This window comes from Ruegeria sp. E8 (assembly GCF_056533985.1).
This window is the reverse complement of sequence record NZ_JBQFOY010000018.1, coordinates 55,047-99,491: the sequence shown is the minus strand read 5'-3', so window position 1 is coordinate 99,491 and position 44,445 is coordinate 55,047. Positions and strand designations below refer to the sequence as shown.

Here is a 44,445-nt window from a genome sequence, read left to right as displayed (position 1 = left end):
CGATCATCGACCAGAAGAACGGCGTGACCACGCTGATCGAGGCGCTGATCAACCAGGAGCTGGGCGACCCGTTCCGCCGCGACGCGATGAAAAAACCCGTCCGCGTCGCAGGCATCGACGCGGCAGACATGGCCGCGAGCCAGGTCTAAGACAAAGAAAGGGAACCGGGCGTATGACAAAAACACCAATCGAGCTGTTGCGTCAGAACGCCCCGGCCACCCGCCCTGTCATTTCCTTATGCGAAGGCAGCGATCCCCGCGTTGTCGCGGGGGCGCTTGCCGCCCATCAGGCCGATCTGGCCGATATCATTCTGGTCGGGCCGAAGGCTGAGGTTGAAGCCGCGCTGCAAGCGCAGGGCGCGGCACCCTCCCAAGGGGTTTCGGTTCATGACCCTGCCACTTCGGACCTGACCGAGGGCTTTGCCCAAACCTATTACGAATTACGCCAGCACAAGGGCGTCGATCAGGACAAGGCCCGCGCGGCCGTTGTAACAGCGCCCGTCTATGCCGCGATGCTGGTGCGGCATGGCCATGCCACCGGCACCGTCGGCGGCGCGGTGCATACAACCGGCGATATTGTCCGCTCCGCCATTCAGGTCATCGGCATGGATCGGGATGCGGGCATGGTCTCGTCATTTTTCCTGATGTACCCACCCGAGACCGCGCAGCCGGACGCCCGCGCGATGCTGTATTCCGATTGCGGTCTCGTCATCGACCCATCGGCAGACGAGTTGAGTCGGATCGCCGCCGCCTCGGCCGCCTCGGCCCGGAAGCTGTTGCAGGTCGATCCCAGGATCGCAATGCTGAGCTTTTCCACCAAAGGCAGCGCCCGGCACGCCGCTGTGGACAAGGTGATCGAAGCCACCGAAACGCTGCGCCGGATCGCGCCTAATCTGGAAGTTGACGGCGAATTGCAGTTTGACGCGGCCTTTGTACCCTCGGTCGGTGATCGCAAATCCCCCGGATCGGCGGTGGCCGGACAGGCCAACGTGATGATCTTCCCCAATCTCGACGCGGGCAATATCGGCTACAAGATCACCCAAAGACTGGGTGGATATCAGGCGATCGGTCCCGTTTTGCAGGGGCTTGCGAAGCCGGCGAACGATCTTTCACGCGGGTGCAGCGCCGAAGATGTTACCCAGATGATCGCCGTGACTGTGTTGCAGGCAAACGGCACGTAACACGCAAATCCTGCATCGTTCCGATAACGTTGCACTAAAACAGGGAGGAACATGAGAAGCTCCTCCTGACATAACCGACAGGACCCGCCAATGACTCATCAGCAGCCGATCCTCGAAACCTCGCCGAAGGTCTCTGACGAGGTCCGCAAAACCACCTGTTACATGTGCGCCTGCCGCTGCGGCATCAACGTGCATATGAAGGATGGCAAGGTCGCCTATATCGAAGGCAACCGCGATCATCCTGTGAACAAGGGCGTTCTGTGCGCCAAAGGGTCGGCGGGTATCATGCAGGTCAACGCGCCCTCGCGTCTGCGCAAGCCGCTGCGCCGGGTCGGGCCGCGCGGCTCGGGCGAGTTCCGCGAGATCGAATGGGACGAGGCGATCAGCACCGCTGTCGGCTGGCTGAACGAGCTGCACGAGACTGCGCCACACAAGCTGGCCTTCTTCACCGGTCGGGATCAGAGCCAGAGCTTCACCAGCTTCTGGGCGCAGAACTTCGGCACCCCGAACTACGCGGCCCATGGCGGCTTCTGCTCGGTCAACATGGCGGCGGGCGGCATCTACACGATGGGCGGCGCCTTCTGGGAGTTCGGCCAACCCGACTGGGATCACACCAAGCTGTTCATGCTGTTCGGCGTGGCCGAGGACCATGACAGCAACCCGATCAAGATGGGCATCGGCAAGATCAAGAAGCGCGGCGCGCGGGTGATCGGGGTGAACCCGATCCGCTCGGGCTATAACGCCGTGGCCGATGACTGGGTCGGGATCACGCCGGGCACCGATGGTCTGTTTATCCTGTCGCTGATCCATGTGCTGATGAAGGCGGGCAAGATCGATCTGGACTATCTGAGCCGTTATACCAACGCTCCGGTTCTGGTGAATGCCGCGGAAGGCCCGGAAAAAGGCCTGTTCCTGCGCGATGCCGACGGCAAACCGCTGGTTATCGACCGCGTCACCGGCGAACCGACGGCCTTCGACAAGCCCGGCGTCCGCCCCGACCTTTCGGCGACCCACGAAAAGGATGGCGTCACCCATCGCCCGGTCTTCCACCTGATGGCCGAGAAATACCTCAGCGACGATCACGCGCCCGAGGCCGTAGCCGAACGCTGCGGCATCCCGGCCAGCCGCATCCGCGCCATCGCCGCCGAGATCGCCCGTGTCGCCTTTGACGAAGCCATCGAGCTGGATCACGAATGGACCGATTTCCGCGGTGAAAAACACAGCAAAATGATCGGCCGCCCGGTCAGCTTCCATTCCATGCGCGGTATCTCGGCCCATGCCAACGGGTTCCAGACCTGCCGCGCGCTGCACGTGTTGCAGATATTGCTGGGCACGGTTGAGGTCCCCGGCGGGTTCCGCTTCAAGCCGCCATACCCCAAACCGGTCGAGGCGCACCCGACCCCGCATGGCGACCGCCGCCCCGGACGCCCGCTGAACGGCCCGCATCTGGGCTTCCCGCGCGGTCCCGACGATCTGCTGCTGAACGACGACGGCACTCCGCAGCGCGTCGACAAGGCGTTTACCTGGGAAAATCCGATGTCGGCCCACGGGCTGATGCATATGGTGATCTCGAACGCGGCTGCTGGCGATCCCTACAAGATCGACACGCTGTTCATGTATATGGCGAACATGTCGTGGAACTCCTCCATGAACACCAAAGGTGTGATGGAGATGCTGACGGCCAAGACCGAAGACGGCAAATATGTCATCCCGAACATCATCTATTCCGATGCCTATTCCTCGGAAATGGTGGCCTATGCCGATCTGATCCTGCCCGACACCACCTATCTGGAACGGCACGATTGTATCTCGTTGCTGGACCGGCCAATCTGCGAGGCGGATGCCGCCGCCGATGCGATCCGCTGGCCGGTGATCGAGCCTGACCGCGACGTGCGCGGCTTCCAGTCGGTGCTGATCGAACTGGCCAACCGCATGAGCCTGCCGGGCTTCACCAATGAAGACGGGACGCCCAAGTGGACGGATTACGCCGACTATATCGTCAACCACGAACGCCGTCCGGGCATCGGCCCTCTGGCCGGGTTCCGGGGCGAGAATGGCGATCAGGAAGGCCGGGGCTCGGTCAATCCGGACCAATTGAACCGGTACATCGACAATGGCGGCTTTTACGTGGCGCATATCCCCGAAGGTTCCGATTACTACAAACCCTGGAACACCGCCTATCAGGACTGGGCCGTGGGCATGGGTATCTATGACAGCCCGCAGCCCTATCTGTTCCAGCTCTATTCCGAGCCGATGCGCCGGTTCCAGCTGGCCGCCGAAGGCCATGGCGAGCGTCAGCCGCCCGAGCATCTGCGGCAACGGATCAAGGACAAGATGGACCCGCTGCCGATCTGGTACGAAACCGACCAGCACGGCAACGAAGGCTTCACCGTCAACGCGCTGACCCAGCGCCCGATGGCGATGTATCACAGCTGGGGTACCCAGAATGCCTGGCTGCGGCAATTGCACGGGCGCAACCCGCTCTACGTGCCAACCAAGCTGATGCGCGAACATGGGCTGCAGGACGGCGACTGGGCCAAAGTGACCTCGCCGCATGGCGCAATCACCGTGCCGGTGATGGAAATGGCGGCGCTGAACGACAACACCGTCTGGACCTGGAACGCCATCGGCAAGCGCAAGGGCGCCTGGGCTCTGCAGGAGGACGCGCCGGAAGCCACCAAAGGCTTCCTTCTGAACCACCTGATCCACGAGCTGCTGCCGTCCAAAGGCGACGGCATGCGATGGGCCAACTCGGACCCGGTCACCGGTCAGGCCGCCTGGTTCGACCTGAAGGTAAAGATCGAAAAGGCCGACCCGCCCGCCGACACCGAGAGCCAGCCCGAATTTGACCCGATCAAATCGCCCGTCGGGACCGGACCGAAAGATCTGGCGTGGAAGGTCGGCAAATGACCCGATCCGCGCTTCATCTGGCTAAAAATATCCCGGGGAGCGCGAGGGGCTGGCCCCTCGCTCCCGCCCTCACAACAAAAGCGGAGGCCAGGCAGTCATGACCCAGCTCCCCCAATCCACCGACCGCAAGATGGGTCTGGTCATCGACCTGGACACTTGTGTGGGCTGCCATGCCTGCGTGATCTCCTGCAAGGGCTGGAACACTGAAAACTACGGTGCGCCGCTCAGCGACCAGGACGCCTATGGCGGCAATCCGTCGGGCACCTTCCTGAACCGGGTGCATTCCTACGAGGTGCAACCGGAACAGGGCGCGGCGCAGCTGATCCACTTTCCGAAATCCTGCCTGCATTGCGAGGATGCGCCCTGCGTCACCGTCTGCCCCACCGGTGCCAGCTACAAACGGGTCGAAGACGGCATCGTGCTGGTCAATGAAAGCGACTGCATCGGCTGCGGCCTGTGTGCGTGGTCCTGCCCCTATGGCGCCCGCGAACTGGATCAGGCCGAGGGCGTGATGAAGAAATGCACCCTCTGCGTCGACCGCATCTACAACGAAAACCTGCCCGAGGTGGACCGCATCCCCTCCTGCGTGCGCACCTGCCCCGCAGGCGCCCGCCACTTTGGCGATCTGGGCGACCCGGACAGTGATGTCAGCCAGCTGGTCGCCGAGCGCGGCGGCATGGACCTGATGCCCGAAATGGGTACCAAACCCGTCAACAAATACCTGCCGCCCCGGCCCAAGGACACGGTGGAAGACCAGATCGACATCCTGGCCCCGCTGCTGGCCCCGGTCGCCGAAGAGCCCAAGGGATTCCTGGGCTGGCTCGACAAGACTTTGGAGAAGCTCTGATGCATCCAGCGCCTTCTGTTATCATCTTCACCACTCTCTCGGGGCTGGGCTTTGGCCTGCTGTTCTTTCTGGGCCTCGGTCTGCCAGATGTCTCGGGCTGGGTGGCGTTTGTCTTCTTTGCCATCGCCTACGCCCTTGCCGTCGGCGGCCTGATGGCCTCGACCTTCCACCTTGGTCATCCCGAACGCGCGTGGAAAGCCTTCACCCAATGGAAAACCAGCTGGCTCAGCCGCGAGGGCTGGTGCGCCGTGATCGCCTTGCTGGTCATGGGGCTCTATGCCATCGGCGCGATCTTTCTGGGCCAGCGCTGGGGTCTATTGGGCCTGATCGGGTCACTGGCTTCGCTGGCGACCGTGTTCACCACCTCGATGATCTACACCCAGCTCAAGACCATCCCGCGCTGGAACATGAAACTGACCCCGGCCATGTTCCTGTCGTTCAGCCTTGCGGGTGGCGCGTTGTTGGCTGGTCAGACAAGTGTGGCTGTCCCGCTGCTGCTGGTCGCTGCTCTGGTCCAAATGCTGTACTGGCAGCAAGGCGATAAAGCGCTGGCCGCGTCCGGCACCGATCTGGGAACCGCCACCGGTCTCGGTGCCCGTGGCTCTGTCCGCGCCTTTGAACCGCCCCATACCGGCACCAACTATCTGCTGCGCGAGTTCGTTCACGTGGTCGGCCGCAAACACTCCCAAAAACTGCGCACCATCTCGTTCGTGCTGGCCTTCGTGCTGCCGCTTTTTTTGCTCATCCTGCCGTTCAACCACTTCTTCGCTATGCTGGCCGTCGCATCGCATCTTGCAGGCGTCGCCACATCTCGATGGCTCTTCTTCGCGCAAGCCGAACATGTCGTCGGGCTTTACTACGGTAAACGGTGAGGGGGCTCTGCCCCCGCCGCGGCAAGCCACGGCTCCCCCGGGATATTTTTAGCCAGATGAAGTCTGGATCCGATATGAAAAAGGGCGGCGCTCGGGGTTCGAGGCCGCCCTTTTTGATTCTAAGCGTCCGTATCAGATCAGGCCAGCGTGGCTCATTGCAGCTTCGATCGCGACCTTGGTGCTGTCTTCCAACTCGGTCAGGGGTGAGCGGACTTCGGTGCTGCACAGGCCCAGTTTGCTGAGCGCGTATTTGGCACCGACAAGGCCCGGTTCGATGAAGATCGCCTCATGCAGAGGCATCAGCTTGTCCTGATACTCCAGCGCCGTTGCATAATCTCCGGCCAATGTCGCTTGTTGGAATGCGGCGCAGAGCTTGGGGGCCACGTTCGCGGTGACCGAGATGCAACCGACACCGCCATGCGCGTTGAACCCGAGTGCGGTGGCATCTTCGCCGGACAGTTGACAGAAATCTGCGCCACAGGTCGCGCGCTGCTGGCTGACCCGGGCCAAATCGCCGGTCGCGTCCTTGACACCGACAATACGCGGCAGCTTGGCAAGTTCGCCCATCGTGGTAGGCGTCATGTCGACGACTGAACGGCCCGGGATGTTATAGATGATGATCGGAATATCCGCAGCTTCGTGCAGAGCCTCGAAATGCGCGATCAGGCCGCGTTGGGTCGGTTTGTTGTAATAGGGTGTGACCACCAACGCCGCATCCGCGCCGACTTTTTCCGCGAACTGAACGAAGCGAATGGCTTCGACCGTGTTGTTCGACCCGGCTCCGGCGATGACGGGAACGCGACCTGCAGCGGTTTTGACGACCTCTTCGATCACCGTTTCATGTTCCTCGTGGCTGAGCGTTGGGCTTTCACCGGTTGTGCCGACCGGCACCAGCCCGGTCGAACCTTCGGCGATATGCCAATCCACAAGGTGTTTGAGCGTCTTCAGGTCCAACTCGCCGTTGTTGAACGGGGTGACGAGGGCTGGCATCGAGCCTTTGAACATGACACGCTCCTTTAAGGTGCATTTTGCGGTTTTTGCGCCTCGGTCCCTCACGTTTCAAGCTTTGTGAGTTGATCCCGGCGACGCACGGTTTATCCTCACAGGCTCTATCCTCGGTTGGTTGGGAAATGCAAGGGATGACACGCTTTCTGGCATTGTTGACTGCTGTGATTCTTTATTCAGTGACGGCACCGCATCTTGCGCGGGCGGATGCCGCAGGTGATTTGCGCGCCGGGCTTTATGAAATGCGCAAGGGTGACTGGAATGCGGCGCTGCGCGTATCAGGCCAGCGCGGTTCGGTTTCGCGCGACGTCATTGTCTGGCACTGGCTGCGTGAAGGATTCGGCGGTTCGGGTGACGTGCTGGTTTTTCTCGAACGCCGTCCGGACTGGCCCGGACTGGCGTGGATGCGCCGCAAGAGCGAGCCTGTCTTTACCGGCGCAGATCCCGACAGGGTGCTGAAATTCTATGCCGACATGCCCCCTCAAACGGCAGAGGGCGCGCTGAACTATGCGGTGGCCCTGAAAGCCAAAGGGCGCGTTGGTGAAGCAGAAGCCGACATCGTGACCGCCTGGCGCACCATGCCGATGGGATCAGGGCTGCAAAAGGACTATCTGGAGAATTTTGCCAAGCTGCTGAAACCACACCATGCCGCGCGGCTGGATCGGATGCTGTGGGATGGCCACCTGGTCAGCGCCGGACAGATGCTGCCCTTGGTCAGTGCGGATGAACGTAAACTGGCCGAAGCCCGAATTGCGCTGCAGAAACGCCAACCAGGTGTGGACGGAAAAGTGGCGGCTGTGCCGAAGTCTTTGGCGGATGCGCCGGGATTGGCGTTCGATCGTTTTGTCTGGCGCGACAAGAAAGAGCTGGATGACAGTGCCGTTGATCTGATGCTGGCACGCTCAACCGGGCCGGATGCTTTGGGTGAGCCTGACAAATGGGCTGAGGGACGCCGCCGTCTGGCACGGCTTGAAATGCGATCCGGGCGTGCCGCGCGCGCCTATGACGTGGCCGCCAATCACCACATGACCCCAGAGATGGGATATGGCTATGCCGATCTGGAGTGGCTGGCCGGGTTTCTGGCCCTGCGCAAGCTGAACGATCCGGCCACGGCGGTGCGCCATTTCCAGAATTTTTCGGATGCGGTTAAATCTCCGATCTCAAAAGGGCGCGGAGGCTATTGGCTTGGGCGCGCCTACGCGGCGATGGGTGATGCGGACAAAGCTTATGACGCCTATGCGATGGGGGCTGATTATCAGACCTCTTTCTACGGCCTTTTGGCTGCGGAACGGATCGGGCGACCGTTTGATACGGAATTGGCCAATCCGCGCCGCGCACCACATTGGCGGCAGGCGGGGTTTGCTGATTCAAGCGTTCTGGAAGCGGGCCTGCTGTTGCTGAAAGCAGGTGAAGCGAACCTGTCTGAGAGGTTCCTGACCCATCTGGTCGAAGGCCTGGATCCTGTGCAGGCCAATCAGTTGGGCGATCTGGTGATCGAACTGAAGCAACCGCATCTGGCTGTCATGATCGCCAAACGGGCGGCGACCACGGGCACCGTTCTGCCTGCGGCCTACTACCCGGTCCATCCGGTTGCCGACATGCGCCTTCCCATGGCCAAGGAAATGACACTGGCCATCGCGCGCCGCGAAAGCGAGTTTGACCCGGTTGTTGTCAGTGGCGCAGGTGCGCGCGGTCTGATGCAGGTGATGCCCGCGACGGCCAAGCTGGTCGCAGGTGAGCTGGGTATCCTCAGCGGTCATCAGACAGGGCGATTGACCACGGACTGGCAATATAACGCAAAGCTCGGGGCCAATTACCTTTCGGGTTTGGCGGCAGATTTCAACGGCAACGTGGTGATGATGGCTGCCGGGTACAATGCTGGGCCAAGGCGCCCGATCTCGTGGATGGAGCGCTATGGTGATCCACGGGCGGGCGAGGTGGAAATCGTCGACTGGATCGAGACCATTCCGTTCAGCGAAACCCGCAACTACGTGATGCGTGTGACCGAAAGCCTGCCGGTTTACCGCGCCCGTCTGGGGCAACCTGCACTTCCGGTTCCGTTTTCGCAGGAGCTGATCGGATCATCCCTGGCGGCGTTCGCGCCATAGGGTGAACAGACCCGCAGCCACAACAATGGTTGCGCCCACCACAACTTCGGGGCGCAACATTTCGCCAAAAATCGAAATGCCCAGAATCGCGCTCCAGACCAGGTGGAAATAGGCAAAAGGCTGCACCGCGCTGGCTTCGGCCATCTCGTAGCATTTGATCAGTAACCAGTGCCCGAGTGCTCCGCTGACGCAAAGCAGCCCCATCCAGAGCCAGTCACCACGCGCCATAGGCTCCCAGAACCACATTCCGACCACAGTCATCGCGACGGCGCCAACGGTGCCGGTCCAGAAAAAGCTGGTGGCCGCGCTGTCCTGACGGGCGACGTACCGAGTCAGCAGACCATAGATTGCAAACAACAATGCGGAGATCAGAGGTATGACGGCCCATGGGTTAAAGACCCCGACCCCCGGTTGCAGAATGATCAGAACACCAATGCACCCTACCCCGATCGCCGCCCATCGCCGCCATCCGACCTTTTCTCCCAGGACCGGCCCGCTCAGGGCGGCGACAAGCAATGGGTAGCAAATGAACACGGCCATACTGTCGATGAGACCAAGGACCGTAAAACCAAACACCGCGATACAGATCTCGGCGGCCAGCAAAACACCCCGCACGATCTGAAGCCCCAGCTGGTTTGTTCGCGTGGCTGCCCTTAGCCCGCCGGGCGCGCGTGCAGCCAGCGCGATGACAAAGGCCGCAAAGAACCAATAGCGGATCATCACCACCATGTAGGTGTTGTAGGTTCCGGCCAGATGGCGGGAGATACCGTCTTGCAGGGCAAAGACAATTGTCGCGCCAACCATCAGGGCGATGCCCGCGCCTACATTGTTCTTCTGTGTCATGCTTTAACTGCCCGCGTCATGTGTCGCTTGCGGCCATAGCCGGGTGTGCGGGTGACGCTGAAACCGGCATCCTCCAACCCGCGGCGCACGAAACCTGCTGCCGTATACGTGGCTGTCGTGCCCCCTGAAACGGTGTGGTTTGCCACCTCCTGCATCAGGTCTGCACCCCATAGCTCGGGGTTCTTGGCAGGCGAGAACCCATCCAGAAACCAGGCGTCCGCCATTCCTGCCCATTGCGTCAGAGTCTTGCGCGCGTCACCGATGATCACCTCGAACTGAAGGGTTTCGAGCGTGCATATGCGTCCCGTCCAATGTGCCAGAAACCGGCTGCTCCACGGTTGCAATTCGGGAAAGGCGTCAAGCGCGTGTCGCATGTCTTCTGTTGCCATGGGGAAGGCTTCGAAACTGGTGAACCTCAAGGGCCCGGTCTGACCTGATTTTTCCCATTCCGACCAAACCGTCAGCAGATTCAGGCCGGTGCCAAAGCCCAACTCGGCAATGTGAAACCCCGGTGCAAACCGTGCAGGCAGATCGTTACCCGCCAGAAACACGTGGCGCGTCTCTTCCAACCCGTTCTGCAACGAAAAATAAGGATCATCGAAGCGATCCGAGACCGGTATCCGGTCCTCGGTCCACGTCAACTTGGCGCGCTGGTCTGCCATCGGGGAATCCTGTAGCTAAGCGACGCGACACTGAACAAGGAAAAGGGAATTGGCAATGGTCGATGTGACGGTTCGCGGCGCAGGCATTTTCGGCCTGTCCATCGCCTGGACCTGTGCCCGACGCGGCGCAAAGGTGCAGGTGGTTGATCCCTTCGGGCCGGGGGCTGGGTCCAGCGGCGGTTTGGTGGGTGCACTGGCCCCGCATGTGCCGGAAAACTGGAACGCCAAGAAGGCCTTTCAGTTCGACAGTTTGATCATAGCCGAACCGTTTTGGCGTCAAGTCGAAGAAACCGGCGGAGTGTCACCCGGCTATGCTCGGCTGGGTCGCCTTCAACCCATCCCGGACGCCCGCAGCCTGGATCTGGCTCGCCAGCGCGAGGGCACGGCAGACGAGCTTTGGCAAGGGCGGGCCGAATGGCGCGTAATCAGCACCGCCGAAGCCGGTTCGTGGTGTCCGCCCAGCCCCACCGGCTTTGTCATCCGGGACACGCTGACGGCGCGGATGCATCCCCGGCGGGCCTGCGCAGCACTTGTTTCGGCCCTAGAGGTCATGGGCGTGCGTGTTGTCGACGACGCCGATGACAAAGGGCAAATTGTTCACGCCACGGGCCTTGCGGGACTACAGGAACTGAATGACGCCTTCGGCAAGACCGTAGGAAACGGTGTCAAAGGACAAGCCGCCCTGTTGCGCTTTGACGCCGGAAAGGTGCCGCAACTGTTCACCGACACGATTCATATCGTGCCCCACGCGGACGGGACACTTGCGATCGGATCAACCTCGGAACGAGATTACGACGACCCGGCCAGTACGGACAGCGCTCTGGACGATGTGATCGACCGCGCCACGCGTGCACTGCCGCTTTTGCACGGGGCCGAGGTGATCGAACGCTGGGCCGGTGTACGCCCGCGCAGCAAAAGCCGTGCGCCGATGTTGGGGGCACACCCGTTGCATCAGGGTCACTTCATCGCCAATGGCGGGTTCAAAATCGGTTTTGGCATGGCCCCCAAAATTGCCGATGTCATGGCCGATCTTATGCTGGAAGGCCGGGATTCTATCCCCGATGACTTCCGGCCCGACGCTTCATTGTGAACTGGCCTCGGCTTGCATGCACTGCCGACCGTCCGGCCCACGCACCCACATATCCTGACCGTTCCGACACAGCTGGGCGGTCTCAAAATGCATAAGTGGCGAGGTGGCGCGGAAGGAAAACGCCGTGAGCGGGCCACTCAGGTCAACCGCAAACAACATGAGAAGCTGCGCCAACAACGGCCCGTGCACAACTAACCCATCATACCCTTCCACATCCCGCGCGTAGTCCAGATCGTAATGAATGCGATGACCATTGAAGGTCAGCGCCGAGTAGCGGAACAGCAGAGTTGATTCGAACCCGACCTCGCGCAGGTCTGTTTCATCCAAGCGCGCTTTGGGCGGCTGCGGGCTTTTCGCATCCGGTGCCGGGTCTTCACGATAGACAAGGTCCTGCCATTCGGTCAGGCACAGCCGGCCCCTTTGCCAGATCTCATGCCGCAATGTGACAAAACCCAACGGCCCGGACCGCCCCACCTTGGCGCTTTGGCTCTCCAGAACCGACCGCCTTTCAGCGACGGTTCCGGCGATCACAGGCTGATGATACTCCAAACGTCCCCCAGCCCACATTCTGCGCGGCAAACCCATATCCGGGATCAGGCCACCGACCTTAGGGTGCCCGTCCCGCCCCAAGGCAGCAGGCGGTTGCGGTGCCCAGAAATAGAGCTGATGGAAGAAGGGTGGCAAAGCTGAACCACTGGTAATCGTCGGCTCCGAACCCAGTGCCACCTGAAAGGCAGCTGCACGGGTGGGGTCGATAAGGTCGCTTTGGCGCTCTTCTGTCATATCTGCAGCCCGGGTTCAGAAACCGGCTGCGGCGCGCAGTTTCTGCATCAAACGGTGCAATGGCTTTTCGTACCGCTCAGAAAGCAGCCTGCCCTGATCGTCGAATTCATTCGAACTGCTAGCCAAATGGATTTCGGGGCCCTGAAGAATGCATGGCTGAAATGGAACCATGTAAGCCCGCAGAATCATCTGGGCCCGTTCCCCCCCGGCGCGCCCCGCTGCCGCCGACATCACAGCAACCGGTTTGTCCGCCCAAGGATTGCCCTGGGTTCGGCTGACCCAGTCCAACGCGTTCTTCAGAACGCCTGATGGACCCTTGTTGTATTCAGGTGTCGAAATGATGACCGCATCGGCCTGTGCGATCTGATCAGCCAGAATCTGAACCGCTGCCGGTATCCCTTCGCCCTCTTCAAGATCACCATCGTAGAGCGGCAGGTTCAAATCCGCTTCGACAAAACTCACCGGGTCGAACAGCCGGGCCGCCTCGCGCAGGAGTTTGCGGTTGGTTGCGTTCTGGCGCAGGGACCCGGACAGGCCAAGAAGGGTCGGTTGAGACATCGGGGAAACTCCGTTTCAGTGTTTCCCGCAAGTTAGACCGAGATCGCGCGGATCCAAACCCCACATTACGCACAGTCATTGCGCAAACGAGGCCGCCCCCTGGGCGACCCCGCGTGTCAAAGTCAATCGATTTTAAGCGTTGCCACTGGGCACCACGATAATCTCAACCCGCCGGTTTTGCGCTTTTCCAGCAGGTGTCAGATTCGACGCAACCGGGTTGTTTTCGCCCTGCCCGATGGTCCGGATGCGGCTGTAGCTGACACCATTGGCCTGTAGAATATCGGCCACGGCATTGGCACGGCGTTCGGACAGGCCTTGGTTATAGGTCGCGTCGCCGTCGCTGTCGGTGTGCCCGATGATCTGCACGTTCGAGTTGGGATAGTTGACCAGATTCTGGCCCACTTTTACCAGATCAGACCGCAGCGCCGGGCGTACGGTCGAACTGTCGGTGTCAAAGGTGATGTCATTCGGGACCGTCACGATCAGGCGGTCGCCCGCATTGACAATGGTGATTCCGTCATTTGCCAGTTGCTGCCGCAGTTCCGCAGCCTGACGGTCCAGCTGGTTGCCAATCAAACCGCCTCCGGCAGCGCCGATGGCACCACCGGCCAGCGCGCCCAGCAACGGGTCTGAGTCATTGGCAATCGCCCCGATACCAGCACCGACAAGACCACCCAGCAAAGCGCCTTGTTTGGCGTTCTGGTTCGGATCGTTCTGCACCGTCAGCGTGCCCGGATCGGTACAGGCTGCAACGGCCATGACTGAACACAGGCCAGTTGCCAGAAAAAACTTGGAAATCGTCATGATATCACCTTCTGCTCCGGTCCCCGTTTTTCGGGTTTCCTTCTTTCCGCTCAGTATATCACTGCGTGTGCATGAAGGCTCAAGCAACAATACGGTGATATCGGCGAATACCCGCCAAATACCTGCTCAAACCGATGCGACAGAGGTTTCCGCGTTATTCTGCTCCAACCAAAGGTCCCGCAGCGAGGCGCTTTGTCCGGCAAAACTCTCTCCGGTACTTTCACTGGACCAAATGCGATCGGTTCGGAAATGGCGAAAGCCGTTACGCAGTTCGCACCATCCCGCCAGCATTGTGCATTCGATATGGTAGATCAAAGCCAGAGGGCGCACGATCCGGACGGAACGCTCACCTTCGCCATTTTCATAAGTGATGCGGATTTTCTGTTCGGCCCGAATGGCTTCGCGATAATGCGCGATCGATACACAGCCTTTCTCCGGATCGTCGCTGGGGGCGCCCCACGGGGCAACCTGCAACCAATCCGCGGGGCAATGCAGCGCGTCGATCTTCTGGCATATCCGACTGGCAGCCCGTTGCAATTGGCTGTCACCGGTGCGCGCAAGAAGGGAAAGGCCGACCCACAAAGCCTCGACCTCTTCTGCGTCGAAATTCAGCGGCGGCAGATCGTAACCACGCCGCATCATGTATCCAACACCGGCCTCACCTTCGATCGGTGTCCGCTGCGATTGCAATTCGGCAATGTCGCGATAAACCGTGCGTACGGACACCTCGAGCCTTGCGGCCAGCGCGTCTGCCGTTACCGGGGCACCGGCCGCGCGCAGAATCTGGATGATTTCAAACAACCGGGTCGAACGGCGCATTATACTCTCCTGTCAACATGCTGACACCCTAGCACACCCCACTGACACCATGCTGTCAGGAGTGATGGCAGAAGCTGGGCGGGCATCGGAGAAGGAAACAGAAAATGCCCAACCTCGACAACCACGTCATGATGACACTGAAACTTGGACAATGGTCTCAGGGCCACACACTCCGCGCCTTCGAGATTGAGCGCGAGATCGCAGCGGACCGCCAGCGCAGGCAGCCCGTTTCAAAGAAACGAACGAGGCGGTTTTCGCTAGGCAATCTGAAGATGCTGTGGACCAGCACGGCCTGAGATCAGAATTCGGGGCGGGCCCTGAACTTCATGGAATGCCCGCCTTCCGGATGTTTCAGCCGCAGTTCTTCTGAATGCAGCATGAGCCTGGGGAAATCCGCTGCTGCGCCGGTCGCGTAGAACGGATCGCCCAGGATCGGATGACCCAGCGCCTGCATGTGAACACGCAACTGATGCGACCGGCCCGTTTTTGGGAACAGCCGAACACGCGTTGTATCGCCTTCGTGTTTCACGACCCGCCAATCCGTGACCGCAGGCTTTCCGGTGTCGTGGCAAACCATCTGTCTGGGACGGTTGGGCCAGTCCACGATCAGCGGCAGGTCTACAGTACCGGTCTTAGGCTCCAGCTTGCCCCAGACACGGGCAACATATGTTTTCCGTGTCTGGCGCTGTTCGAACTGCATGCTCAGATTGCGCTGCGCGTTTGGTGTTTGGGCAAAGACCATGACACCGGACGTGTCCCGATCCAGCCGATGCACCAACAAAGCCTGCGGAAATGCGGCCTGAACCCGGGTCAGAAGACAATCAGACAGATGCTCTCCTCGCCCCGGCACCGACAGCAAACCCGATGGTTTATTCACTACGATCAACTGCGCATCTTCGTGCAGCACATCCAGAGGGGTTTGAGGTGGGGCATAGGTCTCGCTCATGCGCGTCTGCCTATCGCAGCAGGCGGGTTCCCGCAACGTCGTCCTTGCGTAGCGCGAGATGTTCGGTGACCCTCGGCGCAGGAGGAGACGCAATGCACCCGACAATTGAACGAATGCAAGAGGTTGTCGCAAAAGGCGACGAAGCTTTGATCCATGAGCTTCTGGCCGAGGATGTGCAATTCTTACCGCCAACCTATTACAGCACCTGGACCGGGCGCGCGCCTGTGGCGGCGGTTCTGGGTCACGTCGGGCAGGTCTTTTCCGACTTCCGCTATCGCCGTATCATGGGCAACGGACAGGACTGGGCGCTGGAGTTCCAATGCAAAGTCGGGGATCTGGACGGCATCGGCGTGGATCTCATCACGTTGAACGACGAAGGATTGATCCAAATCTTTGAAGTCGCAATGCGCCCCTATAAAACAGTAGGAGCCTTGCGAGAGGCGATGATGGCGCGGGTTATGAAGGACCCTCGTTTTCTGGAATTCAAAAACGCGCTGAACTGACGATGCCCAACTCTTTTGGTCCTGACCAGATCCTGCGGGTTCCGCTGCTGCCGGTACTTGCCGCGCAAGGTCTCTCAGTGCGCCGAAACGCGCAACTTTTGCCGGAACCAACTGGTCCGCGCGAGGGGCGCATTGGACGCGGGCCACGCCTGCGCCTGCTGATCACCGGGGACAGTTCAGCAGCCGGGGTTGGGGCAGGCACGCAGGATCAGGCCCTGTCCGGCTATCTGATCAAACGGCTGGCCAAACATCATTCGGTTGAATGGAAACTTGAGGCCAAGACCGGGCACACAACTCAGGATACGATTGATCGCTTGCACAGAATCAACGGTGAATTCGACGCGGTTGTTACGGCTCTGGGCGTGAACGACGTAACCCGCGCCGTCACGCGCCGACAATTTTCAGATCACCAGACCCGGCTTATCCGCGTTCTTTCCGATGACTTCGGCGCGCGGCGCATTGTCGTCACCGCAGTGCCCCAGATGAGCCGGTTTCCTGCGCTGCCTCAACCTTTGGCCTGGGTTCTCGGGCGTCAGGCCGCCCGGCTGGATCAGGGCTTGCAAGAGGTCGTGTCCGCTTTTCCGCATGTCCGGCATCTGAAACTCGATCTGCCGGACGACCCGGCGCTGGCCGCGCCGGACGGGTATCACCCCAGTCCCCGAACCTATGATCTTTGGGCCGACAAAGCCGCGCGCCTGCTGCTTCAGGCCTGAGCCCGCGCCTGCCGGACCATCGGAATCGAGTAAACGATCAGAGCCGCCCATATCAGCGGAAAGGCAATCATCCGACCCGCGTCGATTTTCTCGCCGAACACCGTGATCGCCGTCACGAATATCATGGTCGGCGCGATGTATTGCAGGATACCCATGGTGGACAGACGCACCAGCTTGGCACCGTTTGCATAGATTAACAGTGGCACTGCCGTTACAACCCCGGCGCAGGATAGCAACAGGGTGTCTGACATCGCCACGCCAAAATGTCCTGTGCCTTTCACACCCAAAAAGGTGACGTAGACCAACGCCGGGATCAAAAGGATCAGAACCTCAAGCAGAAATCCCTGATTGGGCCCAATCGGCAGCGACCGCTTGAAAAACGCGTAGAACCCCCAGCTGACCATCAGGCCAAGAGCAGTCCAAGGCACCCGACCAGCCTCGAACACAAGGACCAGAACGCCCAGTACAGCCAAACCAACTGCAAAGAGCTGGGTCCGCGTCAAAGGCTCGCGCAACAGGATCGCCCCCAGCGCGATGCTGAACAAGGGGTTGATATAGTAGCCCAGCGCCGCATCCAGCGCGTGACCTGTTGCGATCGCCCAGACGTAGATCGCCCAGTTCACGGAAATAAGCACCGCGGTCAAAGCAGCCATGCCCAGCATTTTTGGATTGCCAAGCGCGGTCTTCAGGTCTCGGGTGCGGCCCAATACAACCAACAGCAACCCGGCCACCGGCACGGACCAGATAACACGATGCGCCACAACTTCGACCGGATCCAAATGATCCAGCGCTTTCATGTACAAGGGCAGAAACCCCCACAGGACATAAGCTGTGACGGCCAGAGCAAGACCTTTCGGAGTATCCGTGTTCTGAGATGGTAAGGGCGTGTCTGCCACATCGGGTCTCCGGTTGATACCGGACCCGTTTACGGCAGAATTAAAGGGTTTGAAAACTCTGAAAACAGTGAAGTGTTACATAACAATCTTTGATGAATTACCAGACGGTATCGGAGCTATACCAACAAAAATGCGAGGCTCTGCCTCGCGCTCCGGGATATTTTTGGCCAGATGAAGAACGGATCCCCTGCTTCATCTGGCTGCAAATATCCCGGGGGAGTCGCCCGGAACGGGCGGGGGGGGCAGAGCCTCCGACCCCCTGGGTCAGACTTGCACCCGTTCGAATTTTGGATCATACGTCGGTTTGAGCGATGCTTCGGCTTTGACCTTCACGCCACAAACGTCGATCTCATAGGTCGAAGCCAGAACGTCTGCAGCCTTCTCGCCTTCGCACGGCACGTAACCCAGTCCAATGGCCCCGCCGAGCGTGTGGCCATAGTTGCCCGAACTCAGATAACCGACATACTCCCCGTCGCGCACGATCGGTTCATTGTGGAACAACAGCGGCTCGGGATCTGTCAGGCGGAACTGCACCAGACGGCTCCTAGGACCGCTCTCTTTCCGAGCGATCACGGCCTCACGTCCGATGAAATCGCTGCCTTTGTCCACCTTGACGGCAAAGCCCAAGCCTGCATCGACAACATGATCCTCACAGGTGATATCGTGACCGAAATGGCGGAAGCCCTTTTCGATCCGGCAGCTGTCCATCATGTGCATACCGCAGAGCTTCAGACCCATGTCCTGACCGGCCTCATGCAGTGTTTCGAACACATGACCTGCCATGTCAGATGAGACATAGACCTCCCAGCCCAGCTCACCCACATAGGTCACGCGATGGGCACGAGCGAGGCCCATGCCGATCTCGATTTCCTGCGCGGTGCCGAACGGGTTAGTCGCGTTGGCGAAATCGTTGGGCGAGACTTTTTCAAGCAGTGCGCGTGCATTCGGACCCATGACAGCCAAAACACCTTCACCGGCAGTCACATCGGTGATGACCACGTTGAAGTTTCCTGCGTGGCGCATCATCCAGGTCTGATCTGCCAGACGGGTCGCTGCCGGGGTTACCACCAAGTAAGAGGTTTCGGTCAGACGGGTCACAGTGACGTCGGCCTCAATCCCACCTTTGCGGTTCAGAAACTGCGTGTAGACGATCTTGCCATTGGGCACCGAGTAATCACCGCCGCCGATATAGTTCATGAACGCCTCGGCATCGGGGCCTTCGACGCGGATCTTGCCGAAGGAGGACATGTCATACATGCCCACATTCTCGCGCACGGCCTTGTGTTCGGCAGCCGAATTCTCGAACCAGTTCTGGCGTTTCCAGCTGTACTTGTACTCGCGCTCCTGCCCTTCATTCGCGAACCAGTTGGCGCGTTCCCAACCGGCCAGCTCGCCCATGACAGCGCCCTGTTCCAGCAGGTGGTGATGGAACGGCGTGCGGCGCACACCACGCGCGGTGGCTTTCTGGCGATAGGGGTAATGATCGGCGTAAAGCAGGCCCAGCGTCTCTTTCGAGCGTTCGAAAAGATACTGTTTGTTGCCCTGGAACGGCTGCATCCGGCTGATGTCTACGTCGCCAAGGTCAAAGGGTTTCTCGCCCGTATCCATCCATTCGGCCAGCGCCATGCCCGCACCACCGGCGGATTGGATACCGATTGAGTTGAACCCGGCGGCGATCCAGACATTGTCCATCTCAGGCGCCAGACCCAGATGGTACGCATCATCGGGCGTGAAGCTTTCAGGGCCGTTGAAGAACGTATGAATTCCGGCCTCGGCCAGCATTGGCATCCGTTCGCAGGCCGCTTCGAGGATGGGTTCGAAATGGTCGAAATCCTCGGGCAGCTGGTCGAATTCGAACGTGTCGGGGATACCGTCCATTGCCCAGGGTTTCGCGTTGGGTTCAAACGCGCCCAGCAGAATTTTACCAGCGTCTTCCTTATAGTACGCACATTCGTCCGGCACACGCAGCACTGGCAGCTGGGTCAGGCCGTCGATGTTCTCGGTCACAATGTAGAAATGCTCACACGCATGAAGCGGTACGTTCACACTGGCCATCCGGCCAACCTCGTGGCCCCACATGCCCGCGCAGTTCACCACCATGTCACACTCGATATGGCCCGAGGCGCTGCCGTCATCGGCAACCCAATCCACGCCAGTAACCGACCGGCCCTGTTTGACGATATCGGTGACTTTCACCCGCTCTTTCACCACGCCACCGCGCTGGCGCGCGCCTTTAGCCAGTGCCAGAGCAATGTTCGCCGGATCGCCCTGCCCGTCGAGCGGCAGGTAAACCGCGCCTTTGACGCCCTCGAGGTTGATATGCGGGTACAGCTCCTGCACGCGCTCGTTCGAGATTTCTTCGACCTCAACCCCAAAGGCCCGTGCCATCGCAGCCTGGCGGTAGATTTCTTCCTTGCGTTCTTCGGTCAGGGCCACGGTGATCGAACCGCAGCGCTTGAAGCCCGTTGCAACGCCAGTTTCCTCTTCCAGAGAGCCATACAGTTCCTGGCTGTACTTCGCCAACTTGGTCATGTTGGCGGTGGCGCGCAGCTGCGCAATCAGACCAGCCGCGTGCCAGGTGGTGCCGCTGGTCAGCTGCTTGCGTTCCAGAAGTACGACATCCTTCCAACCTTTCTTGGTCAGATGATACGCGACCGAGCATCCGATGACGCCGCCGCCGATGATGACCACTCGGGCCTTGCTGGGAAGATCAACCATTGTGACGACTCCACTCGTGTTAGATTTTGGGCACAATGCCACGGGAGATCGACAATAAATGCACCAAAAGCGTCACGGTATCTGGAAAAATCATCTTTGTGTGGTTTGGCGTTTTTCCCGTCTCATGACAAAGGGAGTGACCCCGAAGAAACTTTTGTAGACCGACGAGAATCCGTTTGGGAAACCGCAAGCCATGCCAATCTCACGCACGCTCATGGTTGTGTTCATCAACAGATTGTTGGCCTTGGCCAGACGCATCTCGCGGTAGAACCCGTTTGGAGTGGTGCCGAAGACGGACTTGAACTTTCGCTCGAGTGACCGATTCGACAGGTTCAGGTCGTCGACGATATGGCGGATTGGCAGCGGGTCTTCGATATTCTCCTGCATCAGCTTGATACACTGATCCAGCTTGGCGTCACCGGTGGCGGTGGTCTTGGCCCCGGAAAACGGCTGCATGGATGAGAAATCGCGGATTTGTTCGTGCAACAGGATATCCGCGACGGTCATCTTCGCCGGCCCCGAGATATGCCGCCCGATGACGGCCAGCGCGATGTCAGCTGTGGCCCCCATTCCTGCGCAGGTCACCACAGGCCCGTTTTCAGTGGCGATCAAGAGCTTTGCCTCGAACCGCGCGCCGCGTTCGCGCAGGAACGAGGCGTTCTCCCAATGGGTGGCCAGATCATCGGTGCCCTGTTCGTCAATATACCGGCTCGCCGCCTCGGCCAGCAGAAACACCTGTGCGCCGCGATAGGTGTAGTCCGAGACGGTCCGACCGAGCGACAGATCAGGTTGATCCGGATCGCTATTGCCGATCACAAAAAGATAATCGGCCTTGGGATGCGCTTGGACCTTTTCAGTCGAAACAACGGCGTCACTGCTGCTGGCCACAGGGCCACCGCGCAGCGATCTATATGTGTAGGTAAAAGGCGGTGACGGGCAAACACGGTTGGCCACGCGCAGAACATCCACAAGCGATGCCACCTCTAACAGCACAAAGCCCGGCGCGACGAGGATATCGAAATGCCGGACGACCTGTTTTGGTCCTGTCTGGGATTGTTTTGCCGCCATTTTCCTGCTCAGACGATGTTATGCCCGGCGGCCCGCAACCGGTTTGCCAGTTCTTCGATATGATCCGGCCCGATTTCGCAGCACCCGCCTACAATCGTAGCCCCCTGATCAACCCACCGCATCACATGATCCGCATAGGCCTTGGGGCCGAGATCATGCCGCTGTTCCAACGCATCCACTGTCGGCGCATCCTTTAGGAACCCATCCGAGATATGTGTGAAGCCGTTGGCATAAGCGCCATAAGGTCGGTTCATACCCGACAGGATTTCCAGCGCCGCTGGAATCGCCTCGGGGCGCGAGCAGTTGATCAGCAAGGCGTCCGGCTTGTGCTGCTCAACCAGCGGCGCGATGTCGCCCAGCGGCTCTCCGGACCGCAGCCGCGTACCGTCATCATCCACCACAGTCAGCGCCAGCCAGACCGGTTTTTGACACCCTGCTGTTCCCTGCAATGCGCCCTCGGCCTCCTGTACCGAAGACACGGTTTCGATCAGGAACAGATCGACACGGTTTTTCATCAGCGCGACCAGTTCGCCGTATTTCGTCGCGGCGTCTTGCGGGTTGGGGTTCAGATCGGGTCGGTACGAGGCCAGCAGCGGCCCGAGCGATCCGGCAATACGACCGCTGTGGCCCACGCACGCACGATCCGCCTGAGACAGGGCAGTGTCGACCAGCGTGCCTATCTGATCCTCCATCCCCACGCGGGCAAGGCGCGAGCGATGGACGGCATAAGTATTTGTCGTGGCAATCGTCGCGCCGCGGCGGAAATACTCGGCATGGACCTCACCGACCAGATCAGGGTGGTCGATCATCACTCGCGTCGACCACAGCGGCGTCGCCCGGTCACCGCTGCGCTTGACCAGTTCCTGCCCGATCGAGCCGTCCAAAAGCGTTATTTCTGTCATGTCATTGCTCCTTAGGGCACCAAGACCAGTTTGCCCGGAAGGGTCTTTGCCTGAAAATCCGCCTGTGCAATGGCGATATCCATCAGCGGATAGGTACGGGAAATCAGCGGCTTGATCCGGCCAGAATTCACCAACTCTACCAAACGACCAAAAATCTCGGGCGTCTGATGCGTGCAGCCATGGATAGTGATGTCGCGCAGGTAAATGTCACGCAGGTCAGCTTCGACAATCGGGCCAGCGATTGCCCCCGAAACGGCATAATGCCCGCCGGGTTTCAGGGCCAGGATCAGAGATGCCCATGAGGGCCCGCCTACGACGTCAATGATCACATCAAACATGTCCTGCGGCAGCGGGTCGTTCCGGTCGAACGTACTCTTCGCCCCTTGGGATTTGACGACCTCTGCTTTCGCAGCCCCCGTCACCCCGCAAACCGAGGCGCCACGCAAGGCGGCCAGTTGCACCGCTGCCAGACCAACGCCGCCCGACGCACCGGTGATCAAAACCTTTTGCCCGGCAGTCACACCAGCGCGGGTCAGCAGATTCTCGGCGGTACCGAAGGCGCAAGGAATGGCCGCAATTTCAACGTCTGACAAAGGTGAGGCGCTGACGTCATACAGGTCATCCGCTTCAACCAGACAATATTTGGCAAAGGCCCCGTCGATCTCGGATCCAAGAGCGATAAAGCCCTGAGGGTTTCCCGGGCGCGGGCGCGGCAGGTTGATCGGACAGGTCACGCGTTGACCCGGTTCGAAATCTGTCCCGTCGCCAACAGCCTCGACGATGCCGCACAGATCGCCACCCTGAATGCGGGGGAAGTTCAGTGCTCCACCCCAACCACCGGCCTCAACGTCCTGATCAACGGCATCCGTAGCGCCGGTTACATCCGATGAGTACCAGCCGACTCGGGTGTTGATATCCGTGTTGTTCACACCAGCAGCGACGACCCGAACAAGGACCTGCCCCAGACCGGGCTTAGGAACCTGAATATCATCGCGCCATTCCAGAACTTCCGGACCACCGTGGCCCGTCAGATAGACGCCTGACATTGTTTTAGGGATAGCCATCTCAGACTTCGTCATCTGTCAGACCTCGTCATCCGGATGCGCTGGAATGGGACCCATGGGGACGATGTCATACCGAGCATTAAGCTCGGTCATCTTCGCCTCGTCCGCAAAGTCCGCTTCGCTCATCTTTGCGAGTTCGGCGAGGAACCCATCAAACCCCAACGGCTGAAAGATCATGAGCATCTTGGCTGGCGCATCACCCACGACGCGACATGCGTGAGGCACACCGGGAGGCACGTGCATCGTGGTGCCCTGCCCGCATCGATGCCAATCGCCATCGACATAGAAATCAACCTCGCCGTCCAGAAAGTAAAACGTCTCGGCGTGGTTATCATGACGATGAAGGCCAAGCGCGAAACTGGCCTTCAGATTGTCTTCCATGAGCGTGTATGCGCCGCCTGTGTCCTGACCAGACACCTTCACGAATGTATGGTCATTTTCCCAGTCGTAGTTGGGGCCTTCACCAGGCCCCAATTTGGCGTATCGTTTGCTCATGGCGGTCTCCGTGAGAAATTAAGCGCGCAACCGCTCATTCTCGGGATCCCAGAGCGGTTGATCCTGCTCTACCACAGCTCGGCACTTTTGGCCGTAGATTTCGACCTCAAGCTCGGTGCCGGGATTCGCGAGCTCGGCCTTGATCATGCCCAGCGCGATGGATTTTCCGACACGGTAGCCCCATGCGCCCGATGTGGTCTCACCGACGATCTCATCGCCCTGCCAGATGCAGGACATATACGGCGCGTCGCAATCACCAGCTTCGACAGTCAGGGTAACGAACGACTTTTTCACGCCCTGCTGCTTTTCGTTGAGGATCGCAGCCTTGCCGGGGAAGTCCTGCGGCTTGTCCAGTTTGACGAACCGCCCAAGACCGCCTTCCAGCAGCGAATAGTCGGTCGACAGGTCGCCCTTCCATGCGCGGTAACCTTTCTCGATGCGCAGAGAGTTCAGGGCATACATGCCGAATGGCTTGGCACCGGAGTCGATGATCGCGTCATAGATCGCAGGCATATGCTCATTCAAAGCATGGACCTCCCAGCCCAACTCACCGGCAAAGGACACTCGGATCAGGTAAGCGGGTTGGCCTGCAACTGTCGCCGACTGATGGGTCAACCACCCCGAAGTCAGATCGGAATCCGTCATGGTCGACAGAATCTCGCGCGATTTCGGACCGGTGACAATCAGAGTATCGCGCGTTGTGGTGACGTCCTCAATCGAAACGCTGGCGGGCATCGCATTCATCAGAATGTCGCGGTCATGCCACTGCGCGGTTGCCGCGGTGATCATGACGAATTCATCCTCTCCAAGACGAATACAGGACATCTCGGTCAGAATGCGACCACGGTCATCAGAGACGTAGATGAGGTTCATCCGGCCGACCTTTGGCAACCCACCGGTTGCGAGGCCGCGCAGTGCCTCGGCGGCACCTTCTCCCTTGACCATGAAGCGCGAGAAGCCTGGCAAATCTAGTACGCCACAATGGTCTCGCACGGCCTCGCATTCTTCTTGGATCCGCTGCTCCCACGGGCCGGAACGACCCCAGGTATGGGTCGCCTCAAGCGACGTGTCATCGCCCGGCTGCGCGAACCAGTTGGCCCGCTCCCATCCGTTATAGGCACCCATCACGCCGCCCAGCGCTTTGACCTTGTCATGCACCGGCGACAGTTTCTTGTCGCGCGCTGCTGGCCATTCATGATGGGGGAAATGCATGGCGTATTCGTTGCCATAAACTTCCAAACCTTTCTGGTTGCAGTAGTCCTGATCGGTGTAGTCGGTGTAGCGGCGCGGATCGACGGCCCACATATCCCACTCAGTCGCGCCATCGACGATCCATTCGGCCAGCACCTTGCCTGCACCGCCGCCCTGAGCGATGCCGAAGGTGAATGTGTGTGCCTCGAACGCGTTTTTCACACCGGGCATTGGGCCGATCAGCGGCAGCCCGTCCGGTGCATAGGGGATCGGGCCGTTGATCACACGGCCAACGCCGGAGGTCGCCATCAACGGAACCCGCTCCATCGCGTCAGTGACGATGTCCTCGATGCGGTCCAGATCGTCATTCCACAGCTGGAACGAGAAATCTTCGGGCATCGGGTCATCTTCGGTCATCCAATGGCCCTTGCAGTTGGGCTCATAAGGGCCGAGGTTGAAGCCGTGCTTCTCCTGCCGCAGGTAGTATGAGATATCCACGTCCCTCAGGAGAGGCAGCTTCTTGCCGCCATTCTCCTTTGACCATTCCTCGATCTCGGGGATCTCGTCGGTCAGCAGGTATTGATGGCTCATGACCATTGCGGGAACGGTACGGCCGCCGAAAGGCTTAAACCACTCGCCCACACGTTGTGCATAGTAACCAGCGGCATTGACCACGTAGTCACAGGCAATATCACCCTGATCTGTGTGAACGGTCCAAGTGCCGTCATCGTGCTGGGTTACGCCGGTCGCTGGGCAGAAACGGATGATTTTCTGGCCCATATCCCGAGCACCCTTGGCCAGAGCCTGTGTCAACTGCGCCGGGTCGATATCGCCATCGGTCGGGTCATACAGCACACCTTCAAGATCGTGCGTCTCCAGGAACGGATAGCGTTCCTTGGCCTCTTCCGGCGTCCACATCTCCATCGGGATACCCTGATACAGGCCCATCGACATGGCGCGTTCGAACTCTTGCATCCGCTCTTTGCTATGCGCCAGTCGGATCGAGCCGGACTGGTGATAGTTCATCGGGTAATCAACCTCTTCGCCCAGCCGCGAATACAGCTCGGTCGAATAGCGCTGCATGTTCATGATCGCCCAAGAGGTCGAGAAGGTCGGAACGTTACCCGCCGCGTGCCAAGTCGAGCCTGCGGTCAGTTCGTTCTTTTCCAGCAGAACACAGTCGGTCCAGCCTTTCTTGGCCAAATGATACAGTGAGGAGGCCCCCACCACACCGCCGCCGATAATGACCACGCGGGCCTTTGTTGGAAAATCACTCATGCGTTTGGTTCCCTATTAGTGCGCCCTTTGGGGCAAGTCGTCTTGGATGTCATAGTAATCGCCCTTGTCGGCCACAAAGATGTGCCGGGCGAGCTTCAGTCCGGTAGGCGCAGCGAACGCCCCCATGGAAATCGAAATCGTGTCCTCATCGTTGTGCTGCCAGAAAAGGAACGAACCACATGCGCTGCAGAAACCGCGACGGGCGGTCTCGGAAGCACGAAACCAACTCAGCGTGTCGCTGGCAGAGAAACTAAGGTTGTCCTGATGCGTCCAGGTCGAGGCCCAGACATGGCCCGATTGTTTGCGGCATTGTCCACAATGGCAGGCCGAGGGCGGCGAAAGCTCTCCGTCAATCGTGAACGCGACCCTACCGCAAAGGCATGAACCTGTGTGCATGTGACTACCCCCTTGCTGCGGGCGTGGAGCTGGCCACCAGCAACACGCCATAGATGATGAAACAGGTCGCCATGACACGGCGAACCCATGTATTGAAGACAGCCCCCAAGGCGGCCTTTCCCATCAGCGCGCCCAACAGGGTGAACCCGGTATAGCTGAGCGTGGTAATGATCAGCGCTGTCGGCATGATGACGACCATCTGCTGCCAGATTGGCACGTCCGGTTGCACAAACTGGGAAAACGCGGCGAGATATCCGGCGACGCTTTTGGGATTGATCGTCGCCACCGCCAATGCGTGCAGATAGACGTGACGCGCAGGACGCTCTGAGGTGGGTGCGGGTTTTGCAGCGTTCATCCAACCGCGAATACCCAGCCAGATCAGGAAACCTGCCCCCACCAGTTTGGCAATGAAAAACCCGGTCGGCGACGCCGCGATCAGTGCTGTGACCCCCAGCGCCGACAGGATCAGAAACGCGCTGGCCTGCGTCAGGATCGCCAATACGCCCAGCATCGCCTTGGGAAACGGCAGGCTCATCCCGTTCGAGATGCAATTGACCGCATTCGGCCCCGGAGTAGTGACGAAGACCACCCAGAACAGCGCGAATATGGTCCAGCCCTCGAACGACATCAATACACCGGAGGCGCGATAACCCAGATGGCCACGGCGGGCTCATCATTGGGGTTGGCCCATTGATAGGGTTCGTGTTTGATGCGGAAACTGTCACCTGGCCCAACCGTGAACTCGCGCGACCCGATCGTCAGATTCAGATACCCCGAGATCATGTAACCCACTTCCTGAGTCGGACGGTTGGCTGGTGTCTGCATCCGCGAGTTGGGCTCGAAGGTAGAATGCACCATTTCGAAATCATCGGTCAGATCGGGTGATAGCAGCTCTTCGATCAGCCCCTCTTCGCCCGAACCCATGGGACGGCGCGACCCGGCGCGCACGACATAGCCCTGTTCGTCTGCAGGTGCAGCGGAATGCGCAAACAGCATCGACATGGGAACGCCAAGGCATTCGGCAATCTGGCGCAGATCCGAAATCGAAGGTTCGGACATGTCGCGCTCAACCTGGCTCAACCACCCTACAGACCGGTCCAGCCGCGTCGCAATCTCGGTCAGGGTCAACCCGCGAGCTTTGCGCAAGGCCCTGAGATCTGCACCGAGCGTCGCGCTTTGTGGGGCCTGGCTGTTCAAAGGATGCTCCGATTTCGCGTGAAATTTTCGTCTTGTTTTTCACGATGACGCGAATCGATGAAAATTCCAAGCGTTTTTTCACTTGGTTCCGGTGACGCGACTGGCTATGCCGTACACATGTGGATCGCGGTCGCTTACCTTTGGGCAATCAATGCCCTGACATTGTTGGTTTTTGGCTGGGACAAGCTGCGCGCGCGGCGCAGACGCAAGCGGATACGCGAACGCACTATACTGTGGCTTGCCGCTTTGGGCGGAAGCCCCGGAGCGGTGGTCGGGCGCTGGGTTTTCGGGCACAAAATGCGCAAACGTTGGTTTTCGATCTGGCTGTTTTGTATTCTGTGTGTTCAGGCCGTTGGGTGTTATGTCATCGTGACGGAAGAATATGCAAAGTTGCTCTGATATGATGAGCGCGAATGCGGCAATCTTCTCAAGGTGCGGCTAATGTTGACCAGAACCAAAGCTCTACTTCTCTGACAAAATGCCGGTTCTGCATCTTGTTTTTGACTGGCCCGCTACAAATGGCGCAACAATGCTGCTTGTTGGCTATCTCGTATTTTGGGGGCATTAGTTTGTTGGGGCCTGATCACACCGCGAAAACGGTCGACGTCACACATGTCCAACTGACGCGCTTTGCAGACCGGCCTCGGTGCTTTCTGAACTAATGGCGGGAAAAGACCTGCGCCAGAATCCGGCCGAGCTGCTCGGCATCTTCATCCGTGAAAGCCTCCGGTTGGTTGCTATCGATATCGAACACGGAAATCACATTTCCATCGGCATTCCGCACCGGCAGGACAAGTTCGGACCGCGTTGAACTCGCGCAGGCAATGTGACCCGGAAACGCGTCCACATCCGGTACGAGCTGTACCTCGCCCGTACGCGCGGCAGCACCGCACACGCCGCGCTCGAACGGGATAACAAGGCATCCATGCCCACCTTGATAAGGGCCGATTTTCAGCAGGCCCGGTTCGGTGACACGGTAAAACCCGGTCCAGTCAAACCGATCGTCCGAGTGATGAACCTCGCAGGTGACAGTTGCCATGAGCGCAACCGGATCGGTCTCGCCTTCGGTCAAGGCGGCAATGGTTTTGGCTAGCGTCTCGTAATCGGCAGTCATTGATATCAATCCCTTCGGAAGGCACGGGGGCGCTGCCCCCGAACCCCCGGAGTATTTGGAAAAAGATGAAGGGTCAAACGCGTTCGATGGCGATGGCTGTGCCTTCACCCCCGCCGATGCAAATCGCGGCCACGCCTTTTCTGAGGTTTCGTTTTTCCAACGCATTCAGCAATGTGACCATGATGCGGGCGCCAGAGGCACCGATGGGGTGCCCCAGGGCACAGGCACCACCGTTCACGTTTACCTTGTCACGCGGCAAGGCCATTTCATGCATGAACGCCATCGGCACAACGGCGAAGGCTTCGTTAACTTCCCACAGGTCGACATCATCCTTGCTCCAGCCGATGCGTGACAGGAGCTTTTGCGCCGCGGGAACCGGAGCTGTGGTGAAGAGACCAGGCGCCTGAGCATGGCTGGCGTGGCCCAGAATACGGGCCCGCACGGCGAGGCCCTGCGCCTTTGCCGTTTCTGCCGACGCAAGAACAAGGGCCGCCGCGCCGTCTGAGATTGAAGAAGAGTTGGCGGCCGTTACTGTTCCGTCCTTGCGGAACGCAGGCTTTAACGTCGGGATTTTCTCGGGGCGGGCGGATTTTGGCTGCTCGTCCGCTTCCAACAGGGTTTCGCCCTTCCGCGTCCGGACGGTGACCGGAGCGATTTCCTGATCGAAGGCACCACTTTCCTGTGCAGAAAGCGCGTTGGACAGTGACTTCAGCGCGTATTCGTCCTGCGCTTCGCGGGTGAACTGGTAGGCCTCGGCGCAGTCTTCGGCAAAGGTACCCATCAGGCGGCCTTTGTCATATGCGTCTTCAAGCCCGTCGAGGAACATGTGGTCCACCACCTGGCCATGCCCGATGCGGGCACCACCGCGCATCTTGGGCAGCAAGTAAGGCGAGTTGGTCATACTTTCCATGCCCCCCGCAACCATAGTCTCCGCATGACCCAGCGCGATCTGGTCAAAGGCCATCATCGCCGCCTTCATTCCTGACCCGCACATTTTGTTCAGCGTTGTTGCCGGGACTTCTTCGCCCAAACCTGCCGCAAACCCGGCCTGCCGTGCAGGTGCCTGACCTTGCCCGGCCGGCAAAACGCAACCCATTAACACTTCGTCAACAGTTTTCGCACCTGCTTGCTGTAATGCCACGCGAATTGCTTCCCCGCCGAGGTCAGCCGCTGCAACACCGTCAAACATGCCCTGAAACCCGCCCATTGGCGTTCGGGCGGCCCCTGCGATCACAACATCTCTCATCCCGGTTTTCCTCCTGCTTCCAGGCTCTTGAATACCGAATGGTAAGAATTGGCGTCTAGCGTATTTCTACGACTCATTTTTCAGTTTGGAGGGCGGCCGAACCATGGGGCTGACCAGTAGTACAAGTGGCTCGACGCAGATAATCACCGTGCGGTCCGACCGGATCGACGCAGCAATGGCCATTCAGTTCAAGGAAGATATGCGAGCTGAGACCGAGGCAAACGCTAATCGGGTTGTTTTGGATCTGTCCGGCGTTCAGTTCATTGATTCCAGCGGGCTGGGTGCAATCGTGGCTTCGATGAAACAGCTGGGAAAAGAGCGGCGGCTGGATCTGGCGGGCTTGCAGCCTGTAGTCGAGAAAGTCTTTCGCCTGACGCGGATGGATACGGTTTTCAGACTGTTCGCAACGCTCGATGACGCGTTGTCCGAGCCAGACGCATGACGATTGCAGGAGTGAGCTTGCGTGGAGCCCATTTGTAACAAGACCTGTCTGGAGTTGAGCTTTCCCGCGACGGAATCCGAAGCCAGTGCAGGCATAGCCCGGCTCAGCGGCGATTTGGCAATGCGGGGGTTACCGCCTGAAAAGGCAGGTGACGTGAAAATCGCATTGGCAGAGGCGATCAACAATGTGGTGGAACACGCGTATAATGGCGTTGCCCCGGCCAAGGTTCGGGTCACTTGCCGACTGGATCAGGATCGGCTGGACATCCTGATCTCGGACACGGGCCATCCGCTTCCCGGGTACCAACCACCAGAAGGCACGCCCGCTCCGTTGGGAACCCGTATACAGGACCTGCCCGAAGGTGGCTTCGGCTGGTTCCTGATTCATCAACTCACCAACGACATCTGGTATGAGCGTCGCAATGGATGCAATCGGCTTTCTCTGCGGTTTAACTTCGGCCCCACGGGCTGAATCACAGTGTTTGGTCACAATAACGCCTTTTTCGAACCATTGTCGCGCCGCAAACAACCATCATACAGTGACTCGTAGCTCAGATAGCTTCCCTCGGCGCCACATATCACAGCCCCCACCCAGTGAATGGCGCCGAGGAACTTATCCTCTGAAATCTCTGGACAATCGCTGATCACTGAATAGCTTTCCCTTGTTCAAAAGAGAGAGAATTCGCCATGCGTGATCTGCATCGTCCCGGTCGGTCGGAAGTCTTCGCATCACAAGGAATGTGCGCAACGTCGCATCCGCTGGCAGCAAAAGTTGCAATCGACATCCTGAGCCAGGGCGGCAACGCGATGGATGCCGCAATTGCCGGAGCTGTGCTGCTTGGGATTTGCGAACCTCAGATGACCGGGCTGGGTGGCGATTGTTTTGTCCTGTTCAATCGCGCGGGCGAAAACCGGATACGCGCGCTTAACGGATCGGGCCGCGCGCCGGCTGCAACACACTCACAGCCGTTGCGAGATCGCGGCCTGTCGTCCGTACCTTTGAACGGGCCGGATGCCGTAACTGTTCCCGGTGCCGTGGATGCCTTTTGTCACTTGGCAGAACATGAAGGACGCCTGGGGCTGGATGCGATCCTGCGACCTGCGATTTACTATGCTGAACAAGGCGTTCCGGTGGCCCCCAGGGTGGCTTTCGACTGGAAAACCGGAGCGGCAACCCTGCAAGGTGCGGCGCGTGACCATTACCTGATCAATGGTCAAATCCCATCAATCGGCCAAATCTTTCGCTCTCCTGGACAAGCTGAGGTTCTGCGTCAGATCGCCAGCCATGGGCGTGACGCGTTTTATTCCGGCGGCATCGCCGAGGACATGATCGCGGCGCTTTCCGCAATGGGTGGTGTTCACACTGTTGACGATTTTCATAACACCAAATGCACGGAAACTGAACCGATGCGCGGAGGTTATAAAGACGTCGATCTGGTAGAACATCCGCCGAATGGTCAGGGCGCAACTGCGATTTTGCTGCTGAACATCCTGAAACACTTTGATCTGACCAGTATGGACCCGTTTGGAGCTGAACGTATCCATATCGAAGCCGAAGCTACCAAACTGGCCTATGACGCACGTAACCGGTTCATCGCAGATCCGGATCACATGACGCGTGCAGAACGCTTCCTTGATCCGGATATCGCCGCACAACTTGCCGCGCTGATCGATCCCCAAAAAGCAATGCTAGCTGCGGCTCCTTTGACCGAGGCCATCCACAAGGACACCGTTTACATCACTGTTGTCGACCGCGACCAGATGGCGGTGTCGCTGATCTATTCGATATTCCACAGCTTTGGTTCGGGTATCGCATCGGAAAAATACGGCATACTGCTGCAAAACCGCGGGGCTGGATTTACTTTGCAACCCGGCCATCCGAACGAGTTGGGTGGAGGCAAACGCCCGATGCACACAATCATCCCGGGAATGCTAACCGAAAGCGATCGTGTCACGATGCCATTTGGCGTGATGGGCGGGGCTTATCAGCCTACCGGCCACGCACGTTTTGTTTCAAATCTCACAGACTACGGGCTTGAGTTGCAGGAAAGCATTAATGCACCCCGCGCTTTTTTCGACGGATCGGTTCTGAAACTGGAACGCGGGTATCCCGAAGAGATTGCGAAACAATTGTCCGAGATTGGCCATAATATTGAGATACCGGAAACACCCCTTGGCGGAGCACAAGCGATCCGAATCCGAAAAGACGGTGTTTTGGAAGGTGCCAGCGACCCGCGCAAGGATGGCTGCGCCCTTGGATACTGATCAATGGCAGGCCAATGCCCGCCGGTTCGGCTCACCTAGTTCAGGTGAAAGTGCAGGGGGTATGAACCGTCTTCAAACGGGCCGAACATATCGGGGATATCGGGGTGCTCGACCGGCTCTCCGGAATAGTCTGCAACCAGATTTTGTTCTGAAACATAAGCAACATAGAAGGATTGGTCGTTCTCGGCCAACAGGTGGTAGAACGGTTGCTCTTTCCTGGGACGGCTGTCTTCCGGAATGGCCTGGTACCATTCTTCGGTATTCGAAAACTCAGGATCCACGTCAAAGATCACCCCTCGAAAAGGGTGTTTCTTATGACGAACCACCTGGCCCAAGCCGTATTTTGCACGTGTCTTTAGCATTGTTTCAGCCCCCAAAGCTTTTTCTACCTGTTTCCGGGCAGAAAAGCCAATCATTGATGTGAAATTCAGGGAAACAGTCTGTGAACCTTTTACTGACAGTGTTCGAAATTGTGGCGCCGGTTTTTCTTTTGGCAGCCATTGGCTTTAGCTGGGTCAAGCTGGGATTCGAATACCGCCTGCAATTCGTCACCCGCTTTGCAACGACGCTGGCAATGCCCAGTCTGATCTTTGTTGCCCTTATGCAAACCGAAATTCCGGGTGGTGACCTGTCGCGATTTACTGCCGCGACACTGGTTGCGAATCTCCTGCTGGCGGTTGTGTTCTGGCTGATCGTGCGCGGGTTGAGTCTGGATCAGCGAACGTATCTGTCACCTTTGATATTCGGCAATACCGGCAATCTCGGTCTGCCGCTGTGTATTTTTGCCTTTGGTCAGATTGGCCTGGGGTATGCGGTCATCTTTCTATCTGTAACCGCGCTGTTTTCATTCACCTATGGGATCTATCTGGTCGCAGGAAAAGGTGCATGGGGGCAGGTCGTGCGCCAACCAATGGCTTGGGCCACCATTCTGGGTGCGGTATTCCTATGGCAGGGGTGGCGAACGCCCGTTTTTCTGACCAACACATTGGAGCTTTTGGGTCAAATGGCCGTCCCGCTGATGCTGGTTACTGTCGGCGTGGCAATCGCTCGCCTGACGTCGCGCAGCCTTGGGCAAGCACTTTGGCTGTCGGCGTTGAAGCTGGCCGTGTGCTTTGCATTGGGATGGGGGATCGGGGTGCTGTTTGATCTGGACGCGATCGCTTTTGGCGTTCTGGTGTTGCAAATCTGCACGCCGGTTGCCGTGACCTCTTACCTGCTGGCAGAACGGTTCGGCGCCGATTCGGATGCGGTCGCTGGCATGGTCATGGTGTCCACTGTGCTTTCCGTGGCGGCGTTACCGGTTATTCTGGCCATCATTTTATAGCGATTGTGATTTCCTCAGCGCTCAATCTGCGCTAGAATAAACAAAAAAGGCACGAGGCACATGAGCAGAATTCTTTTCGTACTCCTAGGGGTGCTGCTTCTGGCATCCTGTGGGGGCGGCTCCAAACAGCCGCCCAGCAGATTGAACGACGCGTGCAGCATTGCGCGTGAAAAACCCGACTATATCAAGGCCTTCAAAAGCACCGAGCGTAAATGGGGTGTTCCCGTTCACGTCCAGATGGCCACGATCTATCAGGAAAGCCGCTATCGCCACGATGCGCGCACGCCACATCGGTACGTTCTGGGGGTCATTCCCATGGGCAGGCAGAGCAGTGCTTATGGGTTCAGCCAGGCACTGGATGGCACCTGGGAACAATACCAGCGGGAAACAGGCAAGCGCCGGGCCAAGCGGGATCGTATCCGCGACGCCTCGGACTTTATCGGCTGGTACATGAACAAAAGCTACGAACGTAACGGCATTCATCCGGCAGATACGCGCAATCAGTATCTCGCCTATCACGAAGGCCATACCGGATATGCGCGCGGCAGCTACAACAGCAAATCCTGGTTGTTGAACGTCGCCAATGATGTGGATGCGCGCGCGCAACTATATCAGGCGCAGCTGGCAAACTGCCGGTACTGACACATCTGTGCGGGTCAGCGATTGCCTGACCCGCTTCTGTTCCTGTTCGAGAACAGCCCCTGATCAAGGCGTCCGCCTTCGTTCAGCGCGCCCAGCAGAACGGTTGTCTGGCTGCCGGCGTTGTCATGAATCACCCATTTGCGCAGCTCGACGGGATTGTCGGTGAACATCAATTCGATCCGGCCTGCTTCGGGGTTTTTGGGATCTTGCGCGGTGACCACCGTGGCAGTGCCATCAAAGCTGTGCCCCACAACCATATTCGCCTGGCTCAGGTTCACGTTGCGCGCCAGTACAATGGACAATGGCGTACGCTTCAGCGGGTATTGCTCGGGTGGCTGGTTCGATTTCGGATCAAAAATCTGTACACTGCCGGAGCGCGCCAGAACCACTGCACTGTTGGGTGGGTCATATTCAAACCGCATCTTACCCGGGCGCTGCATCCACAGCTTGCCCGTGCTTAGTGAGCCATCGTCGTTCACTTGCGTGAATGTCGTCTGAACCGTTTTCAACCCGTTCAGGTAATTGGAAATCTGCGAAAGCGGCAGCTTCTCAGCCGCCCATGCGGCAGGTGCAACCAGTGTCAAAGCAAGGGCAAAAGCAATCTGTTTCATGAGACCCAGATAAGCCTTCTGCCCTTGTTATTAAATATCTTACTGCTCGGGGACGAGGATTTCGCGTTTGCCGACATGATTTGCAGCCGAAACAACGCCTTCGTCCTCCATCTGCTCAACCAAGCGGGCTGCCTTGTTGTAGCCAATGGCAAGTTTTCGCTGAATATAGGAGGTCGAGCATTTACGATCCTTGATCACAATCGCCACCGCCTGATCATAGAGCGCATCCTCGCCATTGGTGTTGCCACCGGTGTTCAGGCCCAGAACGGCGTCGATGTTGTCTGCCTTGTCCTCGGCCGGGCCGTCCAGCACGCTGCCCACGTAATCCGGCGGGCCGAACTGCTTCAGATGGTTCACGATTTCCTCAACCTCTTCGTCCGAAACAAATGGCCCGTGGCAACGGGTGATTTTGGCCCCGCCCGCCATATACAGCATATCGCCCTGCCCCAGCAGCTGCTCGGCACCCATCTCGCCCAGAATGGTGCGACTGTCGACTTTCGACGTCACCTGGAACGAAATCCGGGTCGGGAAGTTCGCCTTGATCGTCCCGGTAATCACATCGACCGAAGGCCGCTGCGTGGCCATGATCAGGTGAATGCCCGAGGCCCGGGCCATTTGCGCCAGACGCTGAATACAGGCTTCGATCTCTTTGCCCGCGACCATCATCAGGTCGGCCATCTCGTCGACGATGACAACGATATAGGGCATCGCTTCGGGCGCGAATTCTTCGGTTTCAAACGTGGGCTCGCCGGTTTCGTCGTCGAACCCGGTCTGCACCGTCCGGCTGAACAGCTCACCTTTGTCCAGCGCGTCCTTTACGCGACCATTGTAGCCCGCGATATTTCGGACGCCCATCTTGGACATCTTGCGATAGCGGTCCTCCATCTCGCCCACGACCCATTTCAGGGCCACGACGGCCTTTTTCGGGTCGGTCACAACGGGCGAGAGCAGATGCGGGATGCCGTCATACACCGACAATTCCAGCATCTTCGGATCGATCATGATCAGGCGGCATTCATCGGGCGTTAGCTTGTACAGCAGCGACAGGATCATCGTATTGATCGCCACCGATTTACCGGAACCGGTCGTACCCGCGATCAGCAGGTGAGGCATCTTGGCCAGGTTCGCCACAACGGACTCACCCCCGATATCCTTGCCCAGCGCCAGCGGCAGCGCGTGATTGCCATCACCGAAATCACGGCTGGCAAGGATTTCGCGCAGCACCACCATCTCGCGATTTTCGTTGGGCAATTCGATCCCGATGACCGAACGCCCCGGCAAGGTCGAAACCCGCGCCGACAAGGCGGACATCGAGCGTGCGATATCGTCGGCCAAACCGATCACACGGCTGGCTTTCAGGCCCGGAGCCGGTTCCAATTCGTACATCGTCACAACCGGGCCGGGGCGGACGCTGACGATCTCGCCTTTTACACCATAGTCGTCCAGCACGTTTTCCAGCATCCGCGCGTTTTCTTCCAGAGCCTCATCGCTGAGGTGATGGCGCTGAATGCTGGCTGGATTCGACAGCAAACCCAGAGGCGGCAATTCGAAATCTGAATGGCGTTCCTCAAAGGACAAAGCGGGCTGCGCTTCGGCCTGCGCGCGGCGGGACGGTTGCGGCGTCCGGCGAACTGGTTGCGCGACCACGGGCTTGCGCGGCTCGGCCACCGGGATTTTCATCGCCGGACGCGGTTGCGGTGCAGGTTCCCGGATATCTTCAAAGACCGGGTCGTCATCCATATCCGGCGTAGGCGCATAGTGATCCGACATCGGTTCCGGCGCATATTCCATCTGTGCTGGCTCTTGCCAATCCGCTGCGACATCCGCCGTTATTGGTGGCTCGGGCGGCAGGTCCGCAGCCGTCACCGGCGGCTCCATGGGCAGATCATCCGGCTGACCCGTGTTCAGGATCAGCGGGCCCGGGCGGCGACCACGACCTTTGGTCAGCGGCAAGCTCGGATCCGGTTCAGGCGTCATCTCACCTGTGGCCACTTTGCGATTGCGTACTGCTGCCGAGATTTTCGAACGGATGCGATCCTCACCCGGCATTTCGTCAAAGCCTGCGACGGGTTCCGGATCGACCAGCTCTGGCTCGGGCATTGGTTCCGGGCGGCGGATCAGTGACGGCATACGCGCCAACAGACCGGGTTTGGCCACAGGTTCTGGGATCTCCAGCTCGGGTTCCTCAAAGATGGGGTCAGCGTAAGCCAGATCATCTTCGAACATCGCCTCGGCGGCTTCAGTGCGCGCAAGCTTTCGCTCTTCCCACTGCGCCCGGCGATCCCGCGCCGCTTGCGCGGCCGAAGCCGCGCCCCGCCCCATCAGGGTCATCAGCATGTCGTAGGACATCACGAGGCCCAGCAGGAAGGCACGGAACCCGCGTTTCACGTCCGTTTTGGTGAAACCCAGAACGAAAATGCCCAGCGCAATCATCCCGACCGCCATGGCCAAAGACATCAGTTTGACCAGAAAATGTGAGGAGATCGGCAGCAATGTCAGCAACGCGCCCATGACCGTGTCGCCAAACAGGCCGCCCAAACCATAGCTGTGGGTCGCACGCCATTCCGCATCCGGAACAAGGGTCGCAGCGTAGACCGAGACAACAGCAATCCAGATCGGGGCAAAGATCAAACGTGCAATGGCCCGATCTTCACCAAAGTGACCCGCGAAACGCAGGCCCCAGCCGATCAGTACAAGCGCAATACCCCAGCTGCCCCAGCCGACAATCATGAACAAGGGTGCCGCGATCGAGGCCCCGATCCGCCCCATCCAGTTCTGCACCGGTGCGTCGGTCGAAACCATCCAGTTGGGGTCATCGGGCGTATAGGACCAAATCATCGCGGCGGCGGCCAAACCCAGCAGGATCAGGGCAATGCCGATCAATTCCTTACTGCGTCGTTCCAAAGCGGCCTGCGTTGTGCTGTCCAGCAATGGATCGCGATTGCGCGCGTTATATGATGCCATTTTGCCCTCGTACCTCACGAATAGATGCAGTCGCGGAGTGTGATCAGACCACGCTGCAACTCTGTTTTTGGGGCCACCAACGCAACCCGGATAAAGCCTTCGCCCGGGTTTTGTCCCGGATCACCTTGTGAAAGATATGCGCCCGGCAGGACCCGAACCCCGGTGTCCTTCCAGACCTTCAATGCGGTGTCTTCGCCATTCTCGACCGGCAGCCACAGAAAGAAACCGGCCTCAGGCGACATGTATCCTTGAACGCCCGCGAACACTTCATCCGCAATGGCGTATTTTTCCTGATACAACGCGCGGTTTTCCCGCACATGATCCTCATCCGCCCAGACCTTTGCTGCGGCAGCTTGCAAGGGCAGCGGCAGCGGAGATCCGGCATAGGTCCGCAGTTTTTTGACCTGTTTGATCGTCTCCGGCCCGCCCGCAATCAGACCCGACCGCAACCCGGCCAGGTTTGAGCGTTTGGAGAGTGAGTTGAACAGCGTAATCCGTTCAGGGTCTGCACCCAACTCCTGCGCGACTGTCAGAATACCTGTCGGAGCCTCATCACGGTAAATCTCGGAATAACACTCATCCGCGAAAATGCGGAAATCATACTGTTCGGCCAGACGGATCAGTTCGGCCCAATAATCGCGCGAGGCAACAGCCCCCTGCGGGTTGGCAGGCGAACAAATATAGGCAACAGCGGTGCGGTTCAGCACATCCGCAGGCAAACCCGCATAGTCCGGCAGATGGCCCGTTGCGGCGGTGGCAGGCACAAAATATGGCTGCGCTCCGACCGAAAGCGAGGCTACCATGTAGACCTGATAAAACGGGTTCGGGCACAGGATAACCGGCTGCTGACCGTTCTTCTGTTCCGGGCACAGCGCCATGGCAGCGTTGTACAGACCTTCGCGGGTACCGTTCAGCGCCATCACATTGGCATCCGGGTCCATCTGAACCCCATATCGACGCTTGATCCAATCCGTGATCGCCCCACGCAAAGCGTCCGAGCCTTCATTCGGAGGGTACCCCTGAAACCCGGCGGCGTTTTCCAAGATGACATCCGTCACCCAGGCCGGAAAGTCATGCGTGGGTGCGCCAATGGTCATGTGAACGACGTCACCGCCCGGCTGGTGGTGATCCAACAGGGCGCGCAGACGCGGGAATGCATAAGCCGGTAGGTTCGAAAACCGCTCGGGGAAATCCATAATACTGCCTCAACATCGGGGTCATTTGCGCCCCGTTTTTTTGGCAGATTACAGTCCGCAGCCCTTCTCGTCCAGACAAAGAGGTTCCGAATCAGGGGATTGTGGCATTCAGGCCAGCACCGATTCCGCTGCTGAACCCAGCCGCAAAAGCGCCTCTTCCGAGTCGGGATAGCCCAACATCATCAACCCGCAACTGGGGGTTCCGGTGGGCAGGCTCAGCGCCGCGAGCCCCATCAGATTGCCGATCCTTGTGTTGCGCAGGGCGAGAAGATTCTCAGTCACGTAATAGTCGTGATCGCTCATCAAACGCTCCAGATTAGGTGGCAGAATCGGGGCAGTGGGTGCCAGAACCGCGTCGAACCCGGCGGTCGCCGCGTCCCAAGCGCTGCGGCAGGCTTTGAGCTTGGCCCAGGCCGCCACATAGTCGGGGCCGGAATAGCCTTGACCAATGCGGAACCGTTCGAGAATCTCGGGGTACATTGCACCGGGGTTGGCCTCGATCACATCGCGCCACAACCCATAGGCCTCGGTCGTGTATACGACGCTTGTCAGGGTCATGGCCTCGTTCAGTTCGGGCACGTCCAGAGGCACGATTTCGGCGCCTGCGTCCGCAAGCTTTGCGACAGCATCCTCATAGGCCCTTCGCGGCGTGTCGCGCAGGTCGTCCTTGGCAATGTTCTGCAAATCGGCAAAGCGGCGGCCTTTCAGCGAAGCGCCGCGTAGATCGGCGGGCGTTCCCCCTTCAAGCAAAGCCAGCGTATGCGCTGCATCTTCAACCGACCGAGTCAGCGGCCCGACCGTATCGAACCGCAGGCAGAGCGGCACCACCCCTTCCAGGCTCAGCCGTCCAGCGGTGGTTTTAAGCCCCACAAGGTCGTTCCAAGCCGCCGGGATACGCACCGATCCGCCCGTGTCTGATCCGATTCCGCAAGCGGCGAGGCCCCAGGCAACCGAAGCCCCGGCCCCCGAAGACGACCCGCCGGGCACCGCTGCTTCGTCATGGATGCAGGGCGGCGTTTCCGTGATCGGGTTCAGCCCAAGGCCGGAAAAGGCCAGTTCGCTCATATGGGTTTTGCCCAGACAGACCGTTCCCATCTGAGTCGCATTGCGCAGAACCAGAGCATCCGCATCCGGCACACGGCCCTTCAACAGAGCCGTACCCGCTTCGGTCGCAGTACCTGCTGTGTCGAACAGGTCTTTCCAACTGATCGGGACCCCATCCAGCAAGGACCGGCGCAGACCCAGCTTGGCGCGCTGCTGTGCCGCCTCGGCCTCGGACCGGGCGCGGTCATGGGTGACACGAGCGTAGATGCGATCCCGATGCGGATGAGCGTCGATGGCCGCAAGATAGGTTTCCGTCAGTTCGACCGGATCAATCTGACCCATCCCAATGCCACGGCCCAAATCACACGCGGTCATGGTCAACCAATCCTGCATCTCACCCCTCCTGATTTTTCGGCTTTGGGTGACGGTAGCGACAGGACTGCACATGGACAATCCCGAAAGGGCGCGCATATTGCAGGGCATGACACAGGCATCTGACATTCTGATTGTGGGCGGCGGGCTGAACGGCCCTGCTTTGGCGCTGGCACTGGCACAAACCGGTCATTCGGTCACAGTGATCGATGCATTGGCCGAAAAGGTGCGCAAGAACGCGGCGTTCGATGGCCGTGCCTATGCACTCGCGCTGGCCTCACAGCGGTTGTTGGACGCCATCGGCATCTGGGACCGCGTCGCGGAACAGGCCGAACCGATGTTGGAAATCAAGGTCACTGATGGCCACGCGGGTGCAGGACCATCGCCGTTTTTCATGCATTTTGACCATGCCGAGATCGAAGAAGGCCCCATGGGCTATATGGTCGAAGACCGCCATCTGCGCCGCGCATTTCTGGACGCGATGGCCGACGAGCACCGCATCACACAGATGAGCGGCAAAACCGTCGTGTCGCAAATGGCCGACGCTACCGGAGTGACCCTGACGCTGGACGACGGCACAACCGTGCAAGGCGGTTTGCTGGTCGGGTGCGACGGTCGCCGCAGTGGCACCGCGTCACGGGCAGGTATCAAACGCACCGGCTGGGATTACGGACAAACCGCGCTGGTTTGCGCCATCGAACATGAGCTGCCACATAACGGCATCGCGCATCAGTTCTTCATGCCGCCCGGCCCGCTGGCGATACTGCCGTTAACCGGCAATCGCAGCTCTATTGTTTGGAGCGAACGCACCGAGGCCGCGCAACACATCAACGCCCTGCCCGAGGATGACTATCTGCAAGTGCTGCGCCCGCGGTTTGGTGATTTCCTTGGTGAAATCAGTCTCGCTGGCGACCGGTTCACTTACCCGCTGAACCTGACCATCGCCAATTCTTTCATCGGCGACCGCATGGCTTTGGTCGGGGACGCCGCCCACGGAATGCACCCCATCGCCGGTCAGGGCCTGAATGCCGGCTTGCGCGATGTCGGCGCTCTGGCCGAGGTTCTGACTTTGGCAGGACGGCGCGGTGAAGATATCGGGTCGCTTCTGGTGCTGGAGCGCTATCAGGAATGGCGACGGTTCGACACCGCCTCGCTTGCGATGGCGACGGACGTATTCAACAAGCTATTTTCAAATGACAATCCGCTGCTGCGTCTTGGGCGGGACATTGGCATGGGAATTGTCGGTTCTCTGCCCGGTCTACGTCGCGGTTTCGTGCGCGAAGCCGCAGGGCTGACCGGAGATCTGCCCAAGCTGTTGCAAGGACGAGCGATTTAATCCAGCTGCCGCGCCTCGTCGACCAGCATGACCGGGATGCCGTTGCGGATTGGAAATGCCAGACCGGCGGCCTTTGACACAAGCTCCTGCTTTTCGGCATCGTAATGCAGGGTTGTTTGTGTCTGCGGGCAGATCAACGCTTCGAGCATGCGGCGATCAAAAGCGTGTACAGGGTCGGTCATTGCAGTTTTTCCTCACTCGATCCGCCGCGCATGGCGAATTCAATCAGCGTAACCAACGTCTCGCGCCGGGTACGCAGGCAGGGGGCCTCTAGCAGGGCCTGTTTGTCTTCGGGGTCGAAATCCAGAAGCATCGACAGTGAATTCACCAAAAGCTCATCCTCGGCGTCTTTGAGTGAATCCCAGTCGGTGGACAATTGACGGGACGAAAAGAAGCGTTCCAGCAAGGTCAGGAATTTCGTGCGGTTGAACCCGTTGTCTTTTTCGGCTTTGCCAAGGTCACGGTCAAACCCGTCCCACGACACAGCGCATCGCCGGTAGGGTGTGAACGCGTCTTGTTCCGAAAGCACCCTGAACCGGGACACGCCGGTCAGTGTGATCAGGTACCGGCCATCTTCCGTTTCAGAAAACTGTGTGACCCGCCCTGCACACCCGATCCGATGCAACTTGTCGTCATCGCTGACCGAGGGGTTCGGCTGGACCATCGCGATCAGCCGTTCCTTGGTCTTCAGCGCATCATCCAGCATCTGCAAATAGCGCGGCTCGAAGATGTGAAGAGGCAAGCGCGAGCGGGGCAACAGCAGCGCCCCGGGCAATGGAAAAACGGATACCGTATCCGGCAGGTCGGCGGGATGCATCATGTACCCAATTCTAGCTCTGATCAGAGATTAGGCAAATATCATCGAGCTGAGCTTGCGACGTCCGTTCAGAACAATCGGATCATTGGGTTTGAGCGCATCGAAGATGGTGAAAAGCTGGGTCTTGGCCGCGCCCTCATTCCACTCACGATCACGGCGGAACAGCTCCAGCAGTTGCGCCACGGCCTCTTCTACATCGCCGTTTGCGTGCAACGCCTGTGCCAGATCAAACCGGGCCTGATGGTTGTCAGGATCAGCCTCGACTGCCGCGGTCAATTCGGCAACAGGGCCTGCATCAGCCGCCTGCCTAGCCAATTCCAGTTGCGCATGCGCAGCTTCCAGTTCGGCCGAGGTCGATATTTCGGCCGGAGCACCGTTCAGGATTGCCTCTGCCTGCTCCAGATCGCCGGTGGCGATATGCGCCCGCACCAACCCACCGTAAGCTGCCGCATGGTTCGGGTCTTCGCCCAGAATGGCCGCAAAGGTCTGCGCGGCGTCCGCAGCCGCGCCTTCGGTCAGCATTTCTTCGGCAGCTTGCACCGCGTCATCTAACTGGCCACCCGGGCTTTCACCGCCTGCCGCTTCGATCACGCGATCGACAAAGGCCTTGATCTCGGATCCCGGCAAAGCACCCTGAAAGCCGTCCACAGGCTGGCCCTTGAAGAAGGCATAGACGGTCGGGATCGACTGGATGCGCATTTGCGACGCGATCATCTGCGCCTCATCCACGTTGATCTTGACCATCTTCACCGCGCCCTTTGCGGCTGTTACAGCCTCTTCCAGCAGCGGGCCCAACGTTTTGCACGGACCGCACCAGGGCGCCCAGAAATCAACAATTACAGGTGTTTCCTGCGAGGCTTCGACCACATCGGCCATGAAACTAGCCTCGGTCCCGTCTTTGATCAGATCGGTGGCTGGGGCGTCTGCGCCGTTCAGAAGGTCCATGGCATTTACTCTCTCGTTCGAACTTGCGCCCTATATGCAATCGCTTTGCGCAGAAACCAAGGGAAGAGTTTTGTCTCAGACGTCGAAGGTGGCAAAGACCGGAGCGTGATCGCTGGGTTTTTCCCATCCCCGCGCATCCCGCAGGATACGGCTGGAATGGCCTGCGTTCGAGATATCAGGTGTGGCCCAGACATGGTCCAGACGCCGCCCCTTGTCCGCCGCATCCCAATCGCGGGCGCGATACGACCACCAGCTGTACAACTGACCCTCTGGAATGTCT

The 44,445-nt window shown here is 59.2% G+C and carries 45 protein-coding genes (1 of these 45 cut by a window edge); 16 read left to right on the top strand and 29 right to left on the bottom strand.

The features are described from left to right. Positions 1-172: 172 nt before the first annotated feature. From pta to ACR0LF_RS19055, 4 genes are all read left to right on the top strand, one after another. Positions 173-1,180, top strand: coding sequence for a phosphate acetyltransferase (gene pta, locus ACR0LF_RS19070; RefSeq protein WP_480581907.1), 1,008 nt, complete (start codon positions 173-175; stop codon positions 1,178-1,180). Positions 1,181-1,270: 90 nt separating this feature from the next. Continuing rightward, positions 1,271-4,090: a molybdopterin oxidoreductase family protein gene (locus ACR0LF_RS19065; RefSeq protein ID WP_480581910.1), complete on the top strand. Its 2,820-nt coding sequence runs from the start codon at positions 1,271-1,273 to the stop codon at positions 4,088-4,090. Positions 4,091-4,187: 97 nt separating this feature from the next. Beyond that, positions 4,188-4,937 (top strand): 4Fe-4S dicluster domain-containing protein, encoded by a 750-nt coding sequence (locus ACR0LF_RS19060; RefSeq protein WP_480581913.1) that lies wholly within the window; start codon positions 4,188-4,190, stop codon positions 4,935-4,937. Beyond that, positions 4,937-5,809: a dimethyl sulfoxide reductase anchor subunit family protein gene (locus ACR0LF_RS19055; protein ID WP_480581916.1), complete on the top strand. Its 873-nt coding sequence runs from the start codon at positions 4,937-4,939 to the stop codon at positions 5,807-5,809. Before ACR0LF_RS19060 ends, ACR0LF_RS19055 begins: the two co-directional genes overlap by 1 nt. A gap of 132 nt (positions 5,810-5,941) precedes the next feature. On the opposite strand, the gene dapA is transcribed toward ACR0LF_RS19055, so the two are convergent. Then, positions 5,942-6,814 (bottom strand): 4-hydroxy-tetrahydrodipicolinate synthase, encoded by an 873-nt coding sequence (gene dapA / locus ACR0LF_RS19050; RefSeq protein WP_480581918.1) that lies wholly within the window; start codon positions 6,812-6,814, stop codon positions 5,942-5,944. Positions 6,815-6,948: 134 nt separating this feature from the next. Here dapA and ACR0LF_RS19045 point away from each other — a divergent pair, with 134 nt between their 5' ends. Then, on the top strand, positions 6,949-8,922 hold the full coding sequence (locus ACR0LF_RS19045; protein ID WP_480581921.1) for a lytic transglycosylase domain-containing protein: 1,974 nt from the start codon (positions 6,949-6,951) through the stop codon (positions 8,920-8,922). Here ACR0LF_RS19045 and ACR0LF_RS19040 read toward each other — a convergent pair. Both ACR0LF_RS19040 and mnmC2 read right to left on the bottom strand, forming a co-directional pair. After that, positions 8,896-9,765, bottom strand: coding sequence for a DMT family transporter (locus ACR0LF_RS19040; RefSeq protein WP_480581923.1), 870 nt, complete (start codon positions 9,763-9,765; stop codon positions 8,896-8,898). The genes ACR0LF_RS19045 and ACR0LF_RS19040 overlap by 27 nt on opposite strands. Beyond that, positions 9,762-10,427: a tRNA (5-methylaminomethyl-2-thiouridine)(34)-methyltransferase MnmC2 gene (mnmC2, locus tag ACR0LF_RS19035; protein WP_480581927.1), complete on the bottom strand. Its 666-nt coding sequence runs from the start codon at positions 10,425-10,427 to the stop codon at positions 9,762-9,764. The genes ACR0LF_RS19040 and mnmC2 overlap by 4 nt, the downstream gene beginning before the upstream one ends. A gap of 55 nt (positions 10,428-10,482) precedes the next feature. Between mnmC2 and ACR0LF_RS19030 the strand changes: the two genes are divergently transcribed. Then, positions 10,483-11,517, top strand: a complete 1,035-nt coding sequence (locus tag ACR0LF_RS19030) for an NAD(P)/FAD-dependent oxidoreductase (RefSeq protein WP_480581929.1) — start codon at positions 10,483-10,485, stop codon at positions 11,515-11,517. Here ACR0LF_RS19030 and ACR0LF_RS19025 read toward each other — a convergent pair. The 4 genes from ACR0LF_RS19025 to ACR0LF_RS19010 all read right to left on the bottom strand — a co-directional run bounded on the left by ACR0LF_RS19025 (position 11,509) and on the right by ACR0LF_RS19010 (position 14,481). After that, the gene (locus ACR0LF_RS19025; protein ID WP_480581932.1) at positions 11,509-12,300 is read right to left on the bottom strand and encodes an HTD2 family dehydratase; all 792 of its coding nucleotides are present in this window, start codon (positions 12,298-12,300) and stop codon (positions 11,509-11,511) included. The genes ACR0LF_RS19030 and ACR0LF_RS19025 overlap by 9 nt on opposite strands. A gap of 15 nt (positions 12,301-12,315) precedes the next feature. Then, entirely contained in the window at positions 12,316-12,858 is a 543-nt protein-coding gene (locus ACR0LF_RS19020; RefSeq protein ID WP_480581935.1) for an NADPH-dependent FMN reductase, read from the bottom strand. A 132-nt stretch (positions 12,859-12,990) separates the two neighbouring features. Then, a complete protein-coding gene (locus ACR0LF_RS19015) occupies positions 12,991-13,662 on the bottom strand; it encodes a YiaD family glycine zipper/OmpA-like lipoprotein (protein WP_480581936.1) in 672 nt (223 codons plus the stop codon). A gap of 126 nt (positions 13,663-13,788) precedes the next feature. Then, positions 13,789-14,481 (bottom strand): helix-turn-helix transcriptional regulator, encoded by a 693-nt coding sequence (locus tag ACR0LF_RS19010; protein ID WP_480581939.1) that lies wholly within the window; start codon positions 14,479-14,481, stop codon positions 13,789-13,791. 104 nt (positions 14,482-14,585) lie between these two features. Between ACR0LF_RS19010 and ACR0LF_RS19005 the strand changes: the two genes are divergently transcribed. Further along, positions 14,586-14,777, top strand: a complete 192-nt coding sequence (locus ACR0LF_RS19005; RefSeq protein ID WP_480581942.1) for a hypothetical protein — start codon at positions 14,586-14,588, stop codon at positions 14,775-14,777. A 2-nt stretch (positions 14,778-14,779) separates the two neighbouring features. Here the strand turns inward: ACR0LF_RS19005 and ACR0LF_RS19000 are convergent, their stop codons facing one another. Further along, positions 14,780-15,427 (bottom strand): RluA family pseudouridine synthase, encoded by a 648-nt coding sequence (locus ACR0LF_RS19000; protein WP_480581944.1) that lies wholly within the window; start codon positions 15,425-15,427, stop codon positions 14,780-14,782. Positions 15,428-15,519: 92 nt separating this feature from the next. Between ACR0LF_RS19000 and ACR0LF_RS18995 the strand changes: the two genes are divergently transcribed. Both ACR0LF_RS18995 and ACR0LF_RS18990 read left to right on the top strand, forming a co-directional pair. Beyond that, positions 15,520-15,930: a nuclear transport factor 2 family protein gene (locus tag ACR0LF_RS18995; RefSeq protein WP_480581947.1), complete on the top strand. Its 411-nt coding sequence runs from the start codon at positions 15,520-15,522 to the stop codon at positions 15,928-15,930. A gap of 2 nt (positions 15,931-15,932) precedes the next feature. Next, positions 15,933-16,643 (top strand): SGNH/GDSL hydrolase family protein, encoded by a 711-nt coding sequence (locus ACR0LF_RS18990; protein WP_480581949.1) that lies wholly within the window; start codon positions 15,933-15,935, stop codon positions 16,641-16,643. Here ACR0LF_RS18990 and rarD read toward each other — a convergent pair. From rarD to ACR0LF_RS18940, 10 genes are all read right to left on the bottom strand, one after another. Next, entirely contained in the window at positions 16,634-17,539 is a 906-nt protein-coding gene (gene rarD / locus ACR0LF_RS18985) for an EamA family transporter RarD (RefSeq protein WP_480581952.1), read from the bottom strand. The two genes, ACR0LF_RS18990 and rarD, sit on opposite strands and share 10 nt — an antisense overlap. Before the next feature lie 264 nt (positions 17,540-17,803). After that, positions 17,804-20,257, bottom strand: coding sequence for a GcvT family protein (locus tag ACR0LF_RS18980; protein ID WP_480856454.1), 2,454 nt, complete (start codon positions 20,255-20,257; stop codon positions 17,804-17,806). A gap of 90 nt (positions 20,258-20,347) precedes the next feature. Further along, a complete protein-coding gene (locus ACR0LF_RS18975; protein ID WP_480581956.1) occupies positions 20,348-21,325 on the bottom strand; it encodes a GlxA family transcriptional regulator in 978 nt (325 codons plus the stop codon). A gap of 8 nt (positions 21,326-21,333) precedes the next feature. Continuing rightward, the gene (locus ACR0LF_RS18970) at positions 21,334-22,227 is read right to left on the bottom strand and encodes a homocysteine S-methyltransferase family protein (RefSeq protein ID WP_480581958.1); all 894 of its coding nucleotides are present in this window, start codon (positions 22,225-22,227) and stop codon (positions 21,334-21,336) included. Positions 22,228-22,238: 11 nt separating this feature from the next. Then, positions 22,239-23,306, bottom strand: coding sequence for an alcohol dehydrogenase family protein (locus ACR0LF_RS18965; RefSeq protein WP_480581960.1), 1,068 nt, complete (start codon positions 23,304-23,306; stop codon positions 22,239-22,241). Between the two features lie 3 nt (positions 23,307-23,309). Further along, positions 23,310-23,786 (bottom strand): cupin domain-containing protein, encoded by a 477-nt coding sequence (locus tag ACR0LF_RS18960; protein WP_480581962.1) that lies wholly within the window; start codon positions 23,784-23,786, stop codon positions 23,310-23,312. Between the two features lie 18 nt (positions 23,787-23,804). Then, positions 23,805-26,255 carry a GcvT family protein gene (locus tag ACR0LF_RS18955; RefSeq protein ID WP_480581965.1) on the bottom strand — a complete coding sequence of 817 codons (2,451 nt, stop codon included), beginning with the start codon at positions 26,253-26,255 and terminating at the stop codon, positions 23,805-23,807. A 15-nt stretch (positions 26,256-26,270) separates the two neighbouring features. Then, the gene (locus ACR0LF_RS18950) at positions 26,271-26,651 is read right to left on the bottom strand and encodes a GFA family protein (RefSeq protein WP_480581967.1); all 381 of its coding nucleotides are present in this window, start codon (positions 26,649-26,651) and stop codon (positions 26,271-26,273) included. Positions 26,652-26,655: 4 nt separating this feature from the next. Continuing rightward, the gene (locus tag ACR0LF_RS18945; RefSeq protein ID WP_480581970.1) at positions 26,656-27,279 is read right to left on the bottom strand and encodes a LysE family translocator; all 624 of its coding nucleotides are present in this window, start codon (positions 27,277-27,279) and stop codon (positions 26,656-26,658) included. Then, on the bottom strand, positions 27,279-27,848 hold the full coding sequence (locus ACR0LF_RS18940) for a helix-turn-helix domain-containing protein (RefSeq protein ID WP_480581973.1): 570 nt from the start codon (positions 27,846-27,848) through the stop codon (positions 27,279-27,281). Before ACR0LF_RS18940 ends, ACR0LF_RS18945 begins: the two co-directional genes overlap by 1 nt. 57 nt (positions 27,849-27,905) lie before the next feature. On the opposite strand from ACR0LF_RS18940, the gene ACR0LF_RS18935 reads away from it, so the two are divergent. Continuing rightward, positions 27,906-28,247 (top strand): DUF1294 domain-containing protein, encoded by a 342-nt coding sequence (locus ACR0LF_RS18935; protein ID WP_480581975.1) that lies wholly within the window; start codon positions 27,906-27,908, stop codon positions 28,245-28,247. A 259-nt stretch (positions 28,248-28,506) separates the two neighbouring features. Here the strand turns inward: ACR0LF_RS18935 and ACR0LF_RS18930 are convergent, their stop codons facing one another. Together ACR0LF_RS18930 and ACR0LF_RS18925 are read right to left on the bottom strand one after the other, a co-directional pair. Continuing rightward, the gene (locus ACR0LF_RS18930) at positions 28,507-28,962 is read right to left on the bottom strand and encodes a GAF domain-containing protein (protein ID WP_480581978.1); all 456 of its coding nucleotides are present in this window, start codon (positions 28,960-28,962) and stop codon (positions 28,507-28,509) included. A 73-nt stretch (positions 28,963-29,035) separates the two neighbouring features. Further along, a complete protein-coding gene (locus ACR0LF_RS18925) occupies positions 29,036-30,208 on the bottom strand; it encodes a thiolase family protein (protein WP_480581979.1) in 1,173 nt (390 codons plus the stop codon). A 103-nt stretch (positions 30,209-30,311) separates the two neighbouring features. On the opposite strand from ACR0LF_RS18925, the gene ACR0LF_RS18920 reads away from it, so the two are divergent. The 3 genes from ACR0LF_RS18920 (at position 30,312) to ggt (ending at position 32,914) form a co-directional block, all read left to right on the top strand. Beyond that, positions 30,312-30,650, top strand: a complete 339-nt coding sequence (locus tag ACR0LF_RS18920) for an STAS domain-containing protein (RefSeq protein ID WP_480581982.1) — start codon at positions 30,312-30,314, stop codon at positions 30,648-30,650. Between the two features lie 21 nt (positions 30,651-30,671). Beyond that, on the top strand, positions 30,672-31,121 hold the full coding sequence (locus ACR0LF_RS18915; protein WP_480581984.1) for an ATP-binding protein: 450 nt from the start codon (positions 30,672-30,674) through the stop codon (positions 31,119-31,121). Positions 31,122-31,336: 215 nt separating this feature from the next. Beyond that, positions 31,337-32,914, top strand: a complete 1,578-nt coding sequence (gene ggt / locus ACR0LF_RS18910) for a gamma-glutamyltransferase (protein WP_480581987.1) — start codon at positions 31,337-31,339, stop codon at positions 32,912-32,914. 35 nt (positions 32,915-32,949) lie between these two features. Here the strand turns inward: ggt and hspQ are convergent, their stop codons facing one another. Beyond that, a complete protein-coding gene (gene hspQ, locus ACR0LF_RS18905; protein ID WP_480581989.1) occupies positions 32,950-33,276 on the bottom strand; it encodes a heat shock protein HspQ in 327 nt (108 codons plus the stop codon). Positions 33,277-33,356: 80 nt separating this feature from the next. Between hspQ and ACR0LF_RS18900 the strand changes: the two genes are divergently transcribed. Next, positions 33,357-34,238 (top strand): AEC family transporter, encoded by an 882-nt coding sequence (locus ACR0LF_RS18900; protein WP_480581993.1) that lies wholly within the window; start codon positions 33,357-33,359, stop codon positions 34,236-34,238. A 60-nt stretch (positions 34,239-34,298) separates the two neighbouring features. Then, positions 34,299-34,880 carry a transglycosylase SLT domain-containing protein gene (locus tag ACR0LF_RS18895; protein ID WP_480581996.1) on the top strand — a complete coding sequence of 194 codons (582 nt, stop codon included), beginning with the start codon at positions 34,299-34,301 and terminating at the stop codon, positions 34,878-34,880. A gap of 14 nt (positions 34,881-34,894) precedes the next feature. Here the strand turns inward: ACR0LF_RS18895 and ACR0LF_RS18890 are convergent, their stop codons facing one another. The 4 genes from ACR0LF_RS18890 to ACR0LF_RS18875 all read right to left on the bottom strand — a co-directional run bounded on the left by ACR0LF_RS18890 (position 34,895) and on the right by ACR0LF_RS18875 (position 41,088). Next, entirely contained in the window at positions 34,895-35,491 is a 597-nt protein-coding gene (locus ACR0LF_RS18890) for a LolA family protein (protein ID WP_480581999.1), read from the bottom strand. A gap of 39 nt (positions 35,492-35,530) precedes the next feature. Further along, on the bottom strand, positions 35,531-38,455 hold the full coding sequence (locus ACR0LF_RS18885; RefSeq protein ID WP_480582002.1) for a DNA translocase FtsK: 2,925 nt from the start codon (positions 38,453-38,455) through the stop codon (positions 35,531-35,533). 14 nt (positions 38,456-38,469) lie between these two features. Next, the gene (locus ACR0LF_RS18880) at positions 38,470-39,651 is read right to left on the bottom strand and encodes an aminotransferase class I/II-fold pyridoxal phosphate-dependent enzyme (protein WP_480582004.1); all 1,182 of its coding nucleotides are present in this window, start codon (positions 39,649-39,651) and stop codon (positions 38,470-38,472) included. 108 nt (positions 39,652-39,759) lie between these two features. Then, entirely contained in the window at positions 39,760-41,088 is a 1,329-nt protein-coding gene (locus ACR0LF_RS18875) for an amidase (RefSeq protein WP_480582007.1), read from the bottom strand. A 52-nt stretch (positions 41,089-41,140) separates the two neighbouring features. Between ACR0LF_RS18875 and ACR0LF_RS18870 the strand changes: the two genes are divergently transcribed. Then, the gene (locus ACR0LF_RS18870; RefSeq protein WP_480856453.1) at positions 41,141-42,403 is read left to right on the top strand and encodes an FAD-dependent monooxygenase; all 1,263 of its coding nucleotides are present in this window, start codon (positions 41,141-41,143) and stop codon (positions 42,401-42,403) included. On the opposite strand, the gene ACR0LF_RS18865 is transcribed toward ACR0LF_RS18870, so the two are convergent. The 4 genes from ACR0LF_RS18865 to ACR0LF_RS18850 all read right to left on the bottom strand — a co-directional run. Further along, the gene (locus ACR0LF_RS18865) at positions 42,400-42,585 is read right to left on the bottom strand and encodes a Trm112 family protein (protein ID WP_480582012.1); all 186 of its coding nucleotides are present in this window, start codon (positions 42,583-42,585) and stop codon (positions 42,400-42,402) included. The genes ACR0LF_RS18870 and ACR0LF_RS18865 overlap by 4 nt on opposite strands. Next, positions 42,582-43,223, bottom strand: coding sequence for an LON peptidase substrate-binding domain-containing protein (locus tag ACR0LF_RS18860; RefSeq protein ID WP_480582015.1), 642 nt, complete (start codon positions 43,221-43,223; stop codon positions 42,582-42,584). The genes ACR0LF_RS18865 and ACR0LF_RS18860 overlap by 4 nt, the downstream gene beginning before the upstream one ends. Before the next feature lie 27 nt (positions 43,224-43,250). Continuing rightward, on the bottom strand, positions 43,251-44,165 hold the full coding sequence (gene trxA / locus ACR0LF_RS18855) for a thioredoxin (RefSeq protein ID WP_480582018.1): 915 nt from the start codon (positions 44,163-44,165) through the stop codon (positions 43,251-43,253). A 75-nt stretch (positions 44,166-44,240) separates the two neighbouring features. Next, positions 44,241-44,445, bottom strand: partial view of an exodeoxyribonuclease III gene (locus tag ACR0LF_RS18850; protein WP_480582021.1) — the 3' portion only. 584 nt of this gene lie beyond the right edge of the window; the window shows 205 of its 789 coding nt (coding positions 585-789); the start codon falls outside the window, past its right edge; it ends in the stop codon at positions 44,241-44,243.

What these genes read in the sequence shown, in the direction of transcription:
- pta (WP_480581907.1), top strand. Translation starts at nt 173, where the DNA reads ATGACAAAAACACCAATCGAGCTGTTGCGTCAGAACGCCCCGGCCACC.
- ACR0LF_RS19065 (WP_480581910.1), top strand. Translation starts at nt 1,271, where the DNA reads ATGACTCATCAGCAGCCGATCCTCGAAACCTCGCCGAAGGTCTCTGAC.
- ACR0LF_RS19060 (WP_480581913.1), top strand. Translation starts at nt 4,188, where the DNA reads ATGACCCAGCTCCCCCAATCCACCGACCGCAAGATGGGTCTGGTCATC.
- ACR0LF_RS19055 (WP_480581916.1), top strand. Translation starts at nt 4,937, where the DNA reads ATGCATCCAGCGCCTTCTGTTATCATCTTCACCACTCTCTCGGGGCTG.
- dapA (WP_480581918.1), bottom strand. Translation starts at nt 6,814, where the DNA reads ATGTTCAAAGGCTCGATGCCAGCCCTCGTCACCCCGTTCAACAACGGC.
- ACR0LF_RS19045 (WP_480581921.1), top strand. Translation starts at nt 6,949, where the DNA reads ATGACACGCTTTCTGGCATTGTTGACTGCTGTGATTCTTTATTCAGTG.
- ACR0LF_RS19040 (WP_480581923.1), bottom strand. Translation starts at nt 9,765, where the DNA reads ATGACACAGAAGAACAATGTAGGCGCGGGCATCGCCCTGATGGTTGGC.
- mnmC2 (WP_480581927.1), bottom strand. Translation starts at nt 10,427, where the DNA reads ATGGCAGACCAGCGCGCCAAGTTGACGTGGACCGAGGACCGGATACCG.
- ACR0LF_RS19030 (WP_480581929.1), top strand. Translation starts at nt 10,483, where the DNA reads ATGGTCGATGTGACGGTTCGCGGCGCAGGCATTTTCGGCCTGTCCATC.
- ACR0LF_RS19025 (WP_480581932.1), bottom strand. Translation starts at nt 12,300, where the DNA reads ATGACAGAAGAGCGCCAAAGCGACCTTATCGACCCCACCCGTGCAGCT.
- ACR0LF_RS19020 (WP_480581935.1), bottom strand. Translation starts at nt 12,858, where the DNA reads ATGTCTCAACCGACCCTTCTTGGCCTGTCCGGGTCCCTGCGCCAGAAC.
- ACR0LF_RS19015 (WP_480581936.1), bottom strand. Translation starts at nt 13,662, where the DNA reads ATGACGATTTCCAAGTTTTTTCTGGCAACTGGCCTGTGTTCAGTCATG.
- ACR0LF_RS19010 (WP_480581939.1), bottom strand. Translation starts at nt 14,481, where the DNA reads ATGCGCCGTTCGACCCGGTTGTTTGAAATCATCCAGATTCTGCGCGCG.
- ACR0LF_RS19005 (WP_480581942.1), top strand. Translation starts at nt 14,586, where the DNA reads ATGCCCAACCTCGACAACCACGTCATGATGACACTGAAACTTGGACAA.
- ACR0LF_RS19000 (WP_480581944.1), bottom strand. Translation starts at nt 15,427, where the DNA reads ATGAGCGAGACCTATGCCCCACCTCAAACCCCTCTGGATGTGCTGCAC.
- ACR0LF_RS18995 (WP_480581947.1), top strand. Translation starts at nt 15,520, where the DNA reads ATGCACCCGACAATTGAACGAATGCAAGAGGTTGTCGCAAAAGGCGAC.
- ACR0LF_RS18990 (WP_480581949.1), top strand. Translation starts at nt 15,933, where the DNA reads ATGCCCAACTCTTTTGGTCCTGACCAGATCCTGCGGGTTCCGCTGCTG.
- ACR0LF_RS18980 (WP_480856454.1), bottom strand. Translation starts at nt 20,257, where the DNA reads ATGGTTGATCTTCCCAGCAAGGCCCGAGTGGTCATCATCGGCGGCGGC.
- ACR0LF_RS18975 (WP_480581956.1), bottom strand. Translation starts at nt 21,325, where the DNA reads ATGGCGGCAAAACAATCCCAGACAGGACCAAAACAGGTCGTCCGGCAT.
- ACR0LF_RS18970 (WP_480581958.1), bottom strand. Translation starts at nt 22,227, where the DNA reads ATGACAGAAATAACGCTTTTGGACGGCTCGATCGGGCAGGAACTGGTC.
- ACR0LF_RS18965 (WP_480581960.1), bottom strand. Translation starts at nt 23,306, where the DNA reads ATGACGAAGTCTGAGATGGCTATCCCTAAAACAATGTCAGGCGTCTAT.
- ACR0LF_RS18960 (WP_480581962.1), bottom strand. Translation starts at nt 23,786, where the DNA reads ATGAGCAAACGATACGCCAAATTGGGGCCTGGTGAAGGCCCCAACTAC.
- ACR0LF_RS18955 (WP_480581965.1), bottom strand. Translation starts at nt 26,255, where the DNA reads ATGAGTGATTTTCCAACAAAGGCCCGCGTGGTCATTATCGGCGGCGGT.
- ACR0LF_RS18950 (WP_480581967.1), bottom strand. Translation starts at nt 26,651, where the DNA reads ATGCACACAGGTTCATGCCTTTGCGGTAGGGTCGCGTTCACGATTGAC.
- ACR0LF_RS18945 (WP_480581970.1), bottom strand. Translation starts at nt 27,279, where the DNA reads ATGTCGTTCGAGGGCTGGACCATATTCGCGCTGTTCTGGGTGGTCTTC.
- ACR0LF_RS18935 (WP_480581975.1), top strand. Translation starts at nt 27,906, where the DNA reads ATGAAAATTCCAAGCGTTTTTTCACTTGGTTCCGGTGACGCGACTGGC.
- ACR0LF_RS18930 (WP_480581978.1), bottom strand. Translation starts at nt 28,962, where the DNA reads ATGACTGCCGATTACGAGACGCTAGCCAAAACCATTGCCGCCTTGACC.
- ACR0LF_RS18925 (WP_480581979.1), bottom strand. Translation starts at nt 30,208, where the DNA reads ATGAGAGATGTTGTGATCGCAGGGGCCGCCCGAACGCCAATGGGCGGG.
- ACR0LF_RS18920 (WP_480581982.1), top strand. Translation starts at nt 30,312, where the DNA reads ATGGGGCTGACCAGTAGTACAAGTGGCTCGACGCAGATAATCACCGTG.
- ggt (WP_480581987.1), top strand. Translation starts at nt 31,337, where the DNA reads ATGCGTGATCTGCATCGTCCCGGTCGGTCGGAAGTCTTCGCATCACAA.
- hspQ (WP_480581989.1), bottom strand. Translation starts at nt 33,276, where the DNA reads ATGCTAAAGACACGTGCAAAATACGGCTTGGGCCAGGTGGTTCGTCAT.
- ACR0LF_RS18895 (WP_480581996.1), top strand. Translation starts at nt 34,299, where the DNA reads ATGAGCAGAATTCTTTTCGTACTCCTAGGGGTGCTGCTTCTGGCATCC.
- ACR0LF_RS18890 (WP_480581999.1), bottom strand. Translation starts at nt 35,491, where the DNA reads ATGAAACAGATTGCTTTTGCCCTTGCTTTGACACTGGTTGCACCTGCC.
- ACR0LF_RS18885 (WP_480582002.1), bottom strand. Translation starts at nt 38,455, where the DNA reads ATGGCATCATATAACGCGCGCAATCGCGATCCATTGCTGGACAGCACA.
- ACR0LF_RS18880 (WP_480582004.1), bottom strand. Translation starts at nt 39,651, where the DNA reads ATGGATTTCCCCGAGCGGTTTTCGAACCTACCGGCTTATGCATTCCCG.
- ACR0LF_RS18875 (WP_480582007.1), bottom strand. Translation starts at nt 41,088, where the DNA reads ATGCAGGATTGGTTGACCATGACCGCGTGTGATTTGGGCCGTGGCATT.
- ACR0LF_RS18870 (WP_480856453.1), top strand. Translation starts at nt 41,141, where the DNA reads ATGGACAATCCCGAAAGGGCGCGCATATTGCAGGGCATGACACAGGCA.
- ACR0LF_RS18865 (WP_480582012.1), bottom strand. Translation starts at nt 42,585, where the DNA reads ATGACCGACCCTGTACACGCTTTTGATCGCCGCATGCTCGAAGCGTTG.
- ACR0LF_RS18860 (WP_480582015.1), bottom strand. Translation starts at nt 43,223, where the DNA reads ATGATGCATCCCGCCGACCTGCCGGATACGGTATCCGTTTTTCCATTG.
- trxA (WP_480582018.1), bottom strand. Translation starts at nt 44,165, where the DNA reads ATGGACCTTCTGAACGGCGCAGACGCCCCAGCCACCGATCTGATCAAA.